A 54,877-nucleotide genomic window follows, 5' to 3' on the forward strand; every position below is an offset into this window, starting at 1 on the left:
GTCGAGGACGGCGTCGATGGCCTCCTTCGCGAGGATCTCGGCGGCGTCCTGGTCGACCAGGTAGTCACCGCCCTTGACCGTGTCGAAGGTGTGCCACTCCCAGTTGTCCTCCTCCACGTTCGCCAGCGCGGCGGCCATGCCGCCCTGCGCGGCGCCCGTGTGGGAGCGGGTGGGGTAGAGCTTCGTCAGCACGGCGGTGCGGCTGCGCTTCGTCGCCTCGATGGCGGCGCGCATGCCGGCGCCACCGGCGCCGACGATGACGGTGTCGTACTTGTGGATCTTCATGACGTGGATTACCTCAGCCCCGTGCCTAGCGGATGTTCGGGTCGAAGGTGAAGATCACCAGCGTGCCCAGAAGGATGGTGAACACCGTGGCGGTGTACAGCAGGCCCTTGAGCCACAGGCGCGTGTTGGCCCGCTCCGCGTAGTCGTTGATGACCGTACGGAGGCCGTTGGCGCCGTGCAGCATGGCGAGCCAGAGCATCAGCAGGTCCCAGACCTGCCAGAACGGGGACGCCCAGCGGCCGGCCACGAAGGCGAAGCCGACCTTGGTGACGCCGCCGTCCAGGAAGAGCTGGATCAGCAGGTGGCCGAGGACCAGGACGACGAGGACCACGCCCGAGAGGCGCATGAAGAGCCACGCGGCCATCTCGAAGTTGCCGCGGGTCGCGCGCGGGGTCTTGCCCGTGCGCTTGCGGGGGGCCTCGATGTACGGCGCGGGGTTGTCCACGTCGTAGTGCGCGCCGCCCTCGACGGGACCGATCGCGGTGGAGGTGTCAGCAGACATGAGTGGCGTCAGCTCCCGAACAGTTCACGTGCGGCGTGGCCGAGGACGGGGTAGAGCGAACCCGCCATCAGCACGACCCAGATGCCCACGACGGTCCAGAGCATCTGCTTCTGGTAGCGCGGGCCCTTGGACCAGAAGTCCACGGCGATGACCCGGAGGCCGTTGAGCGCGTGGAAGAGGATGGCGGCGACCAGGCCGTACTCCAGAAGAGCGACGATCGGCGTCTTGTAGGTCGCGACGACCTCGTCGTACGCCTCGGGGGAGACGCGGACGAGAGCGGTGTCCAGCACGTGTACGAACAGGAAGAAGAAGATGAGGACGCCGGTGACTCGATGAGCCACCCAGGACCACATTCCTTCCCGGCCGCGGTACAGCGTTCCAGCCGGCACGGAAAAACCCTCCGGGAGCGGGGATCGGGGCCGGCCGGCTTCTCTGTCGGTCTGGCCCGGCCGGGTACGGTCCACCGGCCCCGGTCATCGTAGCGACGACTTGTCGGTTCGCTCGCGCGGGGTCCGTCAGTGTGATCAAACAGGCACGGACGGGCTATCGCACGGGGCTGAATCGCCGCTTTCCGGACGAATTCACGGCGTGGTGACGGTGAAGGTGAGGCGGGCGCGGGCGAGCCGGCGCAGTTCGTCGGCGGCGACCACCCGTTCCTCCTCCGGTTCGTTGCCGAGACGTGACCGGATACCGGCCAGTACGCGGTCGAGGTGCTCGTCGGGACGCACGCCGTCCAGGCTGATCACGAACGCGTGCCCGAAGCGGCTCTCGTACGCGGCGTGCGCGGCGCCCAGCGCCATGAGGGCCGCCGGCGGGGCGTCGGGATGCGGGACGGCGGCGGACTCGGCGGCCAGCGCCTCGTCCAGCTCGGCCCGCGACAGGTCGTAGGAGGCCTCGTCCGCGGCGGCGAGCAGCGCGTCGAGCGTGGGGTAGGGGCGGTGCGCGCTCACCCGCTCGGCCCAGCGCCGGCTCGCGCAGCAGTCGAACAGGAGCGCTTCGACGGCCCCGGCCGGAGCGGCGTTGAAGCGGACGAGCCCGGAGAGGTGCCGGCCCGCGCCCTGCTGGGCAGGTATCGCAGGCGTGTCCGTGGAGCCCGGCTTCCGGCAGGGGGCGTGGGTGTCGCTGGTCAGCGTGGGCTCCGGTACTCCGGGACGGGTGGGGTGGGCGTGACGCAACGTTATCGACGGGATGAGGGAAGTGTCCGACGGATGCGCGAATTTCACCCGGAAGGGAGAGTTTCGGAACACATGATGGACGATCGGGTTCCGGCTCCGTCGACTGGTCGGACCCTCGTCCGTGCGGGAGGATCCGAGTGATGCGTTACTCCTTCCGGGGGCCTCGCCGGGGCCCCGCGCTTCTGGCGACCGCGGTGGCACTGGCCACCGTGGCCGCCTGTTCGAACGGTTCTCCGTCAGGTCCGACCACCCCGGGCGCCTCCGCGAGCAGCGCGCCCACGAGCCCCGCGCCGACCACCCCGGCACCGAAGCCGACGCCGACGAAGACCTATCCCCTCTCCTCCGCGCCCCGCACCATCCCCGCCGTCGGCGCCCACGAGGCCGCCCGCGGTCCCGGCTGGAAGCCCGTGCCCACGGGCGGGGTCGTCCTCGGCGCGAACAGCGAGGCCCTCGCCGACGAGGGCCGGCTGATCGCGGGGGAGCTCGGCATCCCGTACCGCGGGGCCGCCGCGGCCGGACCGGGGGACGTCGAGCTGGCCGTGGCGGGGACGGGCGCCCCCGAGTCGTACACCCTGACGGTCCGCGACGGCCGCGTCCGGATCACGGGCCCCGACGAGGCCGGGGTCTTCTACGGCACCCGCACCCTCAAGCAGTCGGTCAAGGCCACCGGCGCGATGCCCGAGGGGACCGTCACCGACCGGCCCGCGAAGCCGCAGCGCGGCCTCATGGTCGACATCGCCCGCAAGCACTTCACGGCGGCCTGGCTCGAGGACCGCATCCGCGAGATGAGCGACCTGAAGCTCAACCAGCTCGGGCTGCACTTCTCCGACGACCAGGGCTTCCGGATCGAGTCCGACAGCCACCCCGAGGTCGTCTCCACCCAGCACCTCACCAAGGCCGAGGTCCGCCGCATCCTCGCCCTGGCGGCGAGCCGCCACGTCACGGTGATCCCCGAGATCGACTCCCCGGGACACCTCGGCGCCGTCATCGCCGCGCACCCGAACCTCCAGCTGGTCAGCGCGAGCGGCCGGACCCCGCGCGGGACCGTCGACATCTCGAACCCGGCCGCGGCGAAGATCGTCGACGAGCTGCTGCGCGAGTACACCCGGCTCTTCCCCGGCGCGTACTGGCACCTCGGCGCCGACGAGTACGTCGCCCTCATGGCCAAGAACCCCGAGGCGAGCTATCCGAAGCTGGCGCGGGCCGCCGTCGCGAAGTACGGGCCCTCGGGCCGCGTCCAGGACCTCGCCACCGGCTGGCTCAACGACCGCGCGGCCGTCGTCCGGCCCACCGGCAAGACCCTCAAGGCCTGGAACGACGGCTTCTACACCGGCGGGGTGGTCGGCCCCGACAAGGACGTCGAGGTCGAGTACTGGACGGGCCGCGAGATCGGCGCGCGCCTGCCCGCCTCGTACCTGAGCGCGGGCCGCAAGGTGGTCAACCTCAACGACGACTACCTCTACTACATCCTGGGCGAGCCCAACCGCTTCCCGTACCCCACCGGCCGCCGGATCTACGAGCAGTGGACCCCGCGCGTGCTGCGCGGCTCCACCCCCGTGCCCGCGCGGTACGACCCCCAGATCCTCGGCGGCCGGCTCGCGGTCTGGTGCGACTTCTCCCGGGCCCAGACGCAGGCGCAGGTGGCGGCCGGCATCCGACTGCCCCTCGCGGCCCTCGCCCAGAAGGTCTGGGACCCGGCGAAACCGGCGCTGACCTGGATGCAGTTCAAGGCGCTGGCGTCGAAGGTGGACTGACCCGAAAGCTGCCAGCAGATTGCCAGCTGTGCGACTGCTCTTGTCGCATGGCCACGCCGTGGACGCGATCGGTCCGGATCGCGTACGTTCCCCCGGCGGCGGCCGAGCGGTCGCCGCCTGTTCCTTGGGGGGAACCACCACATGCGCACACTCAAGAACCCGATCGGCCTGTCCCATGCCGTCGTGGCCCTGCTCGCGGGCAACATCTTCTTCGACGTACTGCTGGGCGGGGTCGAAACAAGCGAACTGGGTGCCGACGGCGCGGGCACGTCCGAATCGGACGCCTTCGCCCCGGCCGACGGGGCCTATGCCCTGGCCGGCCTGGTGTACCTCGCCACCATCGTCGTCTTCATCATCTGGTTCCACCGGCTGCGGAACAACGCCGAGGTGTGGGCCTCCGACCTCCAGACCCGTACGCCCGGCTTCGCCATCGGCGGGTGGTTCATCCCGTTCGGCAACCTGTGGATCCCGCGGTCGATCGCCGTCGAGATCTGGCGTGCCAGCCGCTGGGAGCCGTACGCCGCCGACGCCAAGGGGGAGCTGACGCTGCTGAACAGCTGGTGGGTGTGCTTCGTCGTCGGCGGACTGGTGGACTCGATCGCCGGGCGGCTGTACGAGGACGCCGGAACCGTCGAGGAATGGAACACCGCGACCTTCTGGTCCCTCGCGGGCTACGGCCTCAACATCACCGCCGCCGTCCTCGCCATCCTCCTCGTCCGCCGCATGACCTCTATGCAGCACGCCAAAGCCACTGGCATGATTCCGGCCGCGCAGTGACGAAAAAGCGCCCCTCGGCGCAGTAGTGGAAGTACTGCGTCCGCATACGGGTGGCGAGGAGGCGTCCATGACGTCGGTGAACGGCCGGAGCCTGCTGGAACTGATCGACGGGGCCGACGAGCGAGGACTGGCCGCGGCCGGACTCGCCTGCCTCGACCGCTGTCTGCCCCTGCTCGCCCCCGACCGGGCCGACGCCCTGCGCCCCGTGTGGGCCGCCGTCGCGCGCGGCGACGGCGGTGCCTGGGGCGAGGCCGTCGCCAAGGCCCGCGTCGAACTCGACGTCGACGGTACGGAGGAGGCCGCGGCCGTGCGCGCCATGCTCGACGCGGCCCCGGCCGCCTGGACCGCCGACGCCCTGCGCGCCTGGGCCGGGGACTGCTCCCTCGCGGCGCTCGCCCTGCACGGACGGTTCGACGCGGCCGGGGTGCCCGACGGTCTCGTCGAGCGCTGCCGCGCCGGGGACGCGGACGGCGCGGGCCCGCTGCTCGCCGGAGAGCTCCGCCGCCAGCAGGCCGTCCTCGAGACGGTCGCCCACGGTCCGACCGGACTGCGCCGGGCGCGGGAACTCTCGGTCGAGGGCGGCCGCGTGCTGCGCGCGGTCGTCTCCCGTCGCGCCCGCACCGCCTGACCGACCCCCGCCTGCTCTCCGGGCTCCGCCGCGGCTTCGTCCGGGCGGGGCCCGTTCGGCATGCCCCCGCCACAGTCAACTGCCGGTTGACACCCGAAGGGCGTACGGCGCCCCGGGACGCGAGGGGTCGCGAGAAAGAGTGAGAAAAGAAGGAAAGAAGAAAGGGGGAAAAGGGGGGAAATGGGAGACGACCGGGGCCGCCACCCCCCACAGGAGAGGCCCCGGTCGTCGTCCACGGAGCCGCAGCACGGCTCCGTACTCCTATCAGCGCCGGCGGTGCGTTTTCTGTCACACCCTCTCGGAGCAGCCCGAGGTTGCAAGTTGTACAAAGACCCCGGACCGCGTGGACGTGACACCGCGACACCACGTAGCGTGCAGATGCGCGAGGCTGCGTGGCGGTGGTGACCAGCCGCGATGACGCGGGGCGCGACCACGTCACCGACGAACAGGGTTTGGGGAGTGCTGGGGGACGACGCGGAGCTGACGGCCGCGGTGCTCGCTGCGCAGGACGGGGACGAGAACGCCTTCCGTACTGTGTACCGCGCCGTGCAACCCCGGCTGCTGGGCTACATACGCACACTGGTCGGCGAAGCGGACGCCGAGGACGTCGCCTCGGAGTCCTGGCTCCAGATAGCCCGCGACCTCGACCGCTTCGACGGCGACGCGGACCGGTTCCGCGGCTGGGCCGCACGGATCGCCCGCAACCGCGCCCTCGACCACATACGGATGCGCGGCCGCCGTCCCGCCGTCGGCGGCGACGAGACCGAACTCGCCGACCGGCCCGCCGACTCCGACACGGCAGGCGAGGCCATGGAGGCCCTCGCCACCGGCGACACCATGCAGCTGATCGCCCAGCTCCCGCAGGACCAGGCCGAGGCCGTCGTCCTGCGCGTCGTCGTCGGCCTCGACGCCAAGAGCGCCGCCGACACCCTGGGCAAGCGCCCCGGCGCCGTGCGCACCGCAGCGCACCGGGGGCTCAAGAAGCTCGCCGAACTCCTCGGAGCCGACGCGCAGGACGACGGCGCGGGAACCGCCGTCCCACTGGACGGCGTCCCTCCGCAACGCGGGCGCGCACCGGGGTCCGTGACCCCCGGCGGTGTGACGCAATCCCGTCCGCGGACGCAGAAGGACATGTGATGGCCGACGAGCGGTACCAGTGGCTCGACCAGGAGGCCGCGGAGCGGCTGCTCCGCGGCGAGCCGGTCGAGGCCGTCGATGACCGTGCGCGCGCCCAGGCCGAGCGCCTCGCCGAAGCCCTCGGCACGGCCCGGGTCCCCGCCGCCCCGCCGTCCGCGCAGACCGAACTGCCGGGCGAGGCGGCGGCGCTCGCCGCCTTCCGCCAGGCCACCGCCGAGCGCCGGGCCGCCGCGGCGGCCGTCGGCGCGCCCGCGTCCGCCCGCCGCACCACCGGAGCCGACCTGGGCCGGGTCCGGCTCGCCCCCGTCGTCGCCCCGGCACGCCGCTGGGGACGTTCCGTACGGTACGGACTGGCCGCCGCGGTCGCCGCCGTCACGGTCGGCGGCGTCGCCGTCGCCGCCGGCACGGGTGTGCTGCCGCTGACCGGCCCGGCACCCGCCAGCTCCGTCTCGGCGGGGGAGACCACGGACCCGCTCGTCTCGAAGGAGCCCGGCATACGCCAGGACCCCGAGACACCCCCGACGGAACCGGGCGGCGGCGACCCCACGCCCGGCTCGTCCCCCTCGGCCGGCTCCGGGTCCACCGCCCCGACCCCCCGCGTCCCGGACACGCGCGGCACGGCCACCGCGGGTGCGGGCACCCAGGAGCCCGGCCGGACGCCTTCGGGTGACAGCGCCACCGGTACCGCCGTCTCCCGCGAGAAGGCCGTCACCGCCTGCCGCGAGTACCGGACGGGGAAGCTCGACGCCACCGCGAGGCAGCAGCTCACCAGCACCCTGCGCAAGGGCGAGACCCTGCGCGTCTACTGCGACCGGATCCTCTCCGGCGAGACCGGTGCGACCCAGGACGGCGGCCAGGACGGCGCCCAGGGCGACGGCAAGGGCGACGCGGGCGGCGAAGACTCCGAGGACAGCTCCGACGGCGACCGCAAGGGCGGGACGCAGGGCGGATCCAACGGCACCTCCAACGGCACCGCCGGCTCCGGGAACCGGGCCGGAAGCGTGCTCACCGACACCCAGCTCCAGGCCGGAGCCGCCCTCGCGCTGCCCGCCGGGATCACGGACGAGGCACACCTTCCGCTCGGGGTGTAACACTTCTCGGCCCCTCGGCGCAGTAAGTAATGCCGACTGGTCATCGGCCGCGCAGCGAGCCGGGGTTCCCCCCGTACCTACGGCTCCGCGCACCCGGCGCGGGTGGGACACGTTCCCCCGGTCCCACCCGCGCCCCTTCTTCCTCCCGGCTTCCTCCCGCCGACGCTCCCCGTCCTACCAGTGGACGACGACCTTGTCGCCGACCTTCACCTGGTCGAAGAGCTCGGAGAGCTTGGCCCGGTCACGGACGTTGACGCAGCCGTGCGAGGCCCCCGCGTAGCCACGGGCCGCGAAGTCCGCCGAGTAGTGCACGGCCTGGCCGCGGCTGAAGAACATCGCGTACGGCATGGGCGTGTGGTAGATCGTCGACGTCCAGTCCCGCGCCTTCCACTCGACCTTGAAGAGGCCCTCGCGGGTCGGCGTGTTCTCGGAGCCGAAGCGGACGTCCATCGAGGAGACGACCTTGCCGTCGATCATCCAGGCGAGCGTCCGGCTCTCCTTGCTGATGCACAGCACCCGGCCGGTCATGCACCGGGGGTCCGGGGTGTCCAGCTTGTTCGTCGTCGCCGGCTTCAGCTCGTCGGCGGTCGGCTTCCGGGTGACGGAGAGCAGCTGCTGCCACGTCACCTCGTCGACCGTGCCGGTCTGCGGCAGACCCCGGCGCGCCTGGAACTTCTTGACGGAGGCCGCCGTCATCGTGCCGTAGAAGCCGGTGGGCGCCCGGTCGAAGAAGTCGAGCTGCCGCAGCCGGGCCTGGAGCTCGCGCACCTGCTCGTTCTCGTCGCCGTCGCCCAGGAGCCGCTTCGGCACCGGCTTCCCGGAGGTGGGCTTCGCGCTGGGCGACGGCGGCTTGTCGTCCGTGGTGGGAGTCGCGCTCGGGGACGCCGACCCGGGCGCGCTCGTGCTCGGCGCGGGAGCCGTGACCGTACCCGTCCCGGGTCCCGTACCCGCCGCGTCCGGCGTACAGCCGGCGGCGAGTGCCACCGCCGCTGCCGCCAGCGCCACTCTGCGTATGACGGACGAAGACCGCTTCATCGTTGCCCCCCGTGATGTGTCGTGTGTACGTAGGGATGCTTCCCGCGCGCGTGCGGTTGCGCACCTGGGGAAGAGAGTGCGCATCCTGTGAGGAAGGTCCCAGCGCGCCGCCCGCCACCGCGCCACTACAGTCCGTCGCGAGGGTCGGTACCGCTGAGTCATCAGGTCTATCGGGAGGCACAACGCATGGCGCGCGAGTCGGAGTCCGGGCTGCCCATCGAGCCGGTCTACGGGCCGGACGCCCTGGACGGATGGGATCCCGCCGAGAAGCTGGGCGAGCCGGGCGCGTACCCCTTCACCCGCGGTGTGTACCCCTCGATGTACACCGGACGGCCCTGGACCATGCGGCAGTACGCCGGCTTCGGCACCGCCGTCGAGTCCAACGCCCGCTACAAGCAGCTCATCGCCAACGGCACCATGGGCCTGTCGGTCGCCTTCGACCTGCCGACCCAGATGGGCCACGACTCCGACGCCCCGATCGCGCACGGCGAGGTCGGCAAGGTCGGCGTCGCCATCGACTCGATCGACGACATGCGCGTCCTGTTCGACGGGATCCCGCTGGACAAGGTCTCCACGTCGATGACGATCAACGCCCCCGGCGCGCTCCTCCTGCTGCTCTACCAGCTCGTCGGCGAGGAGCAGGGCGTCCCGGCGGACAAGCTGACCGGCACGATCCAGAACGACGTGCTCAAGGAGTACATCGCCCGCGGCACGTACATCTTCCCGCCGAAGCCCTCGCTGCGGCTGATCGCCGACATCTTCAAGTACTGCAAGGCCGAGATCCCGAAGTGGAACACCATCTCGATCTCCGGCTACCACATGGCCGAGGCCGGTGCTTCGCCCGCGCAGGAGATCGCGTTCACCCTCGCCGACGGCATCGAGTACGTCCGCACGGCCGTCGCCGCCGGCATGGACGTCGACGACTTCGCGCCCCGGCTCTCCTTCTTCTTCGTGGCCCGTACGACGATCCTGGAGGAGGTCGCCAAGTTCCGGGCGGCCCGACGGATCTGGGCGCGGGTGATGAAGGAGGAGTTCGGCGCGAAGAACCCGAAGTCGCTGATGCTCCGCTTCCACACGCAGACCGCCGGTGTGCAGCTCACCGCCCAGCAGCCCGAGGTCAACCTCGTGCGGGTCGCCGTGCAGGGCCTCGCGGCCGTCCTCGGCGGCACGCAGTCGCTGCACACCAACTCCTTCGACGAGGCCATCGCCCTGCCGACGGACAAGTCCGCCCGCCTCGCCCTGCGCACCCAGCAGGTCCTGGCGTACGAGACGGACATCACCGCCACCGTCGACCCCTTCGCCGGCTCCTACGTCGTCGAGAAGATGACGGACGACGTGGAGGCCGCGGCCCTGGAGCTGATGGGCCGGGTCGAGGAGATGGGCGGCGCGGTCAGCGCCATCGAGCGCGGCTTCCAGAAGAACGAGATCGAGCGCTCGGCGTACCGGATCGCGCAGGAGACCGACAGCGGCGAGCGGGTCGTCGTCGGCGTCAACCGCTACACGATCGACGTCGAGGAGCCGTACGAGCCGCTCCGCGTCGACCCCGCCATCGAGGCGCAGCAGGCCGAGCGCCTCGCCCGGCTCCGCGCCGAGCGCGACCAGCGGGCGGTGGACGCGGCGCTCGCCGAGCTGAGGAAGGCGGCCGAGGGCACGGAGAACGTCCTCTACCCGATGAAGGACGCCCTCAAGGCGCGGGCCACGGTCGGCGAGGTCTGCGACGCGCTGCGCGCCGTCTGGGGCACGTACGTCCCGACCGACGCGTTCTGACCCGATTCCACCAATTGAAACTTAAAGCGGAGTGTCGTACCGGTGTGCGACACTCCGCTTCATGCTGGGTGTCACCGATCTGCCGACCTATCTCGCCGGGCTCGTCCTCATCATCCTCCTGCCGGGGCCGAACTCGCTGTACGTGCTGTCCGTCGCCGCCCGCAAGGGCACCCGGACCGGGTACCAGGCCGCCGCCGGGGTGTTCACCGGCGACGCCGTCCTGATGACGCTCGCCGCGCTCGGCGCCGCCTCGCTGCTCCAGACCACCCCGCTCCTCTTCATGATCGTGAAGTACGCGGGCGCGGGATACCTGGCGTGGATGGCGTACGGGATGCTGCGCGCCGCCCTCGCGATGTGGCGCGCCCGGCACGAGACCGTGGCCGAGGCCCCGGCGGCCGAGCCGGACGGCGGGCCGTCCGAGCACCCGTACCGCCGCGCGCTGATCATCAGCCTCTTCAACCCGAAGGCGATCCTCTTCCTGATCTCCTTCTTCGTGCAGTTCGTGGACCCGTCCTACGCCTACCCGGCGCTCTCCTTCCTGGTCCTCGGCACCCTGCTCCAGCTCGGCAGCTTCCTCTACCTGACGACCCTGATATTCAGCGGCACCCGCCTCGCCGCCGCCTTCCGCCGCCGCAAGCGGCTCTCGGCCGGCGCCACCACCGCCGCCGGCGCCCTCTTCCTCGGGTTCGCCGTGAAGCTCTCCCTGGCCGGTGCTTGACCCTCACACCGTGTGAGGCCGTTCCGTAGGGGGCGTCATGTTTGCCATCGGAGACTTCGCCCGGCACGGGCGGGTGTCGGTCCGGATGCTGCGCCACTACGACGCGATCGGACTGCTGCGCCCGGCCCACGTCGACCCGCACAGCGGCTACCGCTTCTACACGGCGGACCAGCTCGCCCTGCTCAACCGCGTCATCGCGCTCAAGGACCTCGGCTTCACCCTCGAACAGGTGGGGGCGATCCTCCGGGACGAGATCGGCGCGGAGGAGCTGCGGGGGATGCTGCGGCTGCGCCAGGCCGAGCTGGAGGCCGCCCTGGAGGCGGCGCGGGCCCGGCTCGCCCAGGTCGGTGCGAGGCTCCACGCCATCGAGAGCGAGGGACGCATGTCCACGCAGGACGTCGTCGTCAAGAAGGTTCCCGCCGTCCGGGTCGCCGAGCTGAGCGGGGTCGCCGCGAGCTTCGGCCCGGAGGACATCGGCCCGGTCATCGGGCCGCTGTACGAGGAGTTGTGCGGCCGTCTGGAGGCCGCGGGCATCACCGGTTTCGGCCCGGCCGTCGCGTACTACGAGGAAGCGGGCCGGGGTGACGGTTCGGTCCGCGTGCACGCGGGGACGACCGTCCCCGAGGGCACCGTCGCGGAGGGCGTCGAGGTGCACGTCCTGCCCGGCATCGAGGAGGCGGCCACCATCGTCCACCGCGGTTCCATGGACGAGATCCTGCCGACCGTGCAGACCCTCGCCTCCTGGATCGACACCAACGGCTACCGCTCGGCCGGATACGCCCGTGAGCTGTACCTGGAGTGCCCGGAGGACCCGGCCGGCTGGGTCGCCGAGATCCAGGAGCCGATCGTCCGCGCCTGATCCTCCGGCGCCAGGCGGGCCCGGGAACCCCCGCACGGGTTCCCGGGCCCGCCCTTCCGGGACGGGTCCGCCGGCGCTTCAGCGCTTCAGCGCCTTGCGCAGGCGCAGCGCCCGGCGCGCGAGCCGGCGGACCTTGGGGTGGCGGGGGATCGGCAGGCCGCCCGGCAGGTTCAGAACGGTGAGGCGGCGGCGCGTGAAGTGGTGCCGGGTGCGCTCGGCCAGTGGCCCCGAGAGGTGCCGTACCGCGGACTCCCGCAGCTCCGGGCGGATCTTCGGCTGCATCGCGAAGCCGACCGCCGCGACCAGGTCGTTCAGCTCGTCCGTACCCTCCACGGTGTCGTCGGCGCCGCCCTCCAGGGGCGGGACGACCGCGTCGACGACCGTGAGCGGGATCCGGTTGCTGTTCTGGAAGGGGCTGAGCCGCTCCAGGAGGGCGCGCGTCCCGACCCGGGCGACCGGCAGCCCGTAGAACGTCGACGCCGTGAGCAGCGCCGTCGAGAAGCAGCCGACGACGAGCGCGGGACGCAGCTCGCGGTAGAGCACCTCGGCGAGGACCGGACGGTCCTCGACGGTCAGGACGGCGCCGAGCTCCTCCGCGGCCTCCGCGAGGGTCCGCGACCAGGCGTCCGGGGCCATCGGGTGCGGCTTGAAGACGAGGCGCCGGTGGCCGCGGGCGATCGCGCCCCGGACCATCCGCAGATGCAGGTCCTCCTCCTCGGCGGCCGTCAGCAGGTCCAGGGCGGCCAGGTACTGGCCGAGGAGCAGCGCGGGCCCCGCCTCGGCGGCCCCGGCGGCGGCCCCGGCGGCGGCCCCCGACAGCTCCTCGACGACCTTGGTGAACGCCTCGGTCGCCACCCGCTCCGGCACCGTCCCGAACTCGGCGAGCAGCAGCGGAGAGAGCCCGGGGACGAGGTCCAGGTGGAGCAGCCGGCCCACGCGTCCGCCGATCAGCGGGTCGATCTTGTTGCGGGTCGGCCCGTAGCTCATCAGACCGTCCGCGTACACCGTGATCGGCGCGTCGGGCAGTAGCTGGGCGATGGCGAGCGCGGGCGTCACCTGGATCGACTCCAGGGCGAGTTCGACGTGGTCGTCGCCGAGGTCCCAGAGCTTGCGCAGATGGCGCTGGAGCATCGGGAGGTCGCTGGGGCGGGGGGTCCAGCCGGACGGGTGGAGCGGGGAGATCGTCTCGTTCCACGACAGGACCGAGTCGAAGCGGCCGCGCAGGGTCCCGAAGCCCTCGGCCTCGTCCGGGGGAGGGGTCGTCTCCGGGACGGCCGCGTTGTTGGTGACGAGGAGGATCCGCCGGTCGGCGGGCCCGAAGCAGCCGCTGTCGAGGGCGGCAGCGAGCGTCACCGCGCCGTAGAGGGTGGAGGCGCAGAAGATCTGGGTGGTCCGGCGGGCGCTCACGCGGCCACCTCCTCGGCGCCGGTGTCCGTCTTGGCGCCGGCGTCCGCCCCGGTGCCGGTGTCCGTCCCACGGACCGGTGCCGTCGGCGGGGGTGCGGGGCGGCGCCTGCGCAGCCGCCGCAGCATGGTCGCGCGGTCCCCGCCCATCGCGGTCAGGGCCTCGTCGAGGACCCCCTGCGGCATCCGCCGCAGTGCGCCCGCGCTCATCGACTTGAGCAGCCGCGCCACCTCGGGCTCGAACCTTTCGATCGAGCCGATGTGATGGGAAATCACCGCGCAATAGGTGCGGACGGCCTTGGGGAGAAGAAGCTCCGCGTCCGCGTCCCGCGCCGTTTCCTCGATCACCTGGTCGAATGCGCGGATGAAATCCAATTGCCGGACATCACCGATCTGAGTGAGCGAGGTCGTTACCCCGCGCCGGTAGAACACACCGAGTTCCCCGATCGCCGCGAACGATTCCGCCTCGCGGTGGAGTTTCCAGATCCAGGGCCGGTCCTCGGCCGTCCTCAGACCGTGCGGGAAGTGCAGCAGACCCCGGTCGAGGAGCCGCCGGTGGTAGATCCCGGCCCACGCGTACGGGTAGTCGACCGAGGTCGTCCGGTGCGAGGGCAGGATCGCGTCCCGGGGACGCAGCACCTCGCCGCGGCGGGCGACCGGCGCCCGGCGCACCGCGCGGTTGCGGCCGGTGACCGTGACGTGGTCGGTGCGCAGGAAGTCGCAGCGCAGCTCCTCGGCGGCGGCGACGAGCCGCCCGTAGTAGCCGGGTGCGAGCCAGTCGTCCCCGTCGAGGAAGGCGATGTACTCGCCGCGGGCGGCGTCGAGGCCGGTGTTACGCGCCGTGGCGAGGCCCTCGTTGTGCTCGTGCCTGATCAGGACGGCACCCGGGATCTCGCGCGCGGCCCGTTCGAGGAGCTCCGGGGTCCCGTCCGACGAGCAGTCGTCGACCAGCAGGAACTCGAAGTCCTCGCGGGCGTTGGCCCGCAGGCTCGTGAGGGTGTCGGGGGCGTATGTCTGCACGTTGAAGAACGGCACGACGACGGAGAGCTTGACCACGCGGCCGACGCTAGGCGCCGCCCCGGCATTACCGCCGACCGCCGGGCAGCTTTTCGGTGAACACCAAGCGGCGGGCCGATTAACCGCCTTTACCCGCAGGGGAAATCGGCCTTCCCGCGTCCGGAAAACGGCCCGCTTCAGCGGGCGGAGAGGCTCTGTTCACCGTTTGTTGTGGCCCAGTTGGGCCGGAAAGCGGAATGCCCTTCTAGCGTCCTCGACGTGCCAGCAAGTACCAGAGAAGCGGTACGGGTCGCCGTACTCGCCGACTCCGACACCCGGTGGAAATGGGGCGCCCTCACCGCGCGCCGCATCACCACGGCGACCGCCGAACCCACCGGCTTCGTCCTGCGCGGACGGGCCACGCCCACCGCGCGCCAGCTCGCCGAGACCGGGGTGTCCCAGGCCGCCCCGCGCGAGGTGACGGGCGCGGAGTTCCTGCGCGCGGTACGGGACGCGGAGGCGCGCGGCGAGGGATACGACGTCCTGGTGCTCTCCCTGGTCGGGGGCACCGTCCGCGCCGTCCTGCAGGGCCTTGCCGACCTCGCCCTGGAGCGGCGGCCCGTGATCGTCACGGGCTACGTCGGCGTCGTCTACGAGAAGCTGACCGACGGCCTGCTGCTGCGCCACGGCGCCGACGTGGTCCTCGCCAACTCCCGCCACGACGCCGAGCGTTTCCGCGCCGTGTACGAGGGCGTGGGCGCGGGCGCCGACTCGGTCGTCGAGGCCGCGCTGCCGTTCCTCGGCGGCGCCCCGCACACCCCCGAGGCCGGCCGCGACACCCTGGTCTTCGCCGCGCAGCCCTCCGTACCCGCCAGCCGTTCCGAACGCGCCTACGTGCTGCGGCGGTTGGTCGGGCACGCCCGCCTCCACCCGGGCCGCGAGGTGCTCCTCAAGCTCCGCTCCAAGCCGGGCGAACACACCACGCACCTGGAGGAGTTCCCCTTCCAGAAGCTGGTGCGCGAACTCGACCCGCCGGCCAACTTCCGCCTCGTGTACGGGCACATGGGCGAGGTACTCGACCGGACGGACCTCCTCGTCACGGTCTCCTCGACGGCCGCCCTCGAAGCGCTCCACCGCCGGATCCCGACCGCGATCCTCACCGACCTCGGCATCCGCGAGGTGCTCGGCAACCACCACTTCGTCGGCTCCGGCCTGCTGACCTCCTTCGACCGGCTCGACGAGGGGGACGTGCCGACGCCCGACGAGACCTGGCTCGCCCGGCAGGGCGTGGCTTCCGACGGCTCGTACGGCGAGGCCTTCGACGCGGCCCGCGAGCGGGTCGCCGAGCTCCTGGCGCTCCCCGCGCTGCCCCCGATCAGCCCCTACTACACCGCGGAGACGGCCCCCGGCTACCTGCCGGGGATCCTCGCCCGCCACCGCCTGGACGTCACCGCGCCCGAGCCCCGCGAGAGCGGGCTGCGCCGGGTCGTCCGGGAGGCCGCCCGGGGCGCGTACCGCCACGGCGTGCAGCGCGTGGCCCCCGTCATCCGCCGCCTGGGAGAACTGTGATGCCGACCCCCACCGTCCTCGCCGTCATCCCCGCCCGGGGCGGCTCCAAGGGCGTGCCCGCCAAGAACCTCGCCCCGGTCGCCGGCGTGCCCCTGGTGGCCCGTGCCGTCCACGCCTGCCTCGGCGCCCGCGCCGTCACCGACGTCGTGGTCTCCACCGACGACCCCGCCATCGCGGCGGCCGCCCGCACCGCCGGCGCCGAGGCCGTCCAGCGGCCCGCCGCCATCGCGGGCGACACGGCGACCAGCGAGGCGGCCGTCCTGCACGCCATGGACGCCTTCGAGGCCACCCACGGCCGCCCGGCCGACGTGGTCCTCCTCGTCCAGTGCACCAGCCCCTTCCTCACCTCCGCCGAGGTCGCCGAGACCGCCGAGCGGATCACCTCCGGCGCCGCCGACACCGCCTTCACGGCCGCCCCCTCGCACGGCTTCCTCTGGCGCGAGACAGCGGCGGGCGCCGAGGGCGTCAACCACGACAAGGCGTACCGCCCGCGCCGCCAGGACCGGGAGCCCGAGTACCTGGAGACCGGCGCCGTCTACGCGATGGACGCGGCCGGCTTCCGTACCCACGGACACCGCTTCTTCGGCCGCACCGCGCTCGTCGTCACCGACCCCGCCCGGGTCCTGGAGATCGACGACCCGCACGACCTCGCCCGCGCCAAGGCCCTCGCGCCGCTCCTCGACGAGCCCGTCACGCCCGGCTTCGCCGACGTCGACGCCGTCGTCCTCGACTTCGACGGCACCCAGACCGACGACCGGGTCCATCTCGACGCCGAGGGACGCGAGTTCGTCTCCGCGCACCGCGGCGACGGCCTCGGCATCGCGGCCCTGCGCCGCGCCGGCCTGCCCGTCCTCATCCTCTCCACCGAACAGAACGCCGTCGTCGCCGCCCGCGCCCGCAAGCTGAAGATCCCCGTCCTGCACGGCATCGACCGCAAGGACCGCGCCCTCAAGGAGTGGTGCGAGGCCGAGGGCATCGACCCGCAGCGCGTCCTCTACGCCGGCAACGACGTCAACGACCTGCCCTGCTTCCACCTCGTCGGCTGGCCCGTCGCGGTGAGCAGCGCCCACGACTCCGTACGGGCCGCCGCCCGCGCGGTCACCGTCACCCCGGGCGGCTCCGGAGCGATCCGCGAGATCGCCGCCTGGCTCCTCGGACCCGAGCTGAACACCCCCAACCCGTAAGGAACCGCACCATGAGCACCCGTCTGCGCACCCTCGGCACCAAGACCGCCGGCCCGGGTCAGCCCGTCTACGTCTGCGGCGAGATCGGCATCAACCACAACGGCGACCTCGGCAACGCCTTCAAGCTGATCGACGTGGCCGCCGAGGCCGGCTGTGACGCCGTCAAGTTCCAGAAGCGCACCCCGGAGATCTGCACCCCGCGCGACCAGTGGGACATCGAGCGCGACACCCCCTGGGGCCGGATGACGTACATCGACTACCGCCACCGCGTGGAGTTCGGCGAGGACGAGTACCGCGCCATCGACGAGCACTGCAAGGAGCGCGGCATCGACTGGTTCGCCTCCCCGTGGGACACCGAGGCCGTCGCCTTCCTGGAGAAGTTCGACGTCCCCGCCCACAAGGTCGCCTCCGCCTCCCTCACCGACGACGAGCTGCTCCGCGAGCTGCGCGCCACGGGCCGCACGGTGATCCTCTCCACCGGCATGTCGACGCCGAAGCAGATCCGCCACGCGGTCGAGGTCCTGGGCAGCGACAACATCCTGCTCTGCCACGCCACCTCCACGTACCCGGCGAAGGCCGAGGAGCTGAACCTGCGGGTCATCCAGACGCTGCAGGAGGAGTACCCGAACGTCCCGATCGGCTACTCCGGCCACGAGACCGGCCTCCAGACCACCCTCGCCGCCGTCGCCCTCGGCGCCACCTTCGTCGAGCGCCACATCACCCTCGACCGCGCCATGTGGGGCTCCGACCAGGCCGCCTCCGTCGAGCCGCAGGGCCTCCAGCGCCTGGTCCGTGACATCCGCACCATCGAGACCGCGCTCGGCGACGGCGTGAAGAAGGTGTACGAGTCGGAGCTCGGCCCGATGAAGAAGCTCCGCCGGGTCCAGGGCGCCGTCGCCGCATGACCGGGCAGCTGGCGTTCGTCGAGAGCCCGGTCCAGCTTCTGAACGTCCTGGAATGGGCGCACACGCAGGGGGGCCGCCCGGCCCCCGCGACCGGTGGGTCCACGGACGCCACCTCCCTCACGGTCGTCGTCCTCTCGCCGACCGACCCCATGTCGCGGGGCCAGTTGCGCCGCATGGCCCAGCTGGCCCGCGACGAGGGCCTCACCGTGCACTGGCAGGAGGCCCGCGGCGGCCGCGGCGCGCTCGTCCGCACCCTGCGGCAGCTCGCCCGGCCGCTGCGCTCGGCGGAGCGGGTGATCATCGGGGATCCGTTCTCCCGGTACGTCCAGCTCCTGCTGACCCTCTTCGCGCCCCGGCACCTGACGGTCGTCGACGACGGCACCGCGACCATGGAGTACGCCGCCCAGCTCGGCCGCGGCGAGCGCCTGGTGCGCTGGCACCGCAAGGGCAACCTCGGCCCGCGCGAGCTGGTCCTCGCCCCGGTGACCACGCTCGCCCGCCGGAAGCTCGCCCCCACCCGGGGCCGTACCGTCGAGATCTTCACCTCGCTGCCCGTGGAGGCCCCGCCGGGCGTCACGGTCACCGGGAACACGTACGCCTGGACCCGGGACACCTTCGGCCCGCCGCTGCTCACCGGCGGCGCGGACCTGGTCGGCACCTCGCTCGTCGAGACGGGCGTCGTCGACGCCGACCACTACGCGCGCGTGGTGAGCGAGCTCGCCCGCGCCCACGGCGCCACCCGCTACTTCGCGCACCGCCGGGAGAGCGCGGAGAAACTGCACCGCATCGCGGTCGAGACGGGCCTCCAGGTCGTCCGGCCCGATCTTCCCCTGGAGCTGATCGCCCGGCGCGGGCCCATCGGACGCACGGTCGTCAGCTTTCCGTCCACGGTCGTGCACACCCTGCCGCTGGCCCTCGCCGGCACGGGCGTGAAGGTCGCCGTCATCGAGATAGCGCCCGAGTGGCTGCGGGCGACCGCCTCACCGCGCGCCCAGGGCTTCCTGTCCGGGGTGGCGGGCACCGCGGCACACGAGGTCGACCGGCTCACGGCCCGGGCGGCACATCCGGCCGATCGGCTCGAATTCGGCTGAGCGTACCCACTAGGAGTGAGCTTCATGCCTGGGAAACCGAGATTCTTTCCCCTAAGGGGCTGAACTTTTCGTGATCAACGGGCAGTTGACCTCTCCACGGGCCTACCCTTCAAAGGGTGAACCAGTTGAAGTCCCGTGAGCCCGGCTCCGCCACCCTGCCCGGAACGCTGTCCGAACCCCTGCGTCACGAACTCGTGGCGTTCCGCAGGGACTTGCACATGCACCCCGAGCTCGGGAACCAGGAGTTCCGTACGACCGCGGCGCTCAAGGCCCGCCTGGAGGCGGCCGGCCTCGCGCCGAGGGTCCTGCCGGCGGGCACCGGGCTCATCTGTGACATCGGCACCCCGGACCCGGGCAGGCCCGTCCTCGCGATCCGCGCCGACCTCGACGCGCTGCCCATCCCCGACGTCAAGACCGTCTCCTACCGCTCCACCGTGGCCAACCGCGCCCACGCCTGCGGACACGACGTCCACACCACCACCGTCCTCGGCGCGGGCCTCGTCCTCGCCGAGCTCGACCGTCAGGGCCGGCTGCCGAACGCCGTGCGGCTGATCTTCCAGCCCGCCGAGGAGGTCCTGCCCGGCGGCGCCGCCGACGCCGTCGAGGCCGGCGTCCTGGACGGCGTCGGCCGGATCATCGCCGTCCACTGCGACCCCCGCGTCGACGCCGGGAAGATCGGGCTCAGGGTGGGCCCGATCACCTCGGCCTGCGACCGCCTGGAGATCACCCTCGACGGCCCCGGCGGCCACACCGCCCGCCCGCACCTCACCACCGACCTCGTCACGGCCGCCGCCCGGGTCGCCACCGACGTCCCCGCCGTCCTCGCCCGCCGCGTCGACGCCCGCTCCGGTCTCTCGGTCACCTGGGGCCGCATCGAGGCCGGTCACGCGCCCAACGTCATCCCGCAGCACGCCGCGCTCTCCGGCACCGTCCGCTGCCTCGACCTGCCGACCTGGCGGGAGGCGCCCGACCTGGTCCACGCGGCCATCGACGAGGTCGCCACCCTGCACCGGGCCAAGTCGACCGTCACCTACGTCCGCGGCGTCCCCCCGGTCGTGAACGACCCGCTCGTCACCGAACTGCTGCACGACGCCATGACGGCCCGCCGGGGCTCGCACTCCATCGAGGACACCGAGCAGAGCCTCGGCGGCGAGGACTTCTCCTGGTACCTGGAGCACGTCCCCGGCGCCATGGCCCGCCTCGGCGTGCGCACCCCCGGCGACACCCGGGTCCGTGACCTGCACGCCGGCGACTTCGACGTGGACGAGCGGTGCATCGAGGCAGGGGTCGAGCTGTTCACGGCCGCGGCCCTGCTCGACGGCACGCCCGAACGCTGATTTCCGGCCGGACGGAGGGCGGTCAGGGCGCCGTACGAAGGGCAGGACGCGCCGCACAGAGGGCGTGAACCGCTTCGAACACGTCCGCTCATCCGTCCGGCCCACCGCCCTCCCACGTCCGGCCCAGCGCCCGGCGCGTCGCCTCCCGGGCCCTGTCCGGCCACCCCGCCCGGGCGGTATAACCGGCAGTACCGGGCCGAACGCCCCCGGTCGCCTCCGACGGCCGGTTCGCGACGATCCGATAACGACTCATGAACGGGTCTTTAACTGACATCTACGCGCGTTACGATCGCCGCGAAACCAGCGCCGGAAGAGGCGCTTTCGGTCAGTCTTGAAGGGACCCTCCTCTTGCGCCGGATCACCAGGATCACGACCGTGGGCATCGCCTCCGCGGCGCTCGCGCTCTCCGCCACCGCGTGCGGCAAGTCGTCGAACGACACGGGCTCGAGCTCCAGCTCGTCCGCGGGCGCCATCAAGGCCGCCATCGCGTACGACATCGGCGGCCGCGGCGACCAGTCGTTCAACGACGCCGCCTACGCCGGCCTGCAGAAGGCCGAGAAGGAACTCGGTGTCAAGGGCTCCGAGGCCGAGCCGTCGCAGGGTGAGAGCGACGCCGACAAGGTCGCGCGTCTGACCTCCCTCGCCCGCGCCGGCAACAACCCGGTCATCGGCGTCGGCTTCTCCTACGCCCCGGCCATCGCGAAGGTCGCCAAGTCCTTCCCGAAGACCACGTTCGGCCTCATCGACGACACCTCGGTGACCGCCCCGAACATCGCCAACCTGGTCTTCAACGAGGAGCAGGGCTCCTACCTGGCCGGCGTCGCCGCCGCCAAGGCGTCCAAGTCCGGCACGGTCGGCTTCATCGGCGGTGTCGAGGTTCCGCTGATCAAGAAGTTCGAGGCGGGCTTCGCGCAGGGCGTCAAGGACACCAACCCCAAGGCGAAGGTGCTCGTCCAGTACCTGACCCAGCCGCCGAACTTCGACGGCTTCTCGAAGCCCGACCTCGGCAAGGCCGCCGCGCAGGGCCAGCTCGACAAGGGCGCCGACGTGATCTACGCCGCCGCCGGTCTCGCCGGCGCCGGCGCCATCGAGGCCACCGCCACCGCGGGCAAGTGGGCCATCGGCGTCGACTCCGACCAGTACAACCAGGCGGGTCTGGCCTCGTACAAGGACCACATCCTGACCTCGGTCACCAAGGACGTCTCCGGCTCGGTCTTCAACGTGATCAAGTCGGTCAAGGACGGCAAGCCGCAGACCGGTGAGATCCGCTACGGCCTCGCCACCAACGGTGTCGGCCTGGCCGACTCCAACCCGGCGTACATGAAGATGACGGACCTCATCGCGGCCGTGGACGCCGCGAAGAAGAACATCGTCGACGGCAAGATCACGGTCAAGACCGCTCCGTAAGGACACCCAGGTCACGACCTGAGCCCGGGCCTGGGATCCGGTGGCAACCCCCGCCGGATCCCGGGCCCTGGGCCCATTCCCGTACGGGTTTTCATTTTTCGGCAGCGCTACGCGCGTAGATGTCTCCCTGGCACGATAACTTCGCCCCGCCCTGCCCTCCCGCTCCCACTCCTTCCGGCCAAGGAGAGTGCGTCATCAACGCGTCCAGCCCCCCTGCCGTAGAACTGCACGGCATCACCAAGCGATTCCCCGGCGTCGTCGCCAACAAGGACATCGCCATCACGGTCCGCAAGGGCACCGTGCACGCCCTCATCGGCGAGAACGGCGCCGGCAAGTCGACCCTCATGAAGATCCTCTACGGCATGCAGAAGCCGGACGAGGGCACGATCGCCGTCGACGGCGAGCAGGTCACCTTCTCCAGCCCCGGTGACGCCATCGCGCGCGGCATCGGCATGGTGCACCAGCACTTCATGCTCGCCGACAACCTCACCGTCCTGGAGAACGTCGTCCTCGGCGGCGAGAAGCTCTACGGCATCGGTGCCAAGGCGCGGAAGAAGATCATGGAGATCTCCGACGCGTACGGCCTCGGGGTCCGCCCCGACGTCCTCGTCGAGGACCTCGGCGTCGCCGACCGGCAGCGCGTGGAGATCCTCAAGGTCCTCTACCGCGGCGCCCGGATCCTCATCCTCGACGAGCCGACCGCCGTCCTCGTCCCGCAGGAGGTCGACGCGCTCTTCGACAACCTGCGCGAGCTCAAGTCCGAGGGCCTCACGGTCATCTTCATCTCGCACAAGCTGGGCGAGGTCCTGAAGGTCGCCGACGACATCACCGTCATCCGCCGGGGCACCACGGTCGGCACCGCCGACCCGAAGACCGCCACCACCAAGCAGCTCGCCGAGCTGATGGTCGGCAGCGAGCTGCCCTCGCCGGAGACCCGCGAGTCGACGGTCACGGACGTCCCGATGCTCAAGGTCGAGAACCTGAGCCTGGTCGAGAGCGGCGCCGCCGCCGCACCGCTGACCACGGCCGCCCCGGCCGACCCCTCCGCCACGGTCACCGTGCACGAGGAGGTCGCCACCGGGCGCAAGCTCCTCGACGACATCTCGCTCACCATCCACAAGGGCGAGATCCTCGGCATCGCCGGCGTCGAGGGCAACGGCCAGACCGAGCTCATCGACGCGCTGATGGGCATGGCCATCCCCGACGCGGGTGTCATCACCCTCGACGGCGAGGACATCTCCAAGTTCTCCGTGCGCAGGCGCCGCGAGGGCGGCATCGGCTACATCCCCGAGGACCGCCACCGCCACGGCCTGCTCCTGGAGGCCCCCCTCTGGGAGAACCGCATCCTCGGCCACGTCACCGAGGCCCCCAACTCCAAGCGCGGCATCCTCGACCCGAAGGCCGCCCGCAAGGACACGGAGCGGATCGTGCGCGAGTACGACGTCCGCACGCCCGGCATCGACGTCACCGCGTCCTCGCTCTCCGGCGGCAACCAGCAGAAGCTGATCGTCGGCCGAGAGATGAGCCACAACCCCAAGTTCCTGATCGCCGCCCACCCCACCCGCGGTGTGGACGTCGGCGCGCAGGCGCAGATCTGGGACGCGATCCGGGACGCCCGCCGCGCGGGCCTCGCGGTGCTGCTGATCTCCGCCGACCTCGACGAGCTGATCGGCCTGTCCGACACCCTCCGGGTCATGTACCGCGGCAAGCTGGTCGCCGACGCCGACCCCGCCACCATCACGCCCGAGCAGCTGGGATCCGCCATGACCGGCGCGGCCACCGGCCGGCTCGAAGGCACCGAAGAGCAGCCCGAAGACGGTGACGCCCGATGAAGAAGATCGACAAGGACAAGCTGATCATCGGGGCCGCAGGCCCCGTGCTCGCGCTGGTCTCGTCCTTCGTGCTCACCGTCCTGGTGCTGCTCGCGACGGGCCTCGACCCGATCGAGCCGATCCGTCTGATGATCGAGAACGCCGGGTACTCCGACGTCCAGGTCCTGATCGTCAACTACACCGGAATCCTCTATCTGGCGGCCCTGGGTGTCTCCATCGGCTTCCGGATGAACCTCTTCAACATCGGCGTCGAGGGCCAGTACCGCCTCGCCGCGATGGTCTCGGCGCTGGTCGGCGCGGCCGTCGACCTGCCCGGTCCGCTGCACATCCTGGTCATCGTGCTGGTCGCCATCGCGACCGGCGCCCTCTGGGCCGGTATCGCGGGCATCCTGAAGACCACCCGTGGTGTCTCCGAGGTCGTCTCCACGATCATGCTCAACGCCATCACCACCTCCCTGGTGGCCTGGCTGATCCTGCCGAAGAACTTCGGCGTCCAGCCCGCCGGCTCCAACGACCTCACCACCGGTCAGATCCCCGAGTCCGGCTGGTTCCCCGGCATCGACATGGGCGAGGGCGGCGAGATCTACGGCTTCACCTTCGTCGCGCTGGCGCTCGGCGTCGTCTACTGGTTCGTCATCAACCGCACGCGCTTCGGCTTCGACCTGCGCGCCACCGGTGAGAGCGAGTCCGCGGCCCAGGCCAGCGGTGTCGACGCCAAGAAGATGATCATCACCGCGATGCTGATCTCGGGTGGCCTCGCCGGTCTCGCCGGCATGCCGATCCTGCTCGGCGAGTCGCACACGTACAGCCTCGCGTTCCCGGTCGGCGTCGGCTTCACCGCCATCACCGTCGCCCTGCTCGGCCGCAACCACCCGGTCGGCATCCTCTTCGCCGCCCTGCTCTTCGCGTTCCTCGAGAAGGCGTCCTCCAGCCTGGACATCGCGGGGTACCCGAAGGAGATCACGCAGATCATGCAGGGCATCATCGTGATCGCCGTGGTCGTCTCCTACGAGCTCGTCCGCCGTTACGGCCTCCGCCGCCAGCAGCAGAAGGTCGGCGAGGAGCTCGCCGCCGGTGGCGCCATCAAGACCGACAAGGAGGTGACGGCATGACGACCGGCACCGTTGCCAAGCCGAGCGCCGCGCCCAAGAAGGCCGGACGCCGCAAGCTGACCTGGCCCTGGATCCTGCTGATCGTCGCGGCCGGCCTCGTCCTCTTCTCGCTCGTCCGCGTGGTCTCCGGCGCCGACGACCTCACCTCCGTCGGCCAGATCTCCGGCGCGCTCCAGCTCGCCGTGCCGATCGCCATGGCCGGCCTCGGAGGCCTGTGGGCCGAGCGCGCGGGCGTCGTGAACATCGGCCTCGAAGGCATGATGATCCTCGGCACCTGGTTCGGCGCCTGGGCCGGCTACCAGTGGGGCCCCTGGACGGGTGTCGTCGTCGGCATCATCGGCGGCGCGGTCGGCGGTCTGCTGCACGCGATCATCACCGTCACGTTCAACGTGAACCACATCGTCTCCGGTGTGGCCATCAACATCCTCGCGGTCGGCTTCACCCAGTACCTGTCGAACTTCACCTTCGCCGAGGCCGAGGGCGGCTCCTCGAAGCAGTCCCCGCGCATCGACAAGATCACCGACATCACCATCCCGGGACTCTCGGACTGGCTGATCGACCTCCAGCAGAAGCACTGGTTCCTGATCTCGGACCTCGCCGGCATCCTCGGCGGTCTGGTCACCAACCTGTCGCTGCTGACGATCGTGGCCGCCCTGCTCATCCCGGCCACCTGGTGGCTGCTCTGGCGCACGTCCTTCGGCCTGCGCCTGCGCTCCTGCGGTGAGAACCCGGTCGCGGCCGAGTCGCTTGGCGTCAACGTCTACAAGTACAAGTACATCGCCGTCGTCGTCTCCGGCGGTCTGGCCGGTCTCGGCGGCGCCTTCCTGGCGATCGTCTCCACCGGCATCTACCAGGAGGGCCAGACCGGCGGCCGCGGCTACATCGGTCTCGCCGCGATGATCTTCGGCAACTGGATGCCCGGCGGCATGGCGCTCGGCGCGAGCCTCTTCGGCTTCACCGACAGCCTCAAGATCCGCGGTGGCGCCGAGAACGTCCACGCGCTGCTGCTGCTCGTCGCGCTGCTCCTGGTGATCGCCGCCCTGTGGCAGCTGTACAAGAAGAAGTACGTGGTCGCGGCCATTTCCGCCGCCTTCTCCGCCGCGTTCTTCATCTGGTACTTCCTCACCGACGAGGTCCCGAGCCAGTTCGTCGACGCCGCCCCGTACATCACCACCCTGCTCGTGCTGGCCCTCTCGGCGCAGCGCCTGCGGATGCCGAAGGCGGACGGCCTGCCCTACCGGAAGGGCCAGGGCAAGTGACGCCCGCCGCTGCGAAGCCCGACTGGGACCTCCTCCGGGAGACCGCCCGCGAGGCGATGTCCCACGCGTACGCCCCGTACTCCGGCTTTCCGGTCGGCGCGGCGGCCCTCGTGGACGACGGGCGGGTGATCTCCGGCTGCAACGTGGAGAACGCCTCCTTCGGCCTCGGCCTGTGCGCCGAGTGCGGGCTGGTCTCGCAGCTCCAGGCGACCGGTGGCGGCCGGCTCACGCACTTCGTGTGCGTGGACGGCCGGGGCGAGTCCCTGGTCCCGTGCGGGCGCTGTCGGCAGCTCCTGTACGAGTTCGGGGGCCCCGAGCTCGTCCTGGAGACCCCGGCCGGGTTCCTCACCCTGGCGGAGATGCTCCCGCAGGCCTTCGGCCCGGACCACCTCAGCAGGTAGTACCTCGGAGCGACCCTTCCGGCACGATGGGAAGGGTCGCTCCCCTTTCCCCCCTCTATGCGCGTAGAAAGAGGCACCACCATGGACGTCATCTCCGTCATCCGTACCAAGCGGGACAAGGGCGAGCTGAGCCCCGAGCAGATCGACTGGGTCATCGACGCCTACACCCGCGGTGTGGTCGCCGACGAGCAGATGTCCGCCCTGGCCATGGCCATCCTGCTGAACGGCATGAACCGCGCGGAGATCGCCCGCTGGACCGCCGCGATGATCGCGTCCGGCGAGCGCATGAACTTCGACTCGCTCTCCCGGCCGACCGCCGACAAGCACTCCACCGGCGGTGTCGGCGACAAGATCACCCTTCCGCTCGCCCCGCTCGTCGCCGCCTGCGGCGCGGCCGTGCCGCAGCTCTCCGGCCGCGGCCTCGGCCACACGGGCGGCACGCTCGACAAGCTGGAGTCCATCCCGGGCTGGCGCGCGCTGCTCTCCAACGAGGAGATGCTGCACGTCCTCGACACCACGGGCGCGGTCATCTGCGCGGCGGGCGACGGCCTGGCCCCGGCGGACAAGAAGCTGTACGCGCTCCGCGACGTCACCGGCACGGTCGAGGCGATCCCGCTGATCGCCTCCTCGATCATGTCGAAGAAGATCGCCGAGGGCACCGGCTCCCTGGTCCTGGACGTCAAGGTCGGCACCGGCGCCTTCATGAAGAACATCGAGGACGCGCGCGAGCTGGCCCGGACGATGGTGGGGCTCGGCACGGACAGCGGCGTGAAGACGGTCGCGCTCCTCACGGACATGTCGACCCCGCTCGGCCTCACCGCCGGCAACGCCCTCGAGGTCCGCGAGTCCGTCGAGGTCCTGGCGGGCGGCGGCCCGAAGGACGTCGTCGACCTGACGGTCGCCCTCGCGGCCGAGATGCTGGCCGCCGCCGGCATCAAGGACGCCGACCCGGCGAAGGCCCTCGCGGACGGCTCGGCGATGGACGTCTGGCGCCGGATGATCGCGGCCCAGGGCGGCGACCCGGACGCGACGCTCCCGGTGGCCCGCGAGCAGCACGTCGTCACGGCTCCGTCGACCGGTGTCCTCACCCGCCTGGACGCGTACGACATCGGCATCGCCGCCTGGCGCCTGGGCGCGGGCCGCGCCCGCAAGGAGGACCCGGTGCAGGCGGGCGCGGGCGTCGAGCTCCACGCGAAGCCGGGCGACACGGTGACGGCGGGCCAGCCGCTGCTGACCCTCCACACGGACACGCCGGAGAAGTTCGACTACGCGCTGAAGTCCCTGACGGGCGCGTGGGACATCGCGGCCCCGGGCACGGAGTTCACTCCGAACCCGATCGTCCTGGACCGCATCGCATAGGCATATGCCTAAGACACCTTCGGGTGAACGGGACCGGTGGACCCCCGCCGGTCCCGTTCGGCATGCTGGGATCGGTGACGACCGAATGAGGAGCACACCATGAGCGCACTCGCTGCCGAGCCCCAGCTCGACCAGGGCAATGGCTGGGACGACCTGGTCCGTCGCTGGGAGTCGATGGAGTGGCCCGAGGGCTGCAAGGTGGAGATCATCGAGGGGATCATCACCGTGGCGCCGTCGCCGTCCGGTACCCACAACGACATCGCCGATGAGGTGCAGCGGGCTCTGTACCCGGTGATTCGCCGGGACTGGGGCGTCTACCAGACGCAGCCCGTAGCCATCCCCACCCGGGTGGGCATGTTCATCCCGGATGTTCTGGTGGCCCCTAAGAAGTCTGTGCGTGAAGCGGGCCGCGGCCTCTTGGCGGCAGAGGCCGAGCTCGTCGTCGAGATCACCTCGCAGAGCAACGCGAACCACGACAGGGTCGCGAAAATGCAGGGCTACGCCACCGCAGGCGTGCCCCTCTATCTGCTCATCGACCGCTGGCACTCCGGCCGCCCCACCGCCACGCTCTACGGCGAGCCGAAGAACGGCCTGTACCGCGTCCTCGACGTGGTCGAGTTCGGCCGGGAGATCCACCTCCCCGCCCCCTTCGACCTCACCCTCGGCACCGCCGAGTTCCCCGTCAGCTGAACAGCAGCCCCGGCAGCTCCCGCATGGAGTCGAAGACCACCGTCCGCGGGCCCATCAGCCGGTCCGCCCGTGTCAGGCCGCCGCAGTAGCCGAAGGCGCGCATGCCGGCGGCGCGGGCCGCCTGGACGCCGTACGGGCTGTCCTCGACGACCGCGCAGCGCTCCGGCGGGACGCCCATGGTGGCCGCCGCGTGCAGGAAGAGGTCCGGGGCGGGCTTGGCGCGGGCGACGTCGCGGGCGCTGAAGATCCGGCCCTCGAAGCGGTCGAGCAGCCCCGTGCGGCCGAGGTTCTTGCGGATGCTCGCGTGGCTGCCGTTGGAGGCGAGGCAGTACGGGACGGACAGCGCGTCCAGGACGTCCGTGACGCCCTCCACGGCCGTCAGCTCCGCGTCCAGGGCGTCCTCGTACCGCTGCTTGAAGGGCGCCTGCCAGCCGGGCTCCAGGGGGCGGCCCCGCCGCTCCTCCACGATCGCCGTGAGCATCTCGTGCGAGGAGCCGACGAAGTAGTCGGCCATCTCCGACTCGGTGAACTCGGCACCGAGCGACGCGAACACCTCCCGGTCCACCCGACAGTAGATCCGCTCGCTGTCCACCAGCACGCCGTCGCAATCGAAGATCACCAGATCGACACTCATGCCCGGGAGCCTAGCGATGAGTTCCGGGCGCGCCGACGGTCAGAGGGGTGTGGACACCCGTCAGCCCCTCGTCGTGACCCTGCCCGCCCACCCCACCCGGGAGGAGCTGGCCCGCCTCTGCGCCGAGCTCGCCGCCGCCCCGCCCCGGGACGTCGTCTGCGAGGCCGGCGCGCTCGCGGGCGCCGACCTCACCGCCGTCGACGCCCTCGCCCGGCTCAAGCTCGCCGCCGGCCGCCATGGCCACCGCATCCGCTACGAGGGGATCGGGCCCGAGCTGCGGACCCTGCTCCTCCTCACCGGCCTCGCCGAAACGCTAGGCCTCTAGCCGCTCCGGCAGGTCGAAGAGCGGGAACCAGCGCGCGGTGTCCAGGAAGAAGTCCATCCCGCCCACCTTGCCGTCCCGCAGCTCCAGGACGATCAGCGCCCACGGGCTGTAGCCGCCCGCCGGGTCCGGGTGGTAGTGCGCGAAGGCCGGGGAGCCGTTCGCCACGGTGGCGACCAGCTTCGAGCCCCGGCACACGTCGCCGACGCCCAGCATCCAGCCGACGATGTCGTCGTGGCCCTGGAGCCACAGGTCGTACGGCGGCATGGACATCGTCGCGTCCTCGTGGAGGAGCGCCGTCAGGGCCTTCATGTCGTAGCCCTCGAAGGCGGCGACATAGCGCTCCAGGAGCGCCTGCTGCTCCTCGTCCAGTGGGTTCGCCGGGTCGGAGGCGGCCGGCGCCTGCTCGGCGAGAGTCGCGCGGGCCCGCTGGAGGGCGCTGTTGACCGAGGCGACGGAGGTGTCGAGGAGCTCGGCGACCTCGCTCGCCTTCCAGGCGAGCACCTCGCGCAGGATGAGCACGGCCCGCTGCTTCGGCGGCAGGTGCTGGAGCGCGGCCACGAACGCGAGCCGGACGGACTCGCGGGAAAGGGCCGTCTCCGCCGGGTCCCCGGCCGAGGGCATGACCCGCCCGTCCGGGATCGGCTCCAGCCAGGTGATCTCCGGCTGCTTCACGAGCTGCGCCTGCGCCACCGGCGTCGGCCCGGTCAGGTCCATGGGCCGGGCCCGCCTGTTGCCCGCGTTCAGCGCGTCCAGGCAGACGTTGGTGGCGATCCGGTACAGCCAGGACCGCAGCGAGGAGCGGCCCTCGAAGGAGTCGACGGCCTTCCAGGCGCGGACCATCGTGTCCTGCACCGCGTCCTCCGCCTCGAAGGAGGAACCGAGCATCCGGTAGCAGTAACCGGTCAGTTCCCTGCGGTACTTGTCGAGTTCCTCGGTCGTCGCGGCCGCGGCATCGCTCATCGGGTCCACACCCCACTCACCCCTCACCGGCACCCGTTCGGCACCGGTGAGAGCGAAGCTACCGCAGCGCACTGACAGCCGGGGTCAGGTTCCCGGCTTGCGGCCGTAGACGAAGACGTCGTCGCCGTTCCTGAGGAGGTTCCAGTACGCCTTCGCGTCCGCCGGGCGCATGTTGACGCAGCCGCCGGAGCCCGGCGGGTTCCACATGGACTTGGTGGTCGAGTGGAAGGCCTGGCCGCCGTCGAAGAACTGCGAGTACGGCATGGAGACGTGGTAGATCGTCGACCAGTGGTTGATGTTCCGCCAGTAGATCTTCTTGGAGCCGGTACGGGTCTCGGTGCCGTCCTTGCCCGTACGGACCGGCACGGGCCCGTACTTGAGGCGCGAGCCGTCCTGGATCCAGCTGAGCTGGCGGGTCAGGTCGACGCAGGCGATCCGGCCGCGGTTGGTCGGGCAGGTGCCCGCGCGGTTGGGGTTGGTGCCCGCCGCCCTCTGCTGGATCATCGTGTTCATCGTGCGCCAGGTGATCGGCCCCGCGTACCCCATGGTCGGGGTGATCCCGTGCTTGGCCTGGAAGGCCTGGATGGCCTGACAGTCGCCGAGCGACTGGCGCCCGTCGACCGTCCGCCCGAGGAACTTCTCCACCTGCTTCTGGTACGGCCCCGTCGTCACGTTGCAGGACGCCGCCTGCGCCGGGGCCGTACCGAGCGCGATCGTCATCGGCACCACGAGCGAGGTGATCCCCGCTGCGATGCCCGTCCTTCTGCCGAGGTGCCCCGCGATTCGTTTCATGATCGTCAACTCCCCCTAGAGTCCCTGTATTTGAGGACGTAAGGGGGAGTGTGACGGTTGCAGCCCGGGAGCGGGAGACCGCCTACGCCGTCGCCGGGTGCAGGCGCCGGGCCTCCACCCGCGCGCTGTGCGAGCCGTACAGGGTGGTCGCGACCACCCCGAGGACCGCGACCAGGCCGATCAGGACCGTGCCCGCCCAGCCGCCCGCGTGGAAGGCGATCGCGCCGAGCGTGCCGCCCGCGCTGCTGCCCAGGTAGTACGCCGACTGGTACAGGGCCGAGGCCTGCGCGCGGCCCGTCTTCGCCGTGCGGCTCACCGAGGAGGAGGCGACCGCGTGGCCCGCGAAGAAACCGGCCGTGATCAGGACCAGTCCCGTGAGGACGAGGGCGAGGGAGTCGGACAGCGAGAACAGCAGGCCCGCCGCCGTCGTCGTCACCGCGAGGTACAGCGCGCCGCGCCGGCCGAGACGGCCGACCAGCTTGCCGGCCGCGGCGGAGGAGACCGTACCGACCAGGTACACCAGGAAGATCGAGCCGATCACACCCTGCGGCAGCGAGAACGGCGCCTCCACCAGGCGGTAGCCGATCACCGTGTACACGGCGCCGAAGACCGTCATGAACAGCGCGCCGATCACGTACAGACGCATCAGGAGCGGGTCGGCCAGGTGACCGCGGACGGTCTTCGCGAGCGCCTTCGGATTCAGCGTGCCGGGCGTGAAGTGCCGGGCCTTCGGCAGCAGTACCCGGAAGGCGAGCGCGCACGCCAGGGAGGTCAGGCCGACGGCGGCCAGACCCGCGCGCCAGCCCCACAGCTGCGCGACCCAGCCGGTCACGAGCCGGCCGCTCATGCCGCCGATCGAGTTGCCCGCCACGAAGAGGCCGATCGCGGCGATCAGCGCCTTGGGCCGTACCTCCTCGGCGAGGTACGCCATCGCCGAGGCCGGGAGGCCGGCCAGCGCGGCGCCCTGGACCGCACGGAGCGCGATCAGCGACTCCAGGTTCGGGGCGAGCGGCACCAGGAGGGCCACGGCGACCGCGACGGAGAGGGAGGCGGTCATCATCGCGCGCCGGCCGAAGCGCTCCGAGAGGGCGCTGAGCGGCAGGACGCAGAGGGCGAGTGCGCCGGTCGCGGCGGAGACCGTCCACGAGGCGGCGGAGGCGGTGGCGCCGAACTCGGCCGAGATGGCCGGGAGGAGGGCCTGCGTGGAGTAGAGGAGGGCGAAGGTGGCCAGTCCGGCGGCGAAGAGCGCGAGGCTCATCCGGCGGTAGCCGGGGGCACCGGGGGAGAGGCGGGTGTCGGCGGACGCGGTGGTGGCGGCCGCCTTGGTACTGGCGGAAGGCATGTCACGAACGTAGGACGGTCCGCTTCATGCGTCCAATGCACGGAACTGCTGTAATCGTTCCCATGGTGCATGAGTACAGGTCACAGCCTCGCCTGTCACCGAACAGTAACGAAGAAGACATGGGACTGCTGCTCGCGCCGCGGCTCGCGTACTTCGCGGCCGTCGCGCGGCACGAGCACGTGACCCGGGCCGCGGCCGAGATGGGCGTGCCGCAGTCGACGCTCTCGCGGGCCATGGTCCGGCTGGAGGAGGACCTCGGCGTCACCCTCTTCGCCCGGCGCGGGCGCACGGTCTCCCTCACCCCGGCGGGCCGCCGCTTCCTCACCGCCGCCGACCGGGCCCTCGCCGAGGTGGAGCGGGCCGCCGACACCGTACGGGCCGATGCCGACCCGACGGCGGGCCGGGTCGCCTTCGGCTTCCTCCACACCATGGGGTCCGAGACCGTCCCCGGCCTCATCCGCGCCTTCCGCGTCGACCACCCGAGGATCCGCTTCACCCTCGTCCAGAACTACGGCGAGGCCATGATCGAGCGGCTGCGGGCCGGGGACCTCGACCTCTGCCTGACCTCCCCGGTGCCGGACGCCCCCGACCTGGTGGCCCGGCGCCTCGACGAACAGCGGCTGCGGCTCGTCGTCCCGGACGACCACCGGCTCGCGGGCCGCAAGCGGGTGCGGCTCGCGGAGGCGGCGGAGGAGACCTTCGTGACCCTGGAGCCGGGGTACGGGCTCCGCCGCATCACCGACGACCTGTGCGCGGAGGCCGGCTTCAAACCCCGGGTCGCCTTCGAGGGCGAGGAGGCCGAGACCCTGCGCGGCCTGGTCGCCGCGGGGCTCGGCGTCGCCCTGCTGCCGCCGCCGGCCGTGCCCCGCCCGGGCGTCGTCGAACTGACGGTCACCGCGCCGCGCGCGGTCCGCGAGATCGGCGTGGCGTGGCTGGACGGCCATCCGGACACGGCTCCGGTGGCCGCCTTCAAGAAGTTCCTGCTGAGCAGGCGCGGCCACCTGCTCCCGAAGGAGCCGTCACCCCCGGCGTGAGGCCCCCTGGCGTGAGGTCGCCCCCTCGGCATGAGGCCCGTCCGCCCGGCGTGAGGCCGTCACCCCCGGCGTGAGGCCGTCATTTCCGGCGTGAGCTGCCGAAGCCCGCCGCCAGCGGCATCCGCAGGCCGAGCGGTGGGGGAGCCGCCATCGCGTCGGTCACCGGGCGGGCGACCGGCCGGGAGAACAGGGCGCCGAGCACGAAGTCCACGGCGAGGGCCCGGACCTCGGCCGCGTACTGGCGCAGCGCGTGGCCGTCCGAGTGGACCTCGAAACGGCAGGTGTCCCGGTTCGCCTTCTTGGCCCGCTCGGCGAACCGGAACGACAGCTCCGGGTCCGTCCGCGCGTCGTTCGTGCCGTGCACCAGCAGCACCCTGCGCCCCACCAGCTGCCGCACCGGCTCCGGCTCCGCCGCCACGTCGTCCTCCGGCAGCCAGGGTGCGAGCGCCAGCACCGCGGCGACCGCCGGGTGCCCGGCCGCCCGCAGCGCCGCCCGCGCCCCCATCCCGTGCCCCAGGAGGCAGACCGGGACGTCGCCGTAGCGCCGTACGGCCTCCTCGACCGCCCAGGAGGCGTCCGCCACGAGGTCGGCGTCCGCGCCGTTCCAGCCGCGCGCCCGGTAGCGCACCACGTGCGCCGCGAGCCCCTCGGACCGGCCCGCCCGCACCAGTTCACGTGCCGGCGGAAGCATCGCCGCGTGCGCCCGCGCGGAGGCCCGCCGCGCCGACACCGGCTCACCGTCCGGCAGCAGCAGCACCACGCCGCCCACCGCCGAAGCCGCCGACCGGGAACTGACGGGGCGCCCGAGCCGGGGTCTCCGGGTCTCGGGCGGCCCCACGAGTGCGAAGTGCGCCATGGCAGAACAGTCTCAGAAGGAGAGGTGTACGCCAGTCGTACGCGCGGTCTCTGTTACGTATCGTCCGGAGACCGAACGCCCTTTGTTCCTAAACCCGTTCGAACCGGGCCACCGAGCCGACGACCGTGAAGCCCTTCCGGCCGTACCAGGTGTGCGGCCAGTCCTCCGAGAACGCGGTGAGGAAACGGGTCGAGCAGCCCGCCGCGGCGGCCTCGTGCAGGGCGGTGTCCAGCACCTTCCCCGCGTACCCCCGCTTCAGGTGGGCCTCCACCGTGACCAGGTCCTCGATCTGCGCGACCCCCGCCGCCGGGTCCATGTACAGATCGGCCCAGGCGGCCACCTCCCCCTCCGGGGTGTACGCGGCGAAGAACCGCACGACGTCGGCACCCCGCCGCCGCGCCACCCGCCGCTCCACCAGGTGGTCGATCACCTCCGGCGTCGCGTGCGGGGCGAACCGCGGCCAGGAGGCGGCGACCGGGCCGCGCAGCTCGTCGAAGTCCACCTCCCGCGCCCCGCCGTGCTCCGGGACCGGGCCGGTGTGGGCCATGATCAGCGTGGTGGCGTGCCGGAACCCGGCCCGCTCCATCGGCCCCAGGCAGGCGGCGGCGACCTGCTCGTCGAGGACGTACGCGAAGCGGTACGGGAGATGGCTCTGCGCCTCGTCCGTGTAGCCGGCCAGTGCCTCCGGGTTCACCGCCCCGTAGGCGAGCACATGGTTGTTGCCCCGCGAGTGCCGGTACTCGTCGTCGAGTACCGCGACGGCGCCCGGGAACTCGACGGTACGGGCCGCCTGCCGGCGGTGGAAGTCGGACAGGAAGCGGTGGATGCGCGGCAGTTCGGCCGCGGCCGTGGTCGAGGTCATGCGGGCAGGCTAGGCGCCCCGTCCTCGCGCCGCCACGAGAAAAACGGCGCCGCACGGGGTGTTCTACGCGCGTAGGGGCTAGAGTGCGGAAATGACGAGCCAGACCCCCAACGTCCCCACCGCGGACCAGATCCGCCGTGCCCCGAAGGTGCTGCTCCACGACCACCTTGACGGCGGACTGCGCCCCGGCACGATCATCGAACTCGCCCAGGAACAGGGCTACGGGCAGCTCCCCGAGACGGAGCCCGACAAGCTCGGCATCTGGTTCCGCGAAGCCGCCGACTCCGGGTCCCTGGAGCGGTACCTGGAGACCTTCGCGCACACCTGCGCCGTCATGCAGACCCGGGAAGCCCTCTTCCGCGTCGCCGCGGAGTGCGCCGTCGACCTCGCCGAGGACGGCGTCGTCTACGCCGAGGTGCGCTACGCCCCCGAGCAGCACCTGGAGGGCGGCCTCACCCTCGAAGAGGTCGTGGAGGCCGTCAACGAGGGCTTCCGCGAGGGCGAGCGCCGGGCCAGGGCGAGCGGTCACCGCATCCGCGTCGGCGCCCTGCTCACCGCCATGCGGCACGCCGCCCGCGCCCTGGAGATCGCCGAACTCGCCAACCGCTACCGCGACTCCGGCGTCGTCGGCTTCGACATCGCGGGCGCCGAGGCCGGCTACCCGCCCACCCGTCACCTCGACGCCTTCGAGTACCTCAAGCGGGAGAACAACCACTTCACCATCCACGCGGGCGAGGCCTTCGGGCTTCCCTCGATCTGGCAGGCGCTCCAGTGGTGCGGCGCCGACCGGCTCGGCCACGGCGTCCGGATCATCGACGACATCGAGGTCGCCGACGACGGCTCGGTCCGCCTCGGCCGCCTCGCGGCCTACGTCCGCGACAAGCGCATCCCGCTGGAGATGTGCCCCTCCTCCAACCTCCAGACCGGCGCCGCCGCCTCCTTCGCCGAGCACCCCATCGGTCTGCTCCGCAGGCTCCATTTCCGGGCCACGGTCAACACCGACAACCGGCTGATGAGCGGCACGAGCATGAGCCGGGAATTCGAGCTGCTGATCGATGCATTCGATTACACGCTCGATGACATGCAGTGGTTCACGGTCAATGCGATGAAATCAGCGTTCATTCCTTTCGATGAACGACTCGCCATGATCAACGAGGTCATCAAGCCCGGATACGCCGAGCTCAAGTCCGAATGGCTGTTCCAGCAGACCGCCACGACCAGCGAGTCTTCCCGTACGGCAGGCTGAAAGACACCCCGCAAAGGGGGCCGGAGCGGTCGGGTCGTCGCGACACCCGGCCGCTTTCCGGTGTTTGCGGAGGCGACGTTCGCTGGTTAGGTTGCAGAGCCGCTCTCGATTCCCAGGATTTCCCCGACCGGCTTTTCCCCGAAGCCCCCGGATTCCCCAAGGAAGATTCTCTGATGAAGCAGTCTGCCGCCAAGAAGCTCGGTGTCGCCGCTCTCGGTGTCGCTTTCGCCGCTGCCGGCGCCGGCACGGCCTCCGCCGCGCCCCTGCCGCTCGACGCCGACGCGCTGGGCACGGTGACCTCGGCCGTCCCGCTGGGTGACGGCCTCACCACGCTCCCTGACGGCGCCTCCGAGTCCCTCGGTGCCGGCCAGGGCGCCCTCGGCCAGGGTGTCGACCAGGGCGTGAAGACGCTCCCGGCCGCCGCCGGCCAGGCCACCCAGAACCTCCCGCTCGACGCCGCCGCCGGCGGCCTCGGCGCCACCCCGGTCGGCGGCCTCCTCGGCGGCCTGCCGCTGAACGGTCTGCCGATCGGCTGACCGGTCGCCGTACACGCCGAAGGGGCGCGCACCCGGAACCCGGGTACGCGCCCCTTCGGCGTACGCACGCCGGACTACCAGGCGCTGCTCGCCGTCTTCTCCGCCGGCAGGAAGATCCACAGGCCCAGGTAGATCAGGAACTGCGGGCCCGGCAGCAGACACGAGGCCAGGAAGATCAGACGCATCGTCGTCGCGGAGGTGCCGAAGCGCCGGGCCAGCGCCGCGCACACTCCGCCGAGCACGCGTCCTTCACGGGGGCGGGACAGTGCGGCCATGGTGGGCTCCTTCGGAGTCGGTCCGGGAGCCGCTCTTCCGGGCTCCCGATGACTCCATCCTGCCGTCGTGAACGGGGACGAAGCGTCCGTCTACGGGGCGATCGGGACCCTGGAAATCGTCGGGGTCGCACCCTGAGGACGCTCCGCCCGCCGCAGCCGGCTCCGGCAGGCCGGGACCACGAGGAGGTGCGCGAGGGCGACGCCGGTCGTGTTCAGGAGTACGGAGTCCACGTCGACGACCTGCCCCGGCACGGCGGTCTGGAGCAGCTCGACGGCCAGCGACACGAGCGCGCCGGCGGCGGTCGTACGGGTCAGGGAGGCCCAGCCGGAGACGTGCAGCCGTCCGTCGGCCATCGGCAGCAGCACGCCCAGCGGGGCCAGGAACAGCAGGCCCTCGCCGATCAGCCGCGCGGCCTCGGCACCGCCGAGCGCGAGGTCGGCGCGGATGCCGTGCAGGGGGATCGTGTTCGGGGCGGTCACCCACGCGACGTCCCGTGGGCGCAGGCTGACCCAGGCGACGAGCAGCAGATGCGCGAGGAGCAGGACGAACCCCGCCACGCGGACGACCATGGCGGCCTGGCCGCCCGAACCTTGACGCTGCACGCCCGTGAAGACGCACGCCACAGCGGAATCGGTTCCGCGGCCTCGGGTGCGCCGTCGCGGACCCGGTTCGTGGACCTGCACCCACCCCCGTTGTGGGCATGCGTTCCGCCGGGGCGGTGCCCCCGTTGTGGGCAGGCGTTCCGCAAGGGGCGGAACGGGTGGGCACAACGGAACGGCGCCCTTGCCGGCGCCAGAGGCTTACGCGCCCTGACCCGCACCACCCGCTCGGTGCACATGGGTGCGGGTCCAGGCGCGGAACGCGGAGGCGCCGCTGAGGGCGCCGTCCCGTGTGCCCACCCGTCCCGCCCTGCGGGACGATTGCCCACACGGCAGCGGGGCACCGCCCCTTGCGGAACGCGTGCCCGCACGGGGGCGGACCGGCGCACCGCCCCGCCGGGCGCGGGCCCACAGAGGGGCGGACCGGAACGCCGCCCGCCCGGGCGCGGGCACACGTGGGTCGGGGCGGGGGTCAGCCCGTAGGGGTTGGTGCCGTTGTCGGGGGTGTCGAGTCCGGGCGTTCCCGGAGCGTCGCCGTGCAGCGGTACCGCTTGGGCGCGTACGCCCCCGGCCCCCCGAGCAGCACCGTATGCTCCCCCGCCCCCGCCGAGCTCTCCGCGAACGTGCAGACCAGCTGCGACAGGGCCGTCGGCGCGAGGTCCTCCGGCTGGCGGCTCAGCCGCAGCGTGCCCGCCGGGTCGCCCCGGTGCCCGCCGCCGACCGTCAGCGGCCCCCGTACCTCGGTCGTGAAGCCGGCCTGCCGCTCGCTCTCCGAAGGCTCGGCGAGCAGCTGCGCCAGCAGCCCCCCGGCCGTGCGCACCGGATCGCCGCCCGCCTTCTCCTCCGGCAGCGGCGACCGCCGGTCCACCGCCTCCAGCTGCGAGCTGCAGACCAGGAACACCCGGACCGGCACGCCCTGCGCCGCCGTCTCCTGCGGACCCTCGTCGGTCACGCTGCACGGGACCCGCGACGGGGCCGCGCCCGCGTCCACCGGGACCGAGGTGGTGCGGATGCCGCAGCCGGTGAGCAGGGCGGTGAGCGCGACCGCCGGGACCAACAGGCGACGCCTCACGATTCCTCCACCTCGCCCTGGCTGCTGCGCGTCTGCACCTCGCGCGTGATTCCCGAGGCGTCCAGCGGCAGTCGCAGCACGAACACCGCGCCGTCGACCTTCCCGTCCTCGCCGACCGAGTTCGACGCCGTGATCGAACCGCCGTGGATCAGCGCGTTCTCCATGGCGATCGACAGGCCGAGCCCGCTGCCCTCGGACCGCGGCCGGGACGCGCTCGCCTTGTAGAAGCGGTCGAAGACGTGGGGAAGCACTTCCTCGGGGATGCCGGGCCCGTTGTCGCGCACGGCGATGACCAGCTCCTCGTCGTCCGTGCGCACCGACACCCGCACCGGCGAACCGCCGTGCTTGAGCGCGTTCCCGATCAGGTTCGCCAGGATGACGTCGAGGCGGCGCGGGTCGAGCGGCGCGACGATCCCGCGCTCGGCGTCGAGCTCGACCGCGTCCAGCCAGGCTCGCGCGTCGATGCACGCGGTGATCTGGTCCGCGATGTCCACGTCGTCGAGGACGAGCCGCGCGGTGCCCGCGTCGAAGCGGGTCACCTCCATCAGGTTCTCCACCAGGTCGTTGAGGCGCCGGGTCTCGCTCACCACGAGCGCGACCGCCGGGGCGATCATCGGGTCCAGGGAGTCCTGCTCGTCCTCCAGGACCTCGGTGACGGCCGTCAACGCGGTCAGCGGGGTCCGCAGCTCGTGCGACATGTCGGCCACGAAGCGCCGCGAGGACTCCTCCCGCGCGCTCATGGCCGCGACCTTCTTCTGCAGCGACTCGGCCGCGCTGTTGAACGTACGGGACAGATCGGCCAGTTCGTCCGCTCCGGAGACCCGCAGCCGGGTGTCGAGCTTGCCCTCGCCGAGCTGCCGGGCCGCCTCGCCGAGCCGGTGCACCGGACGCAGCACGGTCGTCGCCGCGACCTGCGCGAGCAGCACCGAACCGGCCACCGCGAGCGCGGTGGCGATCCCCAACGACCAGGCGAGCGAGTTCAGATCGGCCTTCTCCGCGGCCAGCGACTTGAACATGTACCCGGCGGGACCGCCGCCGTCGATCCGCGTCCCGCCGACCAGGTAGGGCGTCCCGTTACGCTCCGTACGCTGCCAGAACAGGTGGTACGCGTACGGATCGGTGTCCGTCACCTGCCGCTTGGTGTCCACCGCGTCTCGCAGCGAGCGCGGCACGTCGGCCAGGGTGAAGTCGTCCGGGTCCGAGGCGCCCACGATCGGCTTGCCCGCGGCCCGTTCGCCCAGCAGCAGCACCTGGTAGTCGGCGGCGCTGCCGCTCGCCATCTGCTCGGCGGTGTGCCGCAGGTCGTCCTGGGTGGGCCGGAGCGGCAGCGTCGCCGCCCGGTTCTGCATCTCCTGCCGGAAGTCGTTGAGCGCCCCGTCCTGGGTGCGGGTCAGCACCGCCTCACGGTTCAGCCAGTACGCGATGCCGGAGGCGGCGACGGCCGCGGTGAGCGCGACGAGGGCGAAGACGACGACGAGCCGCAGCCGCAGGCTCGAGAACCGCAGCCGCGCGTAGATCCCTTTGCTCACGCAGGGACGTCCAGCCGGTAGCCGACCCCGCGGACCGTACGGATCAGCGTCGGCGAGGACGGCACGTCCTCCACCTTGGCGCGCAGCCGCTGCACACAGGCGTCGACGAGCCGCGAGTCGCCCAGGTAGTCGTGCTCCCACACGAGCCGCAGCAACTGCTGCCGGGACAGCGCCTGTCCGGGCCGCCGGCTCAGCTCCAGGAGCAGCCGCAGCTCGGTCGGGGTGAGCTGGAGGTCCTCGCCGTTCTTGGTGACCGTCATCGCCGAACGGTCGATCACCAGCGAGCCGTACGTCGCCGAGTCCGTCGACTCGCGCTCCCCGCGCCGCAGCACGGCCCGGATGCGGGCGTCGAGCACCCGCCCCTGCACCGGCTTCACGACGTAGTCGTCGGCGCCGGACTCCAGCCCGACGACCACGTCGATGTCGTCGCTGCGCGCGGTCAGCAGGATGATCGGCAGCTGGTCGGTCCTGCGGATGCGCCGGCAGACCTCGAAACCGTCGATGCCGGGCAGCATGACGTCGAGCACGACCAGGTCCGGCCGCTGCTCGCGCAGCAGCTGGAGACCGTCCTCGCCCGTGGCGGCGGTGGCCACCCGGTGACCCTGCCGGGACAGGGAGAGTTCGAGGGCCGTGCGGATGGCGTCGTCGTCCTCGATCAGCAACAGAAAAGGCACGCCGTCATTCTGGCCCATGGGGCCGTCCGAGATCGACCGTCCGGGGACTCGCTATGGACTCGCTTCTGTTCCGTTCCCTGTGACACGGCTGTGACAGTCGGCGGACAACGCCATGAAGTCCGGGGGGCAAGCTTCTTGGCACACGGACCGAAACACACTCCAACCGACGGGGGGCGCGAGATGAACGCACTGCACAGCAACACCTCAAGCGCAGTTGTCACGCGTCTCCACGACGTCGTGCGGAGCACCGAGAAGTCCGGCGGGATGAACGGGCGGGGGTGCGTTCGGACCGTCGGGCGTCAGCGCAAGGCGCCTTACATGGTGGCCGTTGCTGACGGGGGAGCGGCGTACGGGGAGGTCACGGGGGAGCGCACGAGCTGTTCGGAAGCCGAGTTCACGGCTTACGTCCAGGAGCGTCGTGCCTCCCTGTACGCCACCGCCTACCACCTCACCGGTGACCGTTTCGAGGCCGAGGACCTGCTCCAGAGCGCGCTGTTCTCCACGTACCGCGCCTGGGACCGGATCAGCGACAAGGCGGCCGTCGGCGGCTACCTGCGTCGCACCATGACGAACCTGCACATCAGCGCCTGGCGCCGGCGCAAGCTCAACGAGTACCCGACCGAGGAGCTGCCGGAGACGGTCGGCGAGACGGACGCGATGCGGGGTACGGAGCTGCGCGCGGTCCTGTGGCAGGCCCTGGCCCGGCTGCCCGAGCTCCAGCGGACGATGCTGGTGCTGCGCTACTACGAGGGCCGTACGGATCCGGAGATCGCGGAGATCCTGGACATCAGTGTCGGCACGGTGAAGTCGAGCATCTGGCGCTCGCTGCGGCGACTGCGCGAGGACGAGGTGCTGAGCTTCGGCCGTGACGAGGAGGAGTCCTTCGGCGAGCTGGTGGCCTGAAGGTCCGGGGGGACGACCCTCCGAGTGCCTACGGGGGAGACGGGGCGCTTGGGGACGGGGGGAACACGGGGGAACCGTACGGGGGTACGGGGGTAGAAAACGAAGCGGGTCGTACGAGTCCGGGGGGCCTCGCACGACCCGCTTCGCCCGTTGTGGGCCGCGCTTCCGCCCGTTGTGGGCAGGCGTTCCGCCGGGGCGGTGCCCACGCCCGTTGTGGGCAGGCGTTCCGCAAGGGGCGTGGGGGTCCCCCTGCTCGAGCGAAGCCGAGAGCTTGGGGGAGGGTGGGCACAACGGACGGCGCCCTTGCCGGCGCCAGAGGCTCCCGCGCCTGAACCCGCACCCCTGGTGACGGCGCGCTGGTGGTGCGGGTCCAGGCGCGGAACGCGGAGGCGCCGCTGAGGGCGCCGTCCCGTGTGCCCACCCGTCCCGCCCTGCGGGACGATTGCCCACACGGGGGGCGGACCGGGGCACCGCCCAGCAGGGCGCGGGGCTCGCGCGGGGCGGGGCTAGACCGGTGTGCGGTGGCGGCCTGCCGCCGCGGCGGCCAGGCGGCCCAGGGCCTCCGGTTTCGCGCAGGGGTGCGCGCCCAGCGACGTCTGCCGGGCCACGATCGCGCGCTCGGCCCGCATCAGGCGCCAGCCGCGCCGCAGCAGGAACGGGACCGACTTGCGCCCCTCGCGAAGGTCGCGCAGGAGCCGCCGGCGGAAGGTCGTCGAGGGCCGCCCGCGCAGGCACAGCGCGTCCGCGAGGACGTCGAGCTCGCGGCAGCGGTTCACGATCTCGGCCGCGAAGATGCCCTCCGCCACGAAGAGCGGCGTGCGCGCGATGTCGAGCCGCTCCCGGTCCACCCGGGAGCTGGTGGCGATGTCGTACACGGGGACGTCCGTCCGTCCCGTACGGCACAGTTCGACGATCGCGGCGACGGCGGCGTCCGCGTCCCAGGAGAGTGGGGAGTCCCAGTCGATGTCCTCGCTTCCCTCGACGAGCGGGAGCGAAGGGTCGTCGGCCTCCTTGTAGAAGTCGTCGAGGCGCAGGACCGGAAGGCCGGTGACGGCGGCGAGGGACGACTTGCCGGAGCCGGAGGGGCCCGCGAGTAGGACGACACGGGTCGGGATCGGTTGGGAACTCACGGGACACCAGTGTGAACCATTCCCCCGTGCAGGGGACCCCCGAGGAAGGCCGTTGGTATCGAGCATCACACCTCCACTACTGTCGGTTGCCGCTCGGTCACCCCTCGGAAGGATCGTCATGGCGCGTCACGCAGAACCCCGCACCCCCCGCCGCAACGCCCTGCTCAAGGCCGGTCTGACGGTCACGGCGGCGGGTGCCGCGCTGGTCGGCGCGGGCGCCGCGGCGCAGGCCGTCGCGCCGGTGCCGCTGCCCGTCGACTCGCTGACCAGGACGGACGCCGCCGCGGCCGGGGCCGGCGCGCTGGAGGGCGTCACGCACGGCGTGGGCCCGCTGACGCAGCTCCAGCTCGACCCGCTGGCCAACACGGGCGTCGACCCGCTCGACAACGGCCTCGGCACGCAGGTCGCCGACTTCAAGCCGGTGGGTACGAACCTGGTGACCGACCACGTCACGAAGGGCGGGGCAGTGGCCGATCTGCCGGTGGCCGGTCCGCTGACGCGGGGGCTGCTTCCGTAGCGGTCCGCAGGGGGACCTCTCGTACAAGCCAGGCCACCGCGAAGGCCAGGGCGGCGAGCACGGCGGTGCCGAGCAGCACCCCGTGCACCCCGCTGGTGACCGCCGCCCGCAGGCCTTCCCGTACCGGCTCCGGCAGGCGTGCGGCCTGGGACGGGGTCAGGTTCGGGTCGGTCCCCGCGAGGCGTGCGGTGAAGACCGCGCCGAGGGTCGCGACGCCCAGGGAGCCGCCGAGGGTGCGGACGAGCGTGACGGTGCCGCTCGCCGCACCCATGTCCCGGGGCGGGGCGCTGTACATGGTGATGAGCAGGGTCGACTGCATGAGGAAGCCCATGCCGGCGCCCATGATCACGGCGAGGCCGGACGCGACGGCCGTCGGGGTGTCGACGTCGAGCAGGAGCAGGGTGAGGGCGCCCGCCGTCATGAGTCCGCCGCCGAGGATCGGGTAGATCCGGTAGCGGCCGTCGTGTGCGATCCGCCGGCCCGTGGCGAGCTGGACGGCGACCATGCCGAGCATGAGCGGCAGCAGGAGCAGTCCGCTCGCCGTGGACGACTGCCCGCGGACGAACTGGAAGTACTGCGGCAGGTAGTTCATCGCGGCGAGCATGCCCGCCCCGACCAGCAGGCTGAGGATCTGCGCGAGGGTGAAGTTCCGGCTGTGGAACAGCCGGGGCGGGATCACCGGTTCCGCGGCGCGCCGCTCGGTCCTGACGAGCAGCGCGAGGGCGGCCGCGGCGGTCGAGGCCAGGGCGAGGATCCTCGGCGAGGTCCAGGCGTACCGGGTGCCGCCCCAGGTCGCGAGCAGGGTCAGGGCGAGGATGCCGGTGGTGAGGAGCAGCGCTCCGGCCACGTCCACGCGGGCCCGGACGCGCGGGGTCCGTACGCGCAGTCCGAGTGAGACGAGCAGCAGCGCGGCGATGCCGACGGGCACGTTGACGTAGAAGGCCCAGCGCCAGTTCAGGTGGTCGGTGAGCAGTCCGCCGAGGAGCGGGCCGCCGGCGAAGGCGGCCGGGAGCATCGCCCCGGTGATCGCCTGGACCCTGGGGCTGTCCTCCGGGGAGACGACGGTGCCGATCAGGGCGAAGGCGCCGACCATCAGGCCGCCGGCGCCGACGCCCTGGAGGGCGCGGAAGGCGATGAGCTGCTCCATGCTCTGGGCGAGGCCGGAGAGGACGGAGCCGGTGAGGAAGACGGCGACGGCGGAGAGGTAGGCGCCCTTGCGTCCGTACAGGTCGCCGGCCTTGCCCCACAGGGGGGTGGTGACGGCGGCGGTGAGGAGGTAGGCGGTGACCACCCATGACAGCCGGTCGAGGCCGCCGAGTTCGCCGGCGACGGTGGGGAGGGCGGTGCCGACGATCGTGCCGTCGAGGGTGCCGAGGACGATGCCGAGCATGAGGCCGGTGAGGCCCGGGTAGGGGAGCCGGGCTTTCTGGGTCGTCGTCATGGTCAGGCCGCGTACGGCTTCTTGGCGCGGGCTTCGCGGAGCGCCTCGGCCCACCAGGTGAGCTGGTCGAGCATCGCCTTGGCGGCGGCGTCGGCCGCCGGGTCGACGGCCCGGCCGTTCTGGTCGAACTGGCCCCAGACGCCCTGGAGTCCGACCGCCTCGCGGATGGTGACGGCGTGCAGTTCGGCGAAGACGCCGCGCAGGTGCTCGACGGCGCGCAGACCGGCGGAGAAGCCGCCGTAGGCGACGAAGCCGACGGGCTTGGCGTGCCATTCCTTGTTGTGCCAGTCGATCGCGTTCTTCAGGGACGCCGGGTAGCTGTGGTTGTACTCGGGTGTGACGACGACGAAGGCGTCGGCGGCGGCCAGGCGCGGGGACACGGCGCGCAGGAGGGCCCGGTCGGCCTCGTCGGCGGGGGCCTGGCCGAGGTGCGGGAAGACGGTGGGCAGCGGGGTCTCGGCGAGGTCGACGACGTCGACGGTGAGGTCGGGGCGTTCGGCGGCGTGGCCGGCCAGCCAGTGCGCGACGGTGGGGCCGAGGCGGCCTTCGCGGGTGGACCCCTGGATGACGGCGAGGCGGAGCGGAGTGCTCATGGTTCCCCCTGGAACAGTGATGTGTACGGCGTACGCCAACAGGTGTACAACGTACACGTCGATGTGTACGTCGTCCACAGGGCATACGCTGTACGCGACAGAAGGAGGCCGGAGTGGCGAAGAAGGACGAGACGGACGGCGTCTCGCTGTGGGAGCGGCTCGATCGGCCCGCCGCGGCGCCCAGGGCGTCCCTCACCCCGGGCCGGATCGCCGAGGCCGCGATCGGCATCGCGGACCGCGAGGGATTCGCCGCCGTCACCATGCGCAAGGTCGCCGCCGAACTGGGCGTCGCGCCCATGGCCGCGTACCGGCACGTCAACGGCAAGGACGAGCTCTGGGCCCTCATGGTCGACCGGGTCTCGACCGAACTGGAGCCGCCGGAGACCACCGAGGGCTGGCGGGAGACCCTGCGGACCCATGCGCACCGCACCCGCGACGGGATGCTGCGCCACCCCTGGCTCGCCCAGCTGCCGACCCCGCTCCTCGCCCTCACCCCGAACCGGTTGGCGTCCGCAGAGCGGCAGCTGGCCTCCCTCGACGGGCTCGGCCTCGACACCGACACGATGATGGCCGCGTTCCGGGCGGTCGGCGCGTACGTGCACGGAGCCGTGCAGGCGGAGGTCGCCGTCGCCCTGTACATGAAGGAGCACGGCTGGGAGAGCCCCGACGAGACCCGCCGGGCGCTCGCCCCGCAGATGACGTACCTGCTCGGCACCGGCCGCTACCCCACCTACCGGGCGTACGCCCTCGGCGCGGCCCGCAAGGACGACGCGGCCTGGCTGTTCGAGACGGGGCTCGACTGCGTCCTCGACGGGGTCGCGGGCCTGATCGAACGCGGCGGAGCATGACGAAAGGCCCCCGGGAGCTCCCGGGGGCCTTTCGTCATGGGGGTCCTAGTACGAGGAGCCGCTCGCGCCCAGCGAACCCGTGGGGTGCCAGACCGTCTTCGTCTCCAGGAACGCGGTCATGCGGTCCGTGCCCGGGGACTCGGCGAAGTCCTCGGTACGGGGGCGCAGGACGCGCTTCAGGTTGTCCGCGGCCGCGATCTCCAGGTCACGGGCCAGATCGGTGTCCGCGCCCGTCAGGTCGATCGCGTTCACGTCCTGGTGGGCCGCGAGGTGCGGGCCCATCTCGGAGGCCTTGCCGGAGAGGATGTTGACCACGCCGCCGGGCAGGTCGGAGGTGGCCAGGACCTCGCCCAGGGAGAGGGCGGGGAGCGGGGCCTTCTCGCTCGCGATGACGACGGCCGTGTTGCCCGTCGCGATCACCGGGGCGATCACCGAGACCAGGCCCAGGAAGGACGAGTCCTGCGGGGCCACGACCGTGACGACGCCGGTCGGCTCCGGGGTCGACAGGTTGAAGTACGGGCCCGCGACCGGGTTCGCACCGCCCACGACCTGGGCGATCTTGTCGGTCCAGCCCGCGTACCAGACCCAGCGGTCGATCGCCGCCTCGACGATCACGGCCGCCTTCGACTTCGACAGGCCCTCCGCGTCCGCGACCTCGTGCACGAACTGGCCCTTGCGGCCCTCCAGCATCTCGGCGACGCGGTAGAGGATCTGGCCGCGGTTGTACGCGGTCGCGCCCGCCCAGCCGCCGAAGGCCTTGCGGGCCGCGACGACCGCGTCACGCGCGTCCTTGCGGGAGGAGAGCGGCGCGTTCGCCAGCCACTTGCCCTTCGCGTCGCTCACCTCGTACACCCGGCCGCTCTCGGAGCGGGGGAACTTGCCCCCGACGTACAGCTTGTAGGTCTTGAAGACACTGAGGCGCGTCTGATCAGACATCGAGGTAGGCCTCCAGACCGTGGCGGCCGCCCTCGCGGCCGAAGCCCGACTCCTTGTAGCCGCCGAACGGCGAGGTCGGGTCGAACTTGTTGAACGTGTTGGCCCAGACGACACCGGCCCGGAGCTTGTTGGCGACCGCCAGGATGCGGGAGCCCTTCTCCGTCCAGATGCCCGCCGACAGGCCGTACTGGCTGTTGTTGGCCTTCGCGACCGCCTCGTCGGGCGTACGGAAGGACAGCACCGACAGGACCGGGCCGAAGATCTCGTCGCGGGCGATCCGGTGCGCCTGCGTGACGCCCGTGAAGAGCGTCGGGGCGAACCAGTAACCGGCCGACGGGATCTCGCACGCGGCGGTCCAGCGCTCGGCGCCCTCCGCCTCGCCCTGCTCCACGAGGGAGGTGATGCGGGCCAGCTGCTCCGAGGAGTTGATGGCGCCGATGTCGGTGTTCTTGTCGAGCGGGTCGCCGAGGCGGAGCGTCGACAGGCGGCGCTTGAGGCTGTCGAGCAGCTCGTCCTGGATCGACTCCTGGACGAGGAGGCGCGAGCCCGCGCAGCAGACCTGGCCCTGGTTGAAGAAGATGCCGTTGACGATGCCCTCGACGGCCTGGTCGATCGGGGCGTCGTCGAAGACGATGTTGGCGCCCTTGCCGCCCAGCTCCAGGGTCACCTTCTTGTCCGTGCCGGCGACCGAGCGCGCGATGGCCTTGCCGACCGCGGTCGAGCCGGTGAAGGCGACCTTGTTCACGTCCGGGTGCTCGACCAGCGCGGCGCCCGTCTCCCCGTATCCGGGAAGGATGTTGACGACGCCCTTCGGCAGCCCGGCCTGGCGGCAGATGTCCGCGAAGAACAGGGCGGAGAGCGGAGTCGTCTCGGCCGGCTTGAGGACGACCGTGTTGCCGGTCGCGAGTGCCGGGGCGATCTTCCACGCCAGCATGAGCAGCGGGAAGTTCCACGGGATGACCTGGCCGGCCACGCCCAGCGGGCGCGGGTTCGCGCCGTAGCCCGCGTGGTCGAGCTTGTCCGCCCAGCCCGCGTAGTAGAAGAAGTGCGCCGCGACCAGCGGGAGGTCCGCGTCGCGGGTCTCCTTGATCGGCTTGCCGTTGTCCAGGGTCTCCAGGACGGCCAGCTCACGGCTGCGCTCCTGGATGATCCGGGCGATGCGGAAGAGGTACTTGGCGCGCTCGGAGCCGGGCAGCGCCGACCACTTCTCGAAGGCCCTGCGGGCCGCCTTCACCGCGCGGTCGACGTCCTCGGCGCCCGCCTGGGCGACCTCGGCGAGGACCTCCTCGGTGGAGGGGGAGACGGTCTTGAAGACCTTGCCGTCGGCCGCCTCGACGAACTCGCCGTCGATGAACAGGCCGTAGCTCGGCGCGATGTCGACGACCGAGCGGGACTCCGGTGCCGGCGCGTACTCGAATGCAGATGCCATGTTGATCAGTCCACCGTCACGTAATCGGGGCCGGAGTAACGGCCGGTCGCCAGCTTCTGGCGCTGCATCAGCAGGTCGTTGAGCAGGCTGGAAGCGCCGAAGCGGAACCAGTGGTTGTCCAGCCAGTCCTCACCCACGGTCTCGTTGACGAGAACCAGGAACTTGATCGCTTCCTTGGTGTTGCGGATGCCGCCGGCCGGCTTCACGCCGATCTGCACGCCGGTCTGGGCGCGGAAGTCGCGCACGGCCTCCAGCATGAGGAGGGTGTTCGCCGGGGTGGCGTTGACCGCGACCTTGCCGGTCGAGGTCTTGATGAAGTCCGCGCCGGCCATCATGCCGAGCCAGGAGGCGCGGCGGATGTTGTCGTACGTGGACAGCTCGCCGGTCTCGAAGATCACCTTGAGGCGGGCGCGGTCGCCGCACTCCGCCTTGATCGCGGCGATCTGCTCGAAGACCTCCATGTACCGGCCGGCGAGGAAGGCGCCACGGTCGATGACCATGTCGATCTCGTCGGCTCCGGCGGCGATGGCGTCGGCGGTGTCGGCCAGCTTCACGGGGAGCGCGGCGCGCCCGGCCGGGAAGGCGGTGGCGACCGAGGCGACCTTGACGCCCGAGCCCGCGACGGCGGCCTTGGCGGTGGCCACCATGTCGGGGTAGACGCAGACGGCGGCCGTCTTCGGGGTCGTGCGGTCGGTCGGATCGGGGTTGACGGCCTTGGCGGCGAGCGCCCGGACCTTGCCCGGGGTGTCCGCGCCTTCGAGAGTCGTCAGGTCGATCATGGAAATGGCCAGGTCGATGGCGTACGCCTTGGCCGTGGTCTTGATCGAGCGGGTGCCGAGGGACGCGGCGCGCGCCTCCAGGCCGACGGCGTCGACGCCGGGCAGCCCGTGGAGGAAGCGGCGCAGCGCACTGTCGGACGTGGTCACGTCGGCGAAAGCGAATGCTGCGGATGCAGTGGTGGGCATGGTCACCAGTCGAGCATATCTACGCGCGTAGCGACCTGTACAGGGCGGACCCTTCATCGAGCCCGAGGTCACAGGGGGTTCCACGGCGCGGTGACGCCTGTCACACGCCCGTGACGTGGAGCGGACGGCTCCCGCATACAAGATCAATAGATTCTTATCAGCAGCCAGCCAGACCTCACCGGAACCAGTCGGACCGAGAAAAAGCGGCATGCGGCTCTCCTCTTATCCGCTCACCTGAATTCACAGGAGTCGTTATGCGCACCGCCCTTCGCACCGCCATCGCCACCGCCCTCGTCGCCGGTGTCGCCCTCACCACCCCGGCCCTCGCCGGCGCCGCGTACGCCGCCGACGGCCCGGTGGCCGTGAAGCCGGCCGACACCGCGCAGCAGGCCGATGCCGCGAAGCCGGCGGACGCGAAGCCGGTCGAGGCCGACAAGCCGGCGGAGGCCGACCCCGCGAAGGGCACCCTCGTCCGGACCGAGACCCTCATCAACGGCACGATCGCCAAGATCTACAAGGCCGCCGACGGTCACCACCGCGCCGAGCTCTTCTTCCAGGGCAACCCGGTCGGCGTGCTCGACGCCGCCACCGGCCCGGTCGCCGGCAACGACAACGGCGAGTTCTTCGTCCTCTTCCAGGACGGCCGCACCCTCAACTGGGACCGCAACTACCTCCCCGGCGCCGAGCCCGGCACGTACAAGCTCGCCGACGGCACCGTCCTGGAGCTGGCCGAGAAGGACGGCCGCTACGGCCTCCAGCTCGTCGAGAACGGCCAGGGCCGCGGCTTCACCTACCTGAGCGGCCTCCGTCAGGTCCTCGTGTACGGCAAGGCGGTCGTCGTCCTGGAGCACGACGGAGGCTTCGCCGCCTACATCCAGGGCTCGTCGAAGCAGGCCGCCCCCGAGCTCGTCGAGACCCCGGCTCCCAAGCCCACCCCGGGTCCCGTCGTCACCCTCGGCAAGTGCACCGTCCAGCAGGACATCCCCTCGGTCTTCGCGCTGCTGACCGTGACGCTCACCAACGACCTGGAGAAGGGCCCGAAGGCCGTCCTCAAGGACGAGGACGGCAAGCCCATCGTCACCCTCGACCGCGACCACGCGGCCGACCTGGGCCAGGGCCTCACCATCAAGGACGCGAACACCACCACCCCGAAGCTGGGCCAGCGCACCCAGGGCGGCGACACGCCGTACCAGTGGACCGCGTTCCCGAAGCTCCCCAAGGGCTGCGAGAAGGACGCCACCACCACCCCGTCGCCGTCCGCCACCACCCCGGCCCCCGCGGGCAGCAACGGCTCCACCACGAACACCGGGCAGACCTCCGTCGTCCCGCAGGGCGGCGTCGCGGCCGGTGCCGAGCTGGGCACCGAGGGCGACTCCACGGCCCTGATCGCGGCCGGCGCGGGCGCGGCCTCCCTCGCCGCCGCGGGCCTCGGCTTCGTCGTCCTCCGCCGCCGGGCGGCCTCGCGCGCCTGATCGGTACCTGATCCCGCGCCCGACCCCGTACCCGCACCGCCTCACCCCCTGCCCCGACCCGAGCAGGCAACACCCCACCCCGCCCCGCCCCAGGCCGGTCGCCGCGTCCCGCGCGGTGGCCGGCCGCAGCCCGTCCGGAGCCGTCCCGTGAGCCGTCGCCCCGCTCGTACCCGTACCGCCTCCCTCCTCCTCGTGGCCGCGCTCGCCGCGCTCACCGGCTGCTCCGCCGTCGGCGAGTCCGTGCCCGCCACCCCGCCCGCCCGCATCTCCCCGGCCACCGCCGCCCCCACGCCGACCGCGAGCGCCGCCCCCGTCAAGCCGCTGGCGCGGTCCCTGCCCGTGCGGGTGCGGGTGCCCGCCGCCGGGGTCGACACCGGGCCCGTCCTCTCCCTCGGCCTCAACACGGACGGCACCGTCGAGGTGCCCCCGGTCGCGGACGCCGACCGCATCGGCTGGTACGACAAGGGCGTCACCCCCGGCCAGACCGGCCCCGCCGTCCTCATCGGCCACTTCGACACCGCCCGCGGCCCGGCCGTCCTCAAGAACGTCTCCAGGGTCCGCGTCGGCGACGAGATCACCGTGACCCGCGCCGACGGCACGACCGCCGTCTTCCGGGTACGGGAGCTGGAACAGGTCGACAAGCACGCCTTCCCGACCGCCAAGGTGTACGGCGACACCACCCGCCCCGAGCTGCGCCTCGTCACCTGCGGCGGCGAGCTCGTCGGCGGTCACCGGCCCGACAACATCATCCTGTACGCGGACCTCGTGGCCACGCGGGGCGCCTGAGCCCCCACCCGGCCCCTGAGGCACAATCGGCGGCATGACGACCCCCGAGCCCAGCCACGAGCCGAGCCCCGAGCAGCCGTCCGCAGGAAAGACCCCCGAGGGACAGACCCCCGCCGACAAGGTCTTCCGGTCGCCCCTCGGGGTCGCGGGCGGGGTCTTCCTGCTGCTCCTCACGGCCTTCTTCGCCGGGGACGCGATCGTCCGCGGCGAGGGCCGCACGCCCTGGATCGCGCTCGCGTTCCTCGTCCTCGCCGTCCCGCTGATCGTCGCCTTCACGATCCGGCCCGCGGTGTACGCCAACGACGACCGGCTCCGGATCCGCAACCCGTTCCGGTCGATCGTGCTGCCCTGGGCCACGGTCGCCGACGTCCGCGCCGGCTACTCCAGCGAGGTCTTCACGCAGGAGGGCGTCAAGTACCAGCTCTGGGCGATCCCCGTCTCGCTGCGCCAGCGCAAGAAGGCCGCCCGCCAGGCCGCCCGCGCCTCCCAGGACGATCCGCACGGCCGTACCTCCGTCACCGCCGACGTACGGGACAGCGCCTCCCGTACCGCCCCGAGCGACAGGACCATCGGCGAGCTGCGCGAACTCGCCGAGCTGCGCGCCGGGACCCCGGGCGCGCAGGGCGAACCGCAGGTCCGCTGGGCGTACGAGATCCTCGCCCCCGCCGCGGCCGGACTGCTGCTCCTCGTGATCCTGCTCGCGACCCGCTAGGCCCGGCCGGCTGTCCGGCGTCGCTAGGGCGCTCCGTCCCACACCAGGAGCATGTGCCCGCCCAGCCACGCCGAGGAGAGCGCCGCCCCCGTGAGGACGAGGGCGGCGACGTGCCACCGGGCGCGGGCGACCCCCACCGCGAGCGGCAGCAGCAGCGGGAAGCCCGGCAGCAGGAAGCGGGCGCGCGGGAACCAGACGCCGCCGCTGCCGAGGACCACCAGCAGCAGCACCCCCGTGAACACGAGCAGCGGCAGCGGCTGCCGGTCCGCGACACAGCACACGTACAGCGCGGCGGACAGCAGCAGCACCACCGAGACGACCGTCAGGAAGAACGGCGGGGACGGGCTGTGGACGAGGTGCCGGCGCAGCGCCCGCAGCGTCACCGCGCCGCCGTCCCACTGGTTCCCCCAGCGCCGCTGCACCTCGAAGTAGCCGTCCCAGCGCCCCCGGACGAGCGCCACCCACCCGACGTACCCCAGCCAGCCGAGCGGCGCCGTCAGGGCGGCGGCCAGGGCGCGCCGCTCGCGCCGGGCGGCCAGGAGCCCCGCCACGCCGACCGCCGCCGCGACCGCGAGCCCGGTCGGCCGGGTCAGCCCGGCAGCCACCGCGAGCCCGGCCGCCCACGCCCAGCGCCCGCCGAGCACCGCGTACAGCGCCCAGGCGGCGAGCGCCGTGAACAGCGACTCCGTGTACCCCATCCACTCCACGGCGGCCACCGGGGAGGCCCCCCACAGGACGGCGAGGACCGTGCCGGTCCGGCGCCCGTGCAGCCGGTCGCCGACCGCGAACACCCCCCAGGCGGCGGCCAGCGAGCACACCACCGCGAGCCCGAGCGCGATCGAGGCGGGAGAGGCGTTGCCGGGGAGGACCGCCGAGAGGAGCCGGACGAGCCCGGGGAAGAGCGGGAAGAAGGCCAGGTTCCGGGGGAAGGACGGCTGGGTCGCGTACCCGTGCCCGGCGATGTCCAGGTACCAGAGCGAGTCCCACGTCCGGGCGAGCAGCGGCCACAGACCGTGGCCCCGCAGATGCGCCCAGCGGGCGAGCACCGCGAGACCCAGGAGCCGTACCGCCAGGAAACCGAACAGCGCCGGGGCCGCGCGCCGCAGCGCGCCGCGCTCCGGGACGTCGGGGGCGGCAGCGGGCGTACGGGGTGTGGGGACGTACGGCACGGGGGTGACGGACACCGGGTCACCCTGGCGCGCGCCCCCGGCGCCCGGTCCACGCTTTACGTCACGTGCCGTACGGGGTTCACCCGGACGGGCGAGGGCGTCTCCGGGTGAGGGCGTGTACGGGCGAGGGCCCGTACGGAATCGGTTCCGTACGGGCCCTCGCCCGATGTGCTGTGCCCTGCCTACAGCCCCGCGGCCTCGGACAGGTCCCGCTTGATCGCGGCGAGGATCTCGGCGCCCGTGGCGCGGGCCGTCGCCAGCTCGCTGGCGTCGCCGACCGGGACGACGACCTCCAGGTAGCACTTGAGCTTGGGCTCGGTGCCGGAGGGGCGGACGATCACCCGGGCCTTGTAGTCGCCCTCCAGGTGGTAGCGCAGCCCGTCGGTCGGCGGCAGGGACTCGGTGCCCTTCGTCAGGTCCTCGGCCGAGACGACCGTCAGACCGGCGAGCCGGACCGGGGGCCGCTCGCGCAGGGTGGCCATCGCGTTGGCGATGACGCCCAGGTCCTCGACCCGTACGGACAGCTGGTCCGTGGCGTGCAGGCCGTGCGCCACCGCCAGGTCGTCGAGCAGGTCGGTCAGCGTCCGGCCCTGCTCCTTGAGCACCGAGGCCAGCTCCGTGACGAGCAGCGCCGCCGTGATGCCGTCCTTGTCGCGGACGCCCTCCGGGTCGACGCAGTAGCCGAGCGCCTCCTCGTAGCCGTACCGAAGGCCGTCGACGCGGGCGATCCACTTGAAGCCGGTGAGGGTCTCCTCGTAGCCGACACCGGCCGCCTCGGCGATCCGGCCGAGCAGCGAGGACGAGACGATCGACTCGGCGAAGACGCCGGTGGCACCCTTGTGCACCAGGTGCGCGGCGAGCAGCGCGCCGACCTCGTCGCCGCGGAGCATCCGCCAGCCGCCCTCGACGGAGGCGTCGGGCACGGCCACGGCGCAGCGGTCGGCGTCCGGGTCGTTCGCGATGACG

56 protein-coding genes (2 of these 56 only partly in view) are annotated in these 54,877 nt (G+C 72.1%); 30 read left to right on the top strand and 26 right to left on the bottom strand.

Annotated features, from left to right (window positions below):
• The 4 genes from sdhA to ABT041_RS29380 all read right to left on the bottom strand — a co-directional run.
• On the bottom strand, positions 1-285 hold the 5' portion of the coding sequence (gene sdhA, locus ABT041_RS29365; protein ID WP_351189976.1) for a succinate dehydrogenase flavoprotein subunit. 1,470 nt of this gene lie to the left of the window's left edge; the window shows 285 of its 1,755 coding nt (coding positions 1-285); it begins with the start codon at positions 283-285; the stop codon falls past the left edge of the window.
• Between the two features lie 25 nt (positions 286-310).
• On the bottom strand, positions 311-787 hold the full coding sequence (locus ABT041_RS29370) for a succinate dehydrogenase hydrophobic membrane anchor subunit (protein WP_086830972.1): 477 nt from the start codon (positions 785-787) through the stop codon (positions 311-313).
• Between the two features lie 8 nt (positions 788-795).
• A complete protein-coding gene (sdhC, locus tag ABT041_RS29375; RefSeq protein WP_015035721.1) occupies positions 796-1,176 on the bottom strand; it encodes a succinate dehydrogenase, cytochrome b556 subunit in 381 nt (126 codons plus the stop codon).
• A 192-nt stretch (positions 1,177-1,368) separates the two neighbouring features.
• The gene (locus tag ABT041_RS29380) at positions 1,369-1,962 is read right to left on the bottom strand and encodes a 2-oxo-4-hydroxy-4-carboxy-5-ureidoimidazoline decarboxylase (RefSeq protein ID WP_351189981.1); all 594 of its coding nucleotides are present in this window, start codon (positions 1,960-1,962) and stop codon (positions 1,369-1,371) included.
• A gap of 140 nt (positions 1,963-2,102) precedes the next feature.
• On the opposite strand from ABT041_RS29380, the gene ABT041_RS29385 reads away from it, so the two are divergent.
• The 5 genes from ABT041_RS29385 (at position 2,103) to ABT041_RS29405 (ending at position 7,349) form a co-directional block, all read left to right on the top strand.
• The gene (locus tag ABT041_RS29385; RefSeq protein WP_351189984.1) at positions 2,103-3,716 is read left to right on the top strand and encodes a beta-N-acetylhexosaminidase; all 1,614 of its coding nucleotides are present in this window, start codon (positions 2,103-2,105) and stop codon (positions 3,714-3,716) included.
• 141 nt (positions 3,717-3,857) lie between these two features.
• The gene (locus tag ABT041_RS29390) at positions 3,858-4,493 is read left to right on the top strand and encodes a DUF4328 domain-containing protein (RefSeq protein ID WP_351189987.1); all 636 of its coding nucleotides are present in this window, start codon (positions 3,858-3,860) and stop codon (positions 4,491-4,493) included.
• A gap of 67 nt (positions 4,494-4,560) precedes the next feature.
• A complete protein-coding gene (locus ABT041_RS29395) occupies positions 4,561-5,121 on the top strand; it encodes a hypothetical protein (RefSeq protein ID WP_351189990.1) in 561 nt (186 codons plus the stop codon).
• A 459-nt stretch (positions 5,122-5,580) separates the two neighbouring features.
• Positions 5,581-6,258 carry an RNA polymerase sigma factor gene (locus ABT041_RS29400; protein WP_351189993.1) on the top strand — a complete coding sequence of 226 codons (678 nt, stop codon included), beginning with the start codon at positions 5,581-5,583 and terminating at the stop codon, positions 6,256-6,258.
• Positions 6,258-7,349, top strand: coding sequence for a hypothetical protein (locus ABT041_RS29405; protein WP_351189996.1), 1,092 nt, complete (start codon positions 6,258-6,260; stop codon positions 7,347-7,349). The genes ABT041_RS29400 and ABT041_RS29405 overlap by 1 nt, the downstream gene beginning before the upstream one ends.
• A 174-nt stretch (positions 7,350-7,523) precedes the next feature.
• On the opposite strand, the gene ABT041_RS29410 is transcribed toward ABT041_RS29405, so the two are convergent.
• Positions 7,524-8,384 (bottom strand): L,D-transpeptidase family protein, encoded by an 861-nt coding sequence (locus tag ABT041_RS29410; protein ID WP_351189999.1) that lies wholly within the window; start codon positions 8,382-8,384, stop codon positions 7,524-7,526.
• 186 nt (positions 8,385-8,570) lie between these two features.
• Between ABT041_RS29410 and ABT041_RS29415 the strand changes: the two genes are divergently transcribed.
• From ABT041_RS29415 to ABT041_RS29425, 3 genes are all read left to right on the top strand, one after another.
• A complete protein-coding gene (locus tag ABT041_RS29415; RefSeq protein ID WP_351190002.1) occupies positions 8,571-10,151 on the top strand; it encodes an acyl-CoA mutase large subunit family protein in 1,581 nt (526 codons plus the stop codon).
• A gap of 61 nt (positions 10,152-10,212) precedes the next feature.
• The gene (leuE, locus tag ABT041_RS29420) at positions 10,213-10,869 is read left to right on the top strand and encodes a leucine efflux protein LeuE (protein WP_351190005.1); all 657 of its coding nucleotides are present in this window, start codon (positions 10,213-10,215) and stop codon (positions 10,867-10,869) included.
• A gap of 37 nt (positions 10,870-10,906) precedes the next feature.
• On the top strand, positions 10,907-11,728 hold the full coding sequence (locus tag ABT041_RS29425) for a MerR family transcriptional regulator (RefSeq protein ID WP_351190008.1): 822 nt from the start codon (positions 10,907-10,909) through the stop codon (positions 11,726-11,728).
• Between the two features lie 78 nt (positions 11,729-11,806).
• On the opposite strand, the gene ABT041_RS29430 is transcribed toward ABT041_RS29425, so the two are convergent.
• Together ABT041_RS29430 and ABT041_RS29435 are read right to left on the bottom strand one after the other, a co-directional pair.
• Positions 11,807-13,135, bottom strand: coding sequence for a polysialyltransferase family glycosyltransferase (locus tag ABT041_RS29430; RefSeq protein WP_351190011.1), 1,329 nt, complete (start codon positions 13,133-13,135; stop codon positions 11,807-11,809).
• Entirely contained in the window at positions 13,132-14,187 is a 1,056-nt protein-coding gene (locus tag ABT041_RS29435) for a glycosyltransferase family 2 protein (protein WP_351190014.1), read from the bottom strand. Before ABT041_RS29435 ends, ABT041_RS29430 begins: the two co-directional genes overlap by 4 nt.
• Positions 14,188-14,406: 219 nt before the next feature.
• Here ABT041_RS29435 and ABT041_RS29440 point away from each other — a divergent pair, with 219 nt between their 5' ends.
• From ABT041_RS29440 to ABT041_RS29495, 12 genes are all read left to right on the top strand, one after another.
• Complete coding sequence (locus ABT041_RS29440; RefSeq protein ID WP_351190017.1) at positions 14,407-15,696, top strand: DUF6716 putative glycosyltransferase; 1,290 nt, start codon at positions 14,407-14,409, stop codon at positions 15,694-15,696.
• The gene (locus ABT041_RS29445) at positions 15,696-16,880 is read left to right on the top strand and encodes a cytidylyltransferase domain-containing protein (protein WP_351190020.1); all 1,185 of its coding nucleotides are present in this window, start codon (positions 15,696-15,698) and stop codon (positions 16,878-16,880) included. The genes ABT041_RS29440 and ABT041_RS29445 overlap by 1 nt, the downstream gene beginning before the upstream one ends.
• An 11-nt stretch (positions 16,881-16,891) precedes the next feature.
• Positions 16,892-17,785 carry an N-acetylneuraminate synthase family protein gene (locus ABT041_RS29450; protein ID WP_351190023.1) on the top strand — a complete coding sequence of 298 codons (894 nt, stop codon included), beginning with the start codon at positions 16,892-16,894 and terminating at the stop codon, positions 17,783-17,785.
• Positions 17,782-18,876: a hypothetical protein gene (locus ABT041_RS29455; RefSeq protein ID WP_351190026.1), complete on the top strand. Its 1,095-nt coding sequence runs from the start codon at positions 17,782-17,784 to the stop codon at positions 18,874-18,876. Before ABT041_RS29450 ends, ABT041_RS29455 begins: the two co-directional genes overlap by 4 nt.
• Before the next feature lie 116 nt (positions 18,877-18,992).
• Positions 18,993-20,213 (top strand): amidohydrolase, encoded by a 1,221-nt coding sequence (locus tag ABT041_RS29460; protein WP_351190029.1) that lies wholly within the window; start codon positions 18,993-18,995, stop codon positions 20,211-20,213.
• Positions 20,214-20,561: 348 nt separating this feature from the next.
• A complete protein-coding gene (locus ABT041_RS29465; protein WP_351190032.1) occupies positions 20,562-21,620 on the top strand; it encodes a BMP family lipoprotein in 1,059 nt (352 codons plus the stop codon).
• 119 nt (positions 21,621-21,739) lie between these two features.
• A complete protein-coding gene (locus tag ABT041_RS29470) occupies positions 21,740-23,452 on the top strand; it encodes an ABC transporter ATP-binding protein (protein ID WP_351190035.1) in 1,713 nt (570 codons plus the stop codon).
• Positions 23,449-24,564: an ABC transporter permease gene (locus ABT041_RS29475; protein WP_351190038.1), complete on the top strand. Its 1,116-nt coding sequence runs from the start codon at positions 23,449-23,451 to the stop codon at positions 24,562-24,564. Before ABT041_RS29470 ends, ABT041_RS29475 begins: the two co-directional genes overlap by 4 nt.
• Entirely contained in the window at positions 24,561-25,823 is a 1,263-nt protein-coding gene (locus ABT041_RS29480) for an ABC transporter permease (RefSeq protein ID WP_351190041.1), read from the top strand. Before ABT041_RS29475 ends, ABT041_RS29480 begins: the two co-directional genes overlap by 4 nt.
• Entirely contained in the window at positions 25,820-26,224 is a 405-nt protein-coding gene (locus ABT041_RS29485) for a cytidine deaminase (RefSeq protein ID WP_351190044.1), read from the top strand. Before ABT041_RS29480 ends, ABT041_RS29485 begins: the two co-directional genes overlap by 4 nt.
• Before the next feature lie 81 nt (positions 26,225-26,305).
• Entirely contained in the window at positions 26,306-27,583 is a 1,278-nt protein-coding gene (locus ABT041_RS29490; protein ID WP_351190047.1) for a thymidine phosphorylase, read from the top strand.
• Positions 27,584-27,682: 99 nt separating this feature from the next.
• Entirely contained in the window at positions 27,683-28,273 is a 591-nt protein-coding gene (locus tag ABT041_RS29495) for a Uma2 family endonuclease (RefSeq protein ID WP_351190050.1), read from the top strand.
• Here ABT041_RS29495 and ABT041_RS29500 read toward each other — a convergent pair.
• Positions 28,266-28,907: an HAD family hydrolase gene (locus tag ABT041_RS29500; RefSeq protein ID WP_351190053.1), complete on the bottom strand. Its 642-nt coding sequence runs from the start codon at positions 28,905-28,907 to the stop codon at positions 28,266-28,268. The genes ABT041_RS29495 and ABT041_RS29500 overlap by 8 nt on opposite strands.
• A gap of 16 nt (positions 28,908-28,923) precedes the next feature.
• Between ABT041_RS29500 and ABT041_RS29505 the strand changes: the two genes are divergently transcribed.
• A complete protein-coding gene (locus tag ABT041_RS29505) occupies positions 28,924-29,232 on the top strand; it encodes an STAS domain-containing protein (RefSeq protein ID WP_351190056.1) in 309 nt (102 codons plus the stop codon).
• Here ABT041_RS29505 and ABT041_RS29510 read toward each other — a convergent pair.
• From ABT041_RS29510 to ABT041_RS29520, 3 genes are all read right to left on the bottom strand, one after another.
• Complete coding sequence (locus ABT041_RS29510; RefSeq protein ID WP_351190059.1) at positions 29,221-30,192, bottom strand: sigma-70 family RNA polymerase sigma factor; 972 nt, start codon at positions 30,190-30,192, stop codon at positions 29,221-29,223. The genes ABT041_RS29505 and ABT041_RS29510 overlap by 12 nt on opposite strands.
• Before the next feature lie 84 nt (positions 30,193-30,276).
• Positions 30,277-30,984, bottom strand: a complete 708-nt coding sequence (locus ABT041_RS29515) for a L,D-transpeptidase (protein WP_351190062.1) — start codon at positions 30,982-30,984, stop codon at positions 30,277-30,279.
• A gap of 82 nt (positions 30,985-31,066) precedes the next feature.
• Positions 31,067-32,326: an MFS transporter gene (locus ABT041_RS29520; protein WP_351190065.1), complete on the bottom strand. Its 1,260-nt coding sequence runs from the start codon at positions 32,324-32,326 to the stop codon at positions 31,067-31,069.
• Between the two features lie 62 nt (positions 32,327-32,388).
• Here ABT041_RS29520 and ABT041_RS29525 point away from each other — a divergent pair, with 62 nt between their 5' ends.
• Positions 32,389-33,360 (top strand): LysR family transcriptional regulator, encoded by a 972-nt coding sequence (locus ABT041_RS29525; RefSeq protein ID WP_351190068.1) that lies wholly within the window; start codon positions 32,389-32,391, stop codon positions 33,358-33,360.
• Between the two features lie 79 nt (positions 33,361-33,439).
• On the opposite strand, the gene ABT041_RS29530 is transcribed toward ABT041_RS29525, so the two are convergent.
• On the bottom strand, positions 33,440-34,216 hold the full coding sequence (locus ABT041_RS29530) for an alpha/beta hydrolase (protein WP_351190071.1): 777 nt from the start codon (positions 34,214-34,216) through the stop codon (positions 33,440-33,442).
• A gap of 88 nt (positions 34,217-34,304) precedes the next feature.
• Positions 34,305-35,078 (bottom strand): GNAT family N-acetyltransferase, encoded by a 774-nt coding sequence (locus tag ABT041_RS29535; protein WP_351190074.1) that lies wholly within the window; start codon positions 35,076-35,078, stop codon positions 34,305-34,307.
• Positions 35,079-35,169: 91 nt separating this feature from the next.
• Between ABT041_RS29535 and ABT041_RS29540 the strand changes: the two genes are divergently transcribed.
• The gene (locus tag ABT041_RS29540) at positions 35,170-36,324 is read left to right on the top strand and encodes an adenosine deaminase (RefSeq protein WP_351190077.1); all 1,155 of its coding nucleotides are present in this window, start codon (positions 35,170-35,172) and stop codon (positions 36,322-36,324) included.
• A gap of 173 nt (positions 36,325-36,497) precedes the next feature.
• Positions 36,498-36,860 carry a hypothetical protein gene (locus tag ABT041_RS29545; RefSeq protein ID WP_351190080.1) on the top strand — a complete coding sequence of 121 codons (363 nt, stop codon included), beginning with the start codon at positions 36,498-36,500 and terminating at the stop codon, positions 36,858-36,860.
• Between the two features lie 74 nt (positions 36,861-36,934).
• Here the strand turns inward: ABT041_RS29545 and ABT041_RS29550 are convergent, their stop codons facing one another.
• The 5 genes from ABT041_RS29550 to afsQ1 all read right to left on the bottom strand — a co-directional run bounded on the left by ABT041_RS29550 (position 36,935) and on the right by afsQ1 (position 41,010).
• Complete coding sequence (locus tag ABT041_RS29550; protein WP_351190083.1) at positions 36,935-37,135, bottom strand: PspC domain-containing protein; 201 nt, start codon at positions 37,133-37,135, stop codon at positions 36,935-36,937.
• 90 nt (positions 37,136-37,225) lie between these two features.
• Entirely contained in the window at positions 37,226-37,705 is a 480-nt protein-coding gene (locus ABT041_RS29555; protein WP_351190157.1) for a VanZ family protein, read from the bottom strand.
• Between the two features lie 502 nt (positions 37,706-38,207).
• On the bottom strand, positions 38,208-38,807 hold the full coding sequence (locus tag ABT041_RS29560; RefSeq protein ID WP_351190086.1) for a hypothetical protein: 600 nt from the start codon (positions 38,805-38,807) through the stop codon (positions 38,208-38,210).
• Positions 38,804-40,336: an ATP-binding protein gene (locus tag ABT041_RS29565; protein ID WP_351190089.1), complete on the bottom strand. Its 1,533-nt coding sequence runs from the start codon at positions 40,334-40,336 to the stop codon at positions 38,804-38,806. Before ABT041_RS29565 ends, ABT041_RS29560 begins: the two co-directional genes overlap by 4 nt.
• Entirely contained in the window at positions 40,333-41,010 is a 678-nt protein-coding gene (afsQ1, locus tag ABT041_RS29570; RefSeq protein ID WP_017239746.1) for a two-component system response regulator AfsQ1, read from the bottom strand. Before afsQ1 ends, ABT041_RS29565 begins: the two co-directional genes overlap by 4 nt.
• A 180-nt stretch (positions 41,011-41,190) precedes the next feature.
• Between afsQ1 and ABT041_RS29575 the strand changes: the two genes are divergently transcribed.
• Positions 41,191-41,913 (top strand): SigE family RNA polymerase sigma factor, encoded by a 723-nt coding sequence (locus tag ABT041_RS29575; RefSeq protein ID WP_351190092.1) that lies wholly within the window; start codon positions 41,191-41,193, stop codon positions 41,911-41,913.
• Between the two features lie 506 nt (positions 41,914-42,419).
• On the opposite strand, the gene ABT041_RS29580 is transcribed toward ABT041_RS29575, so the two are convergent.
• Positions 42,420-43,109 (bottom strand): ATP-binding protein, encoded by a 690-nt coding sequence (locus ABT041_RS29580; protein ID WP_351190095.1) that lies wholly within the window; start codon positions 43,107-43,109, stop codon positions 42,420-42,422.
• Between the two features lie 52 nt (positions 43,110-43,161).
• Between ABT041_RS29580 and ABT041_RS29585 the strand changes: the two genes are divergently transcribed.
• Positions 43,162-43,560: a hypothetical protein gene (locus ABT041_RS29585; protein ID WP_351190098.1), complete on the top strand. Its 399-nt coding sequence runs from the start codon at positions 43,162-43,164 to the stop codon at positions 43,558-43,560.
• On the opposite strand, the gene ABT041_RS29590 is transcribed toward ABT041_RS29585, so the two are convergent.
• Both ABT041_RS29590 and ABT041_RS29595 read right to left on the bottom strand, forming a co-directional pair.
• On the bottom strand, positions 43,493-45,001 hold the full coding sequence (locus tag ABT041_RS29590) for an MDR family MFS transporter (RefSeq protein WP_351190101.1): 1,509 nt from the start codon (positions 44,999-45,001) through the stop codon (positions 43,493-43,495). The genes ABT041_RS29585 and ABT041_RS29590 overlap by 68 nt on opposite strands.
• Positions 45,002-45,003: 2 nt before the next feature.
• Positions 45,004-45,594, bottom strand: a complete 591-nt coding sequence (locus tag ABT041_RS29595) for an NADPH-dependent FMN reductase (protein ID WP_351190103.1) — start codon at positions 45,592-45,594, stop codon at positions 45,004-45,006.
• 113 nt (positions 45,595-45,707) lie between these two features.
• Here ABT041_RS29595 and ABT041_RS29600 point away from each other — a divergent pair, with 113 nt between their 5' ends.
• Entirely contained in the window at positions 45,708-46,442 is a 735-nt protein-coding gene (locus tag ABT041_RS29600) for a TetR/AcrR family transcriptional regulator (protein WP_351190106.1), read from the top strand.
• 45 nt (positions 46,443-46,487) lie between these two features.
• Here ABT041_RS29600 and ABT041_RS29605 read toward each other — a convergent pair whose 3' ends face one another.
• The 3 genes from ABT041_RS29605 to deoC are packed head-to-tail and all read right to left on the bottom strand — an operon-like array spanning position 46,488 to position 49,772.
• Complete coding sequence (locus tag ABT041_RS29605) at positions 46,488-47,378, bottom strand: aldehyde dehydrogenase family protein (RefSeq protein ID WP_351190109.1); 891 nt, start codon at positions 47,376-47,378, stop codon at positions 46,488-46,490.
• On the bottom strand, positions 47,371-48,807 hold the full coding sequence (locus ABT041_RS29610; RefSeq protein WP_351190112.1) for an aldehyde dehydrogenase family protein: 1,437 nt from the start codon (positions 48,805-48,807) through the stop codon (positions 47,371-47,373). Before ABT041_RS29610 ends, ABT041_RS29605 begins: the two co-directional genes overlap by 8 nt.
• Positions 48,808-48,812: 5 nt before the next feature.
• The gene (gene deoC, locus ABT041_RS29615) at positions 48,813-49,772 is read right to left on the bottom strand and encodes a deoxyribose-phosphate aldolase (RefSeq protein ID WP_351190115.1); all 960 of its coding nucleotides are present in this window, start codon (positions 49,770-49,772) and stop codon (positions 48,813-48,815) included.
• Between the two features lie 254 nt (positions 49,773-50,026).
• On the opposite strand from deoC, the gene ABT041_RS29620 reads away from it, so the two are divergent.
• From ABT041_RS29620 to ABT041_RS29630, 3 genes are all read left to right on the top strand, one after another.
• Positions 50,027-51,244 carry a hypothetical protein gene (locus ABT041_RS29620; protein ID WP_351190118.1) on the top strand — a complete coding sequence of 406 codons (1,218 nt, stop codon included), beginning with the start codon at positions 50,027-50,029 and terminating at the stop codon, positions 51,242-51,244.
• Positions 51,245-51,391: 147 nt separating this feature from the next.
• Positions 51,392-52,030, top strand: coding sequence for a class F sortase (locus ABT041_RS29625; protein WP_351190121.1), 639 nt, complete (start codon positions 51,392-51,394; stop codon positions 52,028-52,030).
• 34 nt (positions 52,031-52,064) lie between these two features.
• Positions 52,065-52,742 carry a PH domain-containing protein gene (locus tag ABT041_RS29630; RefSeq protein WP_351190124.1) on the top strand — a complete coding sequence of 226 codons (678 nt, stop codon included), beginning with the start codon at positions 52,065-52,067 and terminating at the stop codon, positions 52,740-52,742.
• A gap of 23 nt (positions 52,743-52,765) precedes the next feature.
• Here the strand turns inward: ABT041_RS29630 and ABT041_RS29635 are convergent, their stop codons facing one another.
• Positions 52,766-53,926 carry a putative hexosyltransferase gene (locus ABT041_RS29635; protein WP_502976618.1) on the bottom strand — a complete coding sequence of 387 codons (1,161 nt, stop codon included), beginning with the start codon at positions 53,924-53,926 and terminating at the stop codon, positions 52,766-52,768.
• Positions 53,927-54,093: 167 nt separating this feature from the next.
• Positions 54,094-54,877 carry the 3' portion of a phospho-sugar mutase gene (locus tag ABT041_RS29640; protein ID WP_351190127.1) on the bottom strand. The gene runs 905 nt beyond the window's last position, so only the last 784 of its 1,689 coding nucleotides appear in the window; its start codon lies beyond the right edge, outside the window; it ends in the stop codon at positions 54,094-54,096.

Origin of the sequence: Streptomyces sp. NPDC002825 (genome assembly GCF_040295385.1) — a bacterium.
Taxonomy (GTDB): Bacteria; Actinomycetota; Actinomycetes; order Streptomycetales; family Streptomycetaceae; genus Streptomyces.

What these genes read in the sequence shown, in the direction of transcription:
- ABT041_RS29370 (WP_086830972.1), bottom strand. Translation starts at nt 787, where the DNA reads ATGTCTGCTGACACCTCCACCGCGATCGGTCCCGTCGAGGGCGGCGCG.
- ABT041_RS29385 (WP_351189984.1), top strand. Translation starts at nt 2,103, where the DNA reads ATGCGTTACTCCTTCCGGGGGCCTCGCCGGGGCCCCGCGCTTCTGGCG.
- ABT041_RS29390 (WP_351189987.1), top strand. Translation starts at nt 3,858, where the DNA reads ATGCGCACACTCAAGAACCCGATCGGCCTGTCCCATGCCGTCGTGGCC.
- ABT041_RS29395 (WP_351189990.1), top strand. Translation starts at nt 4,561, where the DNA reads ATGACGTCGGTGAACGGCCGGAGCCTGCTGGAACTGATCGACGGGGCC.
- ABT041_RS29405 (WP_351189996.1), top strand. Translation starts at nt 6,258, where the DNA reads ATGGCCGACGAGCGGTACCAGTGGCTCGACCAGGAGGCCGCGGAGCGG.
- ABT041_RS29410 (WP_351189999.1), bottom strand. Translation starts at nt 8,384, where the DNA reads ATGAAGCGGTCTTCGTCCGTCATACGCAGAGTGGCGCTGGCGGCAGCG.
- ABT041_RS29415 (WP_351190002.1), top strand. Translation starts at nt 8,571, where the DNA reads ATGGCGCGCGAGTCGGAGTCCGGGCTGCCCATCGAGCCGGTCTACGGG.
- leuE (WP_351190005.1), top strand. Translation starts at nt 10,213, where the DNA reads ATGCTGGGTGTCACCGATCTGCCGACCTATCTCGCCGGGCTCGTCCTC.
- ABT041_RS29425 (WP_351190008.1), top strand. Translation starts at nt 10,907, where the DNA reads ATGTTTGCCATCGGAGACTTCGCCCGGCACGGGCGGGTGTCGGTCCGG.
- ABT041_RS29445 (WP_351190020.1), top strand. Translation starts at nt 15,696, where the DNA reads ATGCCGACCCCCACCGTCCTCGCCGTCATCCCCGCCCGGGGCGGCTCC.
- ABT041_RS29450 (WP_351190023.1), top strand. Translation starts at nt 16,892, where the DNA reads ATGAGCACCCGTCTGCGCACCCTCGGCACCAAGACCGCCGGCCCGGGT.
- ABT041_RS29455 (WP_351190026.1), top strand. Translation starts at nt 17,782, where the DNA reads ATGACCGGGCAGCTGGCGTTCGTCGAGAGCCCGGTCCAGCTTCTGAAC.
- ABT041_RS29470 (WP_351190035.1), top strand. Translation starts at nt 21,740, where the DNA reads ATGTCTCCCTGGCACGATAACTTCGCCCCGCCCTGCCCTCCCGCTCCC.
- ABT041_RS29475 (WP_351190038.1), top strand. Translation starts at nt 23,449, where the DNA reads ATGAAGAAGATCGACAAGGACAAGCTGATCATCGGGGCCGCAGGCCCC.
- ABT041_RS29480 (WP_351190041.1), top strand. Translation starts at nt 24,561, where the DNA reads ATGACGACCGGCACCGTTGCCAAGCCGAGCGCCGCGCCCAAGAAGGCC.
- ABT041_RS29490 (WP_351190047.1), top strand. Translation starts at nt 26,306, where the DNA reads ATGGACGTCATCTCCGTCATCCGTACCAAGCGGGACAAGGGCGAGCTG.
- ABT041_RS29495 (WP_351190050.1), top strand. Translation starts at nt 27,683, where the DNA reads ATGAGCGCACTCGCTGCCGAGCCCCAGCTCGACCAGGGCAATGGCTGG.
- ABT041_RS29500 (WP_351190053.1), bottom strand. Translation starts at nt 28,907, where the DNA reads ATGAGTGTCGATCTGGTGATCTTCGATTGCGACGGCGTGCTGGTGGAC.
- ABT041_RS29505 (WP_351190056.1), top strand. Translation starts at nt 28,924, where the DNA reads ATGAGTTCCGGGCGCGCCGACGGTCAGAGGGGTGTGGACACCCGTCAG.
- ABT041_RS29510 (WP_351190059.1), bottom strand. Translation starts at nt 30,192, where the DNA reads ATGAGCGATGCCGCGGCCGCGACGACCGAGGAACTCGACAAGTACCGC.
- ABT041_RS29515 (WP_351190062.1), bottom strand. Translation starts at nt 30,984, where the DNA reads ATGAAACGAATCGCGGGGCACCTCGGCAGAAGGACGGGCATCGCAGCG.
- ABT041_RS29520 (WP_351190065.1), bottom strand. Translation starts at nt 32,326, where the DNA reads ATGCCTTCCGCCAGTACCAAGGCGGCCGCCACCACCGCGTCCGCCGAC.
- ABT041_RS29525 (WP_351190068.1), top strand. Translation starts at nt 32,389, where the DNA reads ATGGTGCATGAGTACAGGTCACAGCCTCGCCTGTCACCGAACAGTAAC.
- ABT041_RS29530 (WP_351190071.1), bottom strand. Translation starts at nt 34,216, where the DNA reads ATGGCGCACTTCGCACTCGTGGGGCCGCCCGAGACCCGGAGACCCCGG.
- ABT041_RS29535 (WP_351190074.1), bottom strand. Translation starts at nt 35,078, where the DNA reads ATGACCTCGACCACGGCCGCGGCCGAACTGCCGCGCATCCACCGCTTC.
- ABT041_RS29540 (WP_351190077.1), top strand. Translation starts at nt 35,170, where the DNA reads ATGACGAGCCAGACCCCCAACGTCCCCACCGCGGACCAGATCCGCCGT.
- ABT041_RS29545 (WP_351190080.1), top strand. Translation starts at nt 36,498, where the DNA reads ATGAAGCAGTCTGCCGCCAAGAAGCTCGGTGTCGCCGCTCTCGGTGTC.
- ABT041_RS29550 (WP_351190083.1), bottom strand. Translation starts at nt 37,135, where the DNA reads ATGGCCGCACTGTCCCGCCCCCGTGAAGGACGCGTGCTCGGCGGAGTG.
- ABT041_RS29555 (WP_351190157.1), bottom strand. Translation starts at nt 37,705, where the DNA reads ATGGTCGTCCGCGTGGCGGGGTTCGTCCTGCTCCTCGCGCATCTGCTG.
- ABT041_RS29575 (WP_351190092.1), top strand. Translation starts at nt 41,191, where the DNA reads ATGAACGCACTGCACAGCAACACCTCAAGCGCAGTTGTCACGCGTCTC.
- ABT041_RS29580 (WP_351190095.1), bottom strand. Translation starts at nt 43,109, where the DNA reads ATGCTCGATACCAACGGCCTTCCTCGGGGGTCCCCTGCACGGGGGAAT.
- ABT041_RS29585 (WP_351190098.1), top strand. Translation starts at nt 43,162, where the DNA reads ATGGCGCGTCACGCAGAACCCCGCACCCCCCGCCGCAACGCCCTGCTC.
- ABT041_RS29590 (WP_351190101.1), bottom strand. Translation starts at nt 45,001, where the DNA reads ATGACGACGACCCAGAAAGCCCGGCTCCCCTACCCGGGCCTCACCGGC.
- ABT041_RS29595 (WP_351190103.1), bottom strand. Translation starts at nt 45,594, where the DNA reads ATGAGCACTCCGCTCCGCCTCGCCGTCATCCAGGGGTCCACCCGCGAA.
- ABT041_RS29605 (WP_351190109.1), bottom strand. Translation starts at nt 47,378, where the DNA reads ATGTCTGATCAGACGCGCCTCAGTGTCTTCAAGACCTACAAGCTGTAC.
- ABT041_RS29610 (WP_351190112.1), bottom strand. Translation starts at nt 48,807, where the DNA reads ATGGCATCTGCATTCGAGTACGCGCCGGCACCGGAGTCCCGCTCGGTC.
- deoC (WP_351190115.1), bottom strand. Translation starts at nt 49,772, where the DNA reads ATGCCCACCACTGCATCCGCAGCATTCGCTTTCGCCGACGTGACCACG.
- ABT041_RS29620 (WP_351190118.1), top strand. Translation starts at nt 50,027, where the DNA reads ATGCGCACCGCCCTTCGCACCGCCATCGCCACCGCCCTCGTCGCCGGT.
- ABT041_RS29630 (WP_351190124.1), top strand. Translation starts at nt 52,065, where the DNA reads ATGACGACCCCCGAGCCCAGCCACGAGCCGAGCCCCGAGCAGCCGTCC.